This window comes from Bacillus sp. FF-1 (genome assembly GCF_028548245.1).
GTDB classification, from domain to species: Bacteria; Bacillota; Bacilli; order Bacillales; family Bacillaceae_G; genus Bacillus_A; species Bacillus_A paranthracis.
Genome location: NZ_JAQQGG010000002.1, coordinates 865072 through 922742 on the forward strand (window position 1 = coordinate 865072; position 57671 = coordinate 922742).

The window sequence follows — 57671 nt, forward strand, 5'->3', positions numbered from 1 at the left end:
AATAACTGGGGTATTTTCGGAAACTCTCCAGGATGGGGCGGACAGATAAGTCCCATGGGATGGGGGAATAACGGAGGTTACGGTCAGCCAGGAATGCTTGGAAACTTACTTACAGTAGGAAAAGGCACTATGAATGGAATTGGAATGCTTAGTAGTCTAATGGGTATGGGGAAGTTCTTTTTTTAGTGGATTAGAACGAGAGGATAGGTCCATAGCCCAGACTTAAAAACCAGTTCCTTTTCTCCATTGATTTCATCTTCTTAAACATGCTTCTAATACTCCCTCCAAGTTCGTTTCCTCGTCTTTCAAATTATAAAAACATCTATTTTGTATCTGATAAATCAATAGAGGTGTAGTAGCACCAACAAAATGCAAAACCCGGTTCCTTTACGAAAGAACCGGGTTTTTTAATTTATTTGAAAAGTAGTCAAATCTTTTTTTCATTATTTAACACTTTGAACACGGCCAATTTGTCCATCTTGTAAGCGAACTTTAATGCCGTATGTATGTGTTTCACTATGTGTCAAAATATCTTTCACAACGCCACTTACAGTTTTACTATAGTCATTATCCAATTGAATAACTACATGTGAACCAACTGAAATTTGTGATCTTGTTGGTTTCCCACCTGTTGCTTGTGTCGGTTTTTCTTGTTTTTGTGTTCTCTCCTGTTGTGTAGATTGCTGTTGCTGAGCCTTCTTCTCTTCTTGCTTGCGTTTTTCTTCAGCGACTCTTTGTTGCTCTTCTTGCTTACGTTTTTCTTCTTCTACTCTTTGCTGCTCTTCTTGTTTACGTTTCTCTTCTTCTGCTTTTTGTTGCTCTTCTTGTTTACGTTTTTCTTCTTCTGCTTTTTGTTGCTCTTCTTGCTTACGTTTTTCTTCTTCTACTCTTTGCTGCTCTTCTTGTTTACGTTTCTCTTCTTCTGCTCTTTGTTGCTCTTCTTGTTTACGTTTTTCTTCTTCTGCTTTTTGTTGCTCTTCTTGTTTACGTTTTTCTTCTTCTACTTTTTTGTCTTCATCCACTTTTTGCTCATTTGGCGCGCCCTTTAACTTTTCTTCATTACCTTTACAAGCACTTAAAGCAATTACACATAAACTCATAAGTGCAAATAATAACAATTTCTTTGACATTTAAAAATCCTCCTATATACACATTACAAATCAATAACTTTCATAGCATAACAAAAATACAATCCTTTCTTTGTCAAAATTTGTCGTATATATTTATTTTCTACTAAGCACTGATACTACGATAAAAATGGAGATTATTATGTCGATTCTTGCAAAAAATACGTTCGTCTGCTAGTCAAGTAAACCTAATTCATAAAAATCTTCATCTTATGTATGAAAGAACTTGAAGCAAAAAATGGAAAGAGGCTTTCTCAAGTATTTAGTGAAACCATTGAAAAAGCATTAATAATCCGAGATATTTTAATTAGCATAATCTATTACTTACGAATAATAGGAAAGGATTTTCCATCGAAAGATCCTTTCCTATTGCTCATCTAACTTAATAAATAGGTTAATTGCATAACGCTCTTCTAACTTTCCTTGCGAAGCTTAGTGGATCATCAACGTCTTCAATATTAACGTAAATCAACATACCTTCGCCGTGGATTAATTATTAACCCATAAGCTTGCCATAAATGCTGTTGGTTTGTAATAAAGTTTGATCAAAAGCATGCTACAAAAATTGATTTTTTGATATAAAAACAAAATATTCCGAAAAAAAACTCGGTCAAAATGCTTGGTTTTTTTGTTGTTAGTGAATCATTTTTCATAAAAAAGTTTAATCATTTTTCTACCTGTGTTTGCTCAACAATCGCGCCCAATTGCGATATTATTAAATTGTTACCCTTTTTTCCTTTTCGGCCAAATAAAATTGCTTATGGCAATCAAAAGATCGATACCCAACACAAGTGTCCATACTTTTAGAAAGCCAGCCAACACTTCTGTTCGCGAAGAATCGTTAATTAAATAGATTAAGACAAATAAAATTCCGGCACCTATTAGAAAAGCAAGCACATGTTGTCCCCAGCTTTTAAAGTAGTGTTTTGCATAATCCATGCCAAATCTTTTAACTGGTTTCGCTCCTTGTTTCATCACATAATATTGAAAGCGTATATCAGCCCACTCAATCATACTCCTACCGAATGCGATTGAGATTCCAATATAAACAGCAGCTATTGCATGCACTTGGGTAGCAGTCGCACCACGATACAAGTCCACACCCGTAACAACTAATAAAATTAAATCAATAACAGGTGTTAAAGCTAGGAAAAACAATCCTAATTTATTTTTCTTAAGGATATATCGTGTGAGCAGACCTAAAGTTATAACAACCCAAAACCCTATTTCACAAGCAACGATCAACCACGCAATTACATTCACCCCAACACCCCCTTGTACAACGCAATTACTCGCTTTTCCTTAACAGTACCACAATATGGCCCTTTAGTGGAGTAACTTTATTGCATAGGATGGTTAATTATTTTGCGTAGTTTTAGTACTTTCAGGGAATTCATAAGATGTAGAGATTGAGCCACTTAAATGAATGGCAGAAGGATAATTTTATTATTTATATTACAATACCTTAAGAGCTATGGAACAAATTCTTCAACTAAGCAGCTAATAGAAGCCTGGAGATTTTCCACAATCAGTAGCTCGTCGCTATCAAACTAAAATTTCATTTTAGGGAAGAATGTATTTCTTTACATGATAGCAATGGGATTTCTCCAGTATTTCGAACAAAAACCACACTAAGCACATTTTCATACAAAAAAGCCAATTTTTGTCCTACTAAGGATAAACCGGCTCATTGTAATTGATCTTGAAGGACTCGTTATATAAACTCGTCATTTTCATCAAAAAACATGGCTCTAGCTAATACATTTTTATTCGATTTTTGGTTAATAGAGACATGTGATTTAAATTATCCTTTGTTATATAGACCAGTCATTTGCCACATTTCTTTTTACATATATTTTTTTAAAAGAAGGTTTCCATTCTGAGAAATCCTCATAAACAAACGTTATGTTGTTACATATTTCCTCTGCAACTTCATACATATGTTTTATATCATTAGCCATAAATAATATAGCCCCTTTGCGTTGCGTGCTATCTATAATAGTTGGTATGGTATCGCCCTCTTTTACTACTAGATCAATTAATACGACCTCGGATATGTTAGTTAGCCCTTTATACTTGATTTCTTTTAAGCAACCTGGTTTTGGAATCAAGCTTAAAGACATAGCATGACATTTTGAAGGTACACATCTAAATTCATCTATAGTCTCAGTATTTAGCGCATCATAATAGTATCCAAATTGAGATATGCCAGTTGTTAGTTCCACCATCTTCCAGATGTTGCCCCCACCTATTCTAACTTGAGACTCTATAATTATTGGCTTATTTTGTTTGTCTAACTTTATTTCTGTATGAGTAATGCCATTTTCCATTTGCATGTCGTTCAAAAACATCATTACTTTCTCCATAATTAATTGTTTTTGAGATTCATCTATAGGTGCCGGCATAATCGTATAGTTTATTAGAAATGTATCTTCTTTACATACTTCAGCTGAGATAGCAAGTATAGAATGTTTTTTGTTATAAGAAACGGTTTCAACCGTATAAACTATATCACCTGCAATATACTCTTCCACTAAAACAGGTAGTTGAATACCATTTTCTTCAATAAATACCCCTACGTCATCTCCCGAGTCTAGCTTACATACTCCTTTACCCCCTGCCCCAATCGGCGGCTTTATTATAACACTATCTTTTTTATTCAAAAATTCATTAATATCTTCAGTATTATTACAAACTGTCGAATCTATCGAAAAGTCTTTACCTGCTAGAATTTCACGCATCATGTCTTTATTACGAGTTATCATATTAGCATTGTAAGAAGGTCCTTTAACATTAAAAATCTTTGCAATTATACAAGCCGTATCTAATGCTGTTTCGTTGAAAGATACAACCACATCAAAAGGTTTCTCTTTAAATAATTCTTCAGCATAGTATATAGATAAGGGTATGTTTGTTGTATCTATTTCTTTTTTATAGAAACATTTTTCTAAGATAAATCCATCAAAATATATGTGTCTAGCGTAAGATCCTATATAGGAAACAGTGTACCCACTGTCTAATGCATCTTGTATAGGCTTTGTCCATCCCCCTATAAATAAAATATGTGGTTTATTTTCTATGTCAGTTCCTTTTAATACCTTATGCATCAATATCAGCTCCCCTAAAATGAACTCGTATATTCAATGTCAGTTCCTTTTAATATGCCTCGTCTTAACAACGCCACTAAACACAATGTTGTTCCAAATCCCCCTATAAATAATGTAATTTGAAGCCCGAATATAGAAATTAAAAGTGCACTAGCAAAACTTCCCAATGCCCAAGCTCCCCAATTAAGCGTGCGCTGTACAGCATTTACTCGGCCCAGCATGTGATTTGGTGAGGCAAGTTGTCGTATAGTTGCGGCGTAAGGGCCAAATACACCTTCTCCCATACCATGTATAATACTTGCGGCTACTATACCGTAAATTGTTCCCATATATCCCATTATCGGTATAAAAGCCAAACCGGTAACTGATACAGTAGCGCTATAAATAAGCATTTTTGTATTATTAATTTGTTGACTTTTTTTCATGAGAACCGTATTACCTATTAAAAATCCGACCGCTGCTGAACCTACAACAAACCCTATTTCAATTTCAGATAGACCCATTACCTTATAAAGGAATATTACTAAAATACTATTTAGTATGTATTTAAAAAAACCGTAAACAGCACCACATGTCACAATTGGCTCTAATACAGGGTGTTTTTTGAAATATATCAGACCTTCATATATGTTTTGGTATATGGATTTTATATTTACGTCTTTTAAAGAACCCTCTGTATGCGGTTTAAACTTTGAAATAAATAATACAAACATAAAACAAACAAAATAAGTTACTGCGTCAACAGTGAATGAACCTGTTAATCCAACTAGAGTAATGACGATTCCAGCTAGCATAGGACCAATTACTATAGAAAGAGACTCTGAAAGTGCTAGTTGAGCATTTCCTTTTTTTAAGTTGTCTTTATCTGTTACTATTTCCGGTAAGAAAGAAGGAATAGCGATGTTGTAAAATGTGGTGAATATTCCATTTAAAAACATGACAACTACCAATAAGGGGAACGTTATAATATTTGTTACAGTCAGTATGAATACTGATAAAAACAATACTCCTTGACATATACTACAAATTAGCAAAATATTTTTCCTATGAAAAATGTCTATTAAAGCACCGGCTACTAACCCAAAAATTAGATAAGGGACGAATATAACCCCACGAAGTATAGCAGCATTTGCTTCACTTGTTTGTAACACCTCTAATGCAAAAAGCGGCAAAGCTACTATTGTAAACTGAGTACCTAATAAACTTATAGACTGTCCTAACCAAAGCTTGTGAAAATTAAAATGATTGCTACCTTTCATAATATCCCCCCGTCAAATCCAGCTTTATAAATTATCAAGTTTGCGATATAAGTCAAAGCAGGCGAAACCTACCTTTCAACTAATGTCTGTACCACATAAAAATTCGAAACCTAATATAAAAACGATTTTAGTTTCAAATGATGACTAGATGTTTAAAAATCTTCTAGCTAATGAAAAGCTCATCTTCCGAAAGATACTTCCACATTCGTTTATAAACCAAATGGTATACTGATGGAATTCACTTGTAAGAATCTGATTGTGAATTAGTTTGTTTCGAATTCATTTTCCAATCGTATGTCACTTTGAATCACCTCCAGCATCAGTATAACCTTGAAGGCACGCTATTGTACGCATTTTGGAATGTAATAGCAAGATAACGAAGCTACGATGACGAAATGAATGGATTTAACCTTGTCATTGGAGGACATATTCACATGACAATTGATTAAAATAGATCATTCACTATAAAATAAATTTTTAGATAAACCAAAATAACATGCAAAAAAACCCCTTCAAAATTTGAAGGGGTTTTTTAATATATAGAAATTAGCTTAAAGCAAAGATAACAACTCTTGAAGGGGGCATTTTTTTTTATTCATGTTTATTGAGGAGCCTTTGTTTGAAGCAACTTTAACCCCATCCCAATAAAAATCAGTCCTGTTACTTTATTTAGAATCATTCCTACCTTTTGATTTCCTCTTAATTTTTTGGTGACATAGGAAGAGAAATAAGCAACAAATAAACACCACAATAGTCCAGTTACTGTAAAAGTAATTCCTAAAATGATAAAAGGTATAGGATCTGAAGCCTTTGTATCTATAAACTGCGGCAGAAACGCAATAAAGAATAAAGAGACTTTTGGATTCGTAAGACTTGTTAAGAGTCCTTGTAAATGTATCTTTCTTTTGATTTACAACCGATAAAACTGATGGGGTGTACCATTCGTATCACGGAGCCAAAACTCACTATTGAATAAATAAAACCCCAGAAATCCAAAGGTCTCTGGGGCTTCCTTATATATTTAGCTCTTTTTGCTTTTTGTTTTGTTTATGTCTATACAGTAATTTTCGACTTATGAGAGAAATCAGTAATAAGATCAATATTAGTACGAAAAGTTGCATAAATGACAAATCAAAATATTTAGCACCTGTAACGATTAAAAGTGTAGAAATTGTGCCTTTTACAACGAAAAAAATAATAACCCATAATCCGCCTTTTTTCCAGTTCATTTTATATTATCCTTTCCTACGTTTAAGTTCTTAAAAGATTTAGTAATAGTTCTTGAATGTGATACCTTAATAGAAATCTATTATATGAATATAAGAAATAGACTTTTTCATAAAATTCATGTCCAATTACATACGACGATTCCATCATAAATGAAAATGATATTCAGTGTCAATTTTATTGACTATTTGAAAACCTGTTTCTTCATCTGAATCTCTCTCCACTTTACTTCTTATAAGCAATAAACTCTTGTATTCAAACAAAAACACCTCCATTGCATTTGCACACTTTGTATGCGAATGCAAGAGGTGTTTTTTCATGTACCATCAGGTGCTTTATTTATTCGTTTAAGTTCTTAATACGTACCTATTTTCTAGTACACGATAACTGGATCATACGTGTTCAAACTATCATAAACAGTTTTTGCAACATTAGGAAGGAGGTTTACACAACCGCCTGATCCTCCTGTTAAATAAGCATTACTTCCCCAGTCTTTTCGCCAGCCAGCATCGTGGAATCCTTGACCGCTATTTGTGAATGGAACCCAGTAATCTACTTTCACTGCATAATCAGCTTTCCCTACTGCGCTACCTCTTAGCGTATATGGTGTTCGTTTGTATAGAACGTACCACACACCTGGTGATGTATCTTCACCTGTGCTATGTTTACCCGTTACTACATTTGTTGTGAGGACTAATTTCCCATCTTTGTAAATCCAAATTTGTTGATCTGCAATTGAAACTTCTGCATATGTGTCTCCGATACCATTATTCGATGTTGTTTTATAACCGATCCCTTCTTTCTCCCAACCATTCCCGTGAATGTTAGAAGCAGAAAGTGATTTTTCGCCTTTTTCAAAGGCTTGCCCAACTTGTTTTGTCTCTTTTTCCACATCTAGTGCCCAGCCGTATCCTTGTCCTTTTACTGATATAACCGAACCAGAATGTGTTTTAAAAGCGAAGTCTTTATGTAATGTAGATTTAGCCTTATTAATTTCAGCAACCTTATTCTTAATATCGCTCGCATCGATTGTCACTTTCATATCCTTTGACATAGTGGCATTTTGAATTAAATCTTTTGCTTTTAATGAATACACTTCATTTTGCACTTTATAATCAACAGACTGCGTAAGAAGATTCTGTAATGCTTTCTCTTCTTTTTTAATAATCGGATCGTTTTCTTTAATAGGCTGTATGTATGCAGACTTTAAATGAATTTCGCTTTTATGCTTCTGCTTATCGTAATCTTTTAGTAAACTCGTAACGTCGTACTGTTTTCCATCAACGCTCTTCGAAATAACAATTTTTCCTTGTTCAAGCTTCGCCATAGCATCTTGAGGTGCCTTTAATTTTTCATTCATAGACACGAGCTTTTCTTCTACAAGTTTTTTCATCGTTTCACTACGATACTGCTCTGCCTTTTTTGGTAGCAATGAATAATCTTTTTCCTTTGAAGAAGGGAAAAATGTCCACTGGCTTTTTAATAGTTTCTTAACTTGCGGCAAATCTTTTTCCGTCAGTTCCGTTTTTGTCTCTTTTTCATTTAAAATTTGTTGTTGATCAATATAAACTTTGTTTGCTAGTCCAGATGTTTTTAATTTCTGTATTGCCTCATCAGCGCTCATACCACCGACTTTTGTATCATTAATCGTAACATTTGAATTGAAGTGAGTTGCCTGATAATAACTCATTCCCCCAAGGAGAAGTGCAAGTACACCGCCACCTGCTGCGATAAGCTTCCAATTTGTAAAACGTTTTTTGGATCTTACCCGTTTTTTCTCAACTTCTTCAACAGATTCATTTACTGTATTGTTGTTCATCAATCTTTCCCCCGTATACATTAACGTCAATTGATTTTAAACCAAAACCATTGAATAGTGTACCTTATTTTTCCTGAAATTTCATTGTTTTTAACTAGGTTTTATCTCATTTAATCTATTAAAGTTAGATTTTTTAATAGAAAGATATATAAAGATAGTAAATAACGCGAAAAAGGACCACATCAATCGAGTTATTATGGGACCCATCGCATTTTGAAGGATGATACTCTATAAACATTTTAACCTAGTAAAGTAATTTTTAGAAGGTCCAAGTTAGAGACAGGCAGCATAGAATATCTCTTATTTATGAAAAATATCCACAAAAAATGACCTACATGTAGACTCTTTTTTGTGAATATTTTAATGCCGCATATTTTATTAATTTAAATGCGAACCATGCTTCCTGCTTGTCACCAGGTTTCACACCCTCTAATCTGCCTAACTAATTTCACCTTATGATATCTTTATCATCAACAATTTCAAGTTTCTTGAAAACTATTATATATGTTTATACCACGCTTTATTGATACGTTTAATCTTTACAGGTGTTGAATTTTTAGACTCATCCTTTGTTGTAACCCTATTATTAGAACATCCTGCAATAGTGAGACAGCATGTAGCCAATAAAACTAATACTATTAATTTCTTCAAATAGCCACTCCTATATAAGGGAAATATTATATTAAGAAAACTAAACATAACATCGAATCTTTATAAAAACAATATATTTCCTAGTTTTATTATCCGTTGGCAGATTAAAGCACACCTTAAGGAGCATGAATCCAATGTCTAATTTCCATTTTATCCGATTCTCAATGTTTATTCCAACATAAAAAGATAGCTATTATTGTTGAAAACTAATTATCTCTCAAAATGAAAAATATGAACTGAATCCCTATAATCCAATATAGTTTACTCAGCTAACTTTTCCCCTGTAACAATCCGAAACAAAGTAGCTGCATTTTTTTCTTCTAATTGAGCGTACCGATTACCACCCGAGATGATTTCCACTGTATCCTTATTAGGACTTATCCAAATTTGATACAACACAGCTTTCGCCTCTATTTTCGGATTTTTAAATTGAAAAATAAAATGATAATCAGCTGGACGAGACATTTCCACTTTTTTATTTTCAAAAATAGTATCCTTTAATATTTTCTTTACTTGCATCACTTCATTATTATCTGTCACTACCTTAAAATCTTCATATTCATTATCACCAATATCTTTTTGCACTTCAATTCTTTGCTCTTCATTTCCTAGTATATTTGAACAGCCGGTTATTATGAATATACAGATACTAATCATAACTAGAGGCCAATTTCTAACTTTCATATTAATACCCTCTTTTCAATACAAAATATTTTATTTTGTAAAATAAAGGTAATTAATTTAGACTTAAAAATATAAATAATAAAGAGAAAGGAGTATCGTTCCATGCAGTTAAAAACATACACTTGGAAAAGCTATACGTTTCTCTTTGCAAGTATATTCGTTACTATTAATCTCTTTCTTTTCACACCTATTTTAGACAGAGTTGGAGTAGAATATATCGTGCCTTTCGCCTACTTCATATTAGCTTCCGCTGTCATAGCGATCCTATTAGCGGTCATCTCTTTTTGTAGCCGAGCTGAGAAAAAAATTTTAGCCATCATCGGGTTATGTTTTACTCTATTTAATACAGCAATTATTTTATTCTTCCTTTGGTTCGGTTACCATTTCACTTAAGTGAAATATAAATAAACTCCATAAGCTACAAATAAAATTAATAAAATAAAAATACCGAGTATCGTGTATATCATCCATTTTAAGTTTGAACTCATATACTCCCCCTTCTGGCCTCCTAACAATTCCAGTATATAACAAAAAGCATTGGATACCCAATGCTTTTTCACACTTACGCGAATAAAAATGTATTCGCATATAAAGCTGGTGAACCACCTGAATGTACGAATAAAATGTTGTCTTCTTTATTAAATGTACCTTTTCTAATTAAGTCGATTAATCCCGCTACTGCTTTACCTGTGTATACTGGATCAAGTAAAATACCTTCAGTTTTTGCTAACAGCTGCACTGCTTCCACCATTTCTGGCGTTGGTAACGCGTAACCTGGCCCTACATATTCATCAAAGCATGTAACAGCTTCGCGCGGGATAAAGTTTGGAATACCAACGTGAGCTGACGTTTCATCTACAAGTTTTGCTACTTTCTCTTCTTGCTCTGCTTTTCCTCTACTTACGTTAATTCCGATTACTGGGATGTTACTTTGTGTTCCAGCAAAACCTGTAATTAACCCAGCGTGCATGCCGCCGCTACCGCTTACGCAAATGACTGAACTGAAATCAATTCCTTGGTCGAATGATTGCGCCATAATTTCTTGCGCACAAGCAACGTATCCCATTGCGCCAGTAGGATTTGATCCACCAACTGGAATGACATATGGTGTATTCCCTTTTTCACTTACTTCTTTCGCAACCTTATGCATCTCTTCCATAAGATCTGCTCCGTTTCGTACAACAATGACATTTTCAGCACCTAGTAAATGATATAAGAAATAGTTTCCATTAAAGTCTCGCTTCTCTTCTGGCTCAAGCCCTTCTTCTAATACAAGAATACATTTCATTTTCTCTTTCACCGCAGCTGCCAGTGTTAGGCGGCAATGATTTGACTGAATACCACCAGCTGTAATTAACGTATCTGCACCCTTCGCCTGTGCATCCGCAACTAGAAATTCTAACTTTCTCGTCTTATTACCACCAGCTGTTAAACCAAGTAAATCATCTCGTTTAAAATAAATAGTCGGTCCACCAAGTGCTTCAGAAAAATTGTTTAATTTTTCAATTGGTGTATATGATTCTGTATATTTTTTTCTCGGGAATTTAGCTAAATTCATGAATAACGCTCCTTTTGTACTTCTTTCACAATGTATGTAACGATACTATTATTACATGTAAAAATGATGAAGTCATCTTTCTGGGGTAAAAATGTGTTGGAATTCGGTTTTGGCGAATGGAATTGTATTAAAGGTTTTATCTTCAATACGGTACATGAAATTATAATAATGATTTTAACCATATTACGGTACATGAAATTTATATCGACGATTTTTAAAATATATCGTTCATAACTTGAAATATATCAACGATTTTTTCAATATATCGACGATTCGACATGAGATATCGACTTACCGACAAAAATCGACAATACAAAAAGGCCCACTCTTTAAAAAGCAGGCCCTCTTCCAATCACTTATTTGCCGAAAAACGAAGTAGCTGTGTTAATCCTGGTTCTAAATTCATTTCGCCTTTATGGCGTACGTATACAACCTTGTTCCCCTCAAATTTCGGAGGATTCCCTGGATTATACGTCAGCCACTCGTTCGTTCCTTCTACAGAGTACTCCATATACTCCGTTGCACCGACGATTATATTTTTACTATCATCAGCCGTTACATTTGGTGCCATTTGTGCAATTTTCGAATCACTAATTAATAATTTCTTTATTTCCTTATCACGTTTGTAATCGTAAGCTGTCACCATTACATCGCTACCATATGCTTTCACTTGCAACCCTTGTTTAAATGAATAACCATCAGGAGCAGTCTTCTCTCCTCCATTTGGTCCAGCCGACATCCAGCCTGTTTCAATACCACCTGTATTTACAACAGTAAATCCTTTTCTATCTCCGCCTGCAATTTTCTTTTTACCAGCCCAGTCTGGCAAGTTTAAATCCCAGTGCGTGTGACTCGTAAAGAAAACAACTTGTGGATAGTCTTTTAATATATCATACAACTTATCGACATTTAAATAATCTTGTAAGTACGGTGATTGTCTTGATCCAGACACCGTATCGGGTAAAACGTGATGAGAAAAAATGAAAATCGGCTTGTTTTTATCTTTTTGACTGTACTCTTCTAAATTTTGTTTTAACCAACCTAATTGTTCATCACTCATATATACTTCATCCCACATTTTTGAATCGTGGTATTTCATATATTTTTCCGTTCCTAAAAATAGAAGCGGATAACCATCTAATTCTTTTTTATGATATACATTTTCTTGTCCACTAAATTTCAGATAACGGTTAAATAAAGTTTCCTCAGTTACACCATTTGGCCATGTACTTTGAGATAACTTCCCATCAGCTGTCCATTTACCAGCATAAAACTCATGATTCCCAACAGTTGACCATACATTTTCCGGATGCTTATTTTTGTTTAACACACGCTTCACATCATCATATTGTGACTGTTGTCCAGTTGGCGTTATATCCCCATTCATAATAAGCGCTCTAGAAAGTGGCGTTACTTTATTCATATCTTTTAATACGTGATCAAAATCTCCTAAATCACCTTGAATGTCACTAATAACATTAAAAGTTGTAGCTGATTTTCGAACTTGCTCTTTCCCTTCCGCATGTGCTGAAAATGTCGGTAATAATGCCGCCATAACTGCTAACGAAGCAACTGTCTTTTTCATACAAATTCTCCCCCTAATAATAGAATGTACAAACTGACATGTTTTGCTTTCTCTTAGGTGCTTGTCCAATTCACATTATAAAGAGGGATTGTAAAGATAGATGGAGTAAAAAGTTAAGTGTTTTTTAAGAGATTTTGTCGTTTTTTGCACTCCACAATTAGCGATTCACGCCAATCTAGCTTTCTAGCCTTTAACATTACATACATGTAAATTTTGATGTTAAATCTTTTCGTTTCATACGTTGTTTTTATTACTTTTAATTTTCGGGAAAAATCCACTAATTAATAGCGTTATAATCCATACCATTATTAGAATAAAATTTATTGTATTACCGGAATTCAAGCTGAAAACTCTCCACAAATCGGCAGCACAAAAAACGAGAACAGCAGTAATAATAAGTAAAAATGTCCTAACTACTAATTCGATGTAAGATTTCTTCTCTTGCTTAAAAATGAACGTTCTTCTACCTTTGTACAATCTAATCACAAACAGTAGCAAGTACATACCAAGTGCGACTCCAATAACAATTGATGTAATGGAGTTATTTTTTCTCTGCTCAGCTAGAGCGAAGTAACTTTCAGGTAATTTTCCCGTTTCATATTCAATCCATGCGTGGTAAATATCCTGACGTAAGTCTATACCACCTTCACTATTTGTAAGGATTACCAATCCATCCTTTGTATTAGGAATGAAACCATAAAAAGAATGCCAGCCTCGATTGTCACCAGAATGATAAAGTAATTTCCATTGATTAGATAGTTTTTTTTCAAATATACCTAAACCATTCTCCCCTAATACTGGCTTTTGCATTTCCTCAACACGTTCACTTTTGATGACACCATTCCCTTTATTATTTGCATCCATGCTTGCAAGTATCAATGTCATCATATCCGTAACATTTGTCTTGAGACCTGCAGCAGCCTGTTCGGTAAATTGGTAACTAGGGACCTCCTCTCCAAAATATCCATAGACTTTCGAAAGATTAAGATTTTCAGGACGTTGTAAGAATGAGCTAGATTTCATTCCTAAAGGTTTCATAATTTGTTCTTCCATATAGCGATTAAATGGTATTCCGGTAACCTCTTCAATTACAAGTTGTAAAATTGTATATCCGCCACCAGAGTAAATTGTTTCTGAACCTGGTTTATTGGTAACCTCCACTGGTTCATTAAGCCATCCTTTTCCAGACAGAGACTCCTGGATAGAATCAAGATGTTTCCCTGGTGCAACCCCAAGGTATCCTTTATGTGCAGACAGCCCTGCTGTATGACTTAATAATCTTCTGATCTTGACTTCATTATTATTAAACTCTGAATTAGGTAATTTCCATTTGGTCAGATATTTTCCAACGGGATCATCTAGTGATATACGACCTTCATCTACAAGATGCAAGATTCCCCACGCTGTAAGACTTTTAGATATGGAACCAGCCTGAAACAAAGTATCATCACTCACCGCTTTTTTTGTCTTTTTATCTACATAACCATAGTTAAGTGTATAAGCAATACGCCCCTCATGTACAATTCCTATTGCAACCCCTGGTACATTATAATTCCCCTGCCATTTTGGTACCTGTTCATCTAGCTTTTTTTTGAAATCCTCTATACTCCTATCAGTCAACGTGCCCGATTCTGCCCTCACCACATTTGTAAACCATGCTTCATTCGTAATCAATATGCAAATGATTAAACATAAAATGCTTTTGCATATTATCGATGCTTTTTGTCTATTCTTCATTTGTCCTACCCCTTTTTTCAGAATATTCTACCCATCGATCAGAGTATCCCATTCCAATATCCCGTTCTATCGATTTTTATTACTTAACCTTACAAAATTGTAATAAAAATCAAAGATCTACATGCTTAGGGGTTTTACTGTTCTTTATTCGAGGGCAAGAAATTTAATACAAAAAAGACACAGAGATTCCTCCCCATGTCTACTAATTCCTTACTTCTTCACCGCATGCACATAATGCACCGTCTCAAAAGCTTCTAAATAATCATTTCGTCCTTCAAAATATAATTTATTTATGTCTTCTGGTGATAAATGCTCATAAATGAGTAAGCCCGCCTTCTCTAACAGTGCTTCCATTTCGGTATAAGAAAAACATGATTTCATCGGTTCTCCGCCTACCGCTGCCATTTTTACCATATTTTCAACTCGGTTAGACAACCCTTTTTCCGTAAATAAGTTTTCATCGGGATAATCAAAAACGATAGAACTCCCTTCTGGAACCATCTCGAATAGACATTCTATTAAACTAGAAAGTTCCTCTTTCGTTAAATAATACGTAACACCTAATAGGCTAAAGAAAGTCTTTTTATTTTCAAATCCTTCATTCTGTAACTGTTCATAGGAAAATCCTTTCGTAAAATCCATTGAAACAAAATGAAGGTTATTTGGAACTTCAAGTTCTGCTTCTTTTATTCTTTCCTTCTTAAACTGCTGCGTAGAAGGATGATCCACTTCAAATACTTCTATTTTATTTTCTAGTTCTCGGTGTCTAAAACTGAATGTATCCAATCCCGCACCGAGTATCACGTATTGTTTCGCTCCCAGCGTAATCTCGTGTAGTAATACTCTTTCACAATATGCCGCACGCGCTAAAGGTGTTGGTGATAATTGAACTTGTGTAATCCATTTTAATATTTCTTTCGGATTATCTTGAAACTGCTTTGCAATGTCTGTATTGAAAAAATGTATTCCTTGAACCATGTTCATTTCAATGTCGTTACGTTCTTTTTGAGAAATGAACTCTTTAGCTACATAATCATCAAAGATTTTCGGATTATCAAATTCACTATGATATGCCCTTCCGAAAGCTGATACTAACGACGTTATACTTGCTTCACCTTTTTTCACGCACATACACTCCTTCATTTTCACAACAAAATAGGGTTCCCCTGGCCAGGAGAACCCTATTATACACTTTATTTTTATATTGGTAAATTATAGCATAAATAAGTTTTTTTGTCAAGTTTCCAGCCTACTATCACTCCGACACTTTGTATATTCTCTAGCAGGAAAATTGTCGATTCACACAGAATATTCCAGACTATAACAATACACATGGAGGCCAATATGAAACGATTCGTCATTATTACAGTAGGAAAAACACACAGCGGAAAAACTACATTTGCAAAAGCTTTAGAAAAAGAGTTACCCCACTCTTTCGTTATGGATCAAGATAACCAAGCTGAATTTATTAACACGCATTACGAAAAATTACAGCCGGCTGAAGGCCCTAATACATTTAAGCACGGTCTTTCGAAATTCATTGTTGATTATGCGAAAGAACATACGAGTTTACACCTTATTATTTGTAATTCCAATCGCAGTAAAAACGGACGACTATATTTACTAAATGAATTATTTCCGCCAAATGAATATGTACGCATACTCGTTCATTTTGACATTCCAGATGATGTACTTTACGAAAGAGTGGCTCGAAGCACGCGAAGTACGAATATTTTTAGAGGTGGTTATTCTAGTTTTAAAGAAGTGCTAGATCGACAACAGGCTGAATCACTTCACAATGATGTGATAGATCCTGTAGAAAACGAGGCTGATTATTTGTTTGTTATTCGCAATAGTAAAGATGTAAGCTTTACTATTGAAGAAATTGTTCATCTTGCTAAAGATTTGTCCCCTACCCCAAAATAAAAGAATTTAAAAATTACATAATGATAGATTATTATGCAAATCCTTCCTCTAAGCGCCTAACATAGTATATAATGATAAGATAATCTACTTCTATATGCTCATTTTTACACAAAACAGTTCATGCATATGAAAGAAAAGAGGTACAAAAATATGAAAACAAAACAAACAATTGCTGCGTCTACACTAGCTTTAGCGATGATGGCTGGCGCAAACTCTGCTCATGCGGAAGTAAATGATGCTACTCCTCAGCAAAGTACGGGAGATCGATTAGCTGAAATTAAGCAACATAAACAAGAGTTAGATGCGAAATTGCAGCAACACAAAGAAAACGTGGATCAAACATTGAATGAACTTAACAAAGTTAAGGAAAATGTTGATACGAAGGTGAATGAACTACACGAGCGTAAACAAGTTGCCGATGAAAAAATTAACGAAATTAAGCAACGTAAAGAAGAGTTCGATGCAAAACTTCAGCAAGATAAACAAATCGCCGAAGATAAAATCGCTGAAATAAAAGAGCATAAAAAACAAGTAGAAGATAAAGTTGCTGAAGTGAAAGAACATAAGCAAAATATCGATAATAAGGTTAATGAGATTAAAGAACATAAACAAACTGTCGATGAAAAAGTGAATGAAATTAAGCAGCATAAAGAGAACATCGATCAAAAGGTTAATGAACTTAAGGAAGTTAAAAAACAAGTCGATGAAAAGTTAGCTGAGTTAAAGAAAGCGAAACAAACTGCTGAGGACAAACTTGCTGAGCTAAAAGAAAACAAACCGAATACTGGTAACACGTTAGAGGAACTTAAGAAAATTAAAGGTAATTTAGATAGCCTTTCCGCTAACTTAGAACTAGCTAAACAAGATGTGAAAAACAAACTAGCCGCATTACAAGAAGCTAGACAAGATTTAATCAATAAAATTAACGAGATTAAGCAATCGAAACAAACTGTTTCAGACGATTTATCAAAGAAAAAACAAGACTTAGATATTAAAATCAACGACTTTAAACATACTGAGAAAAAAATTGATGACAAATTAGCTGAGTTACACACAACTAAGCAAAATGTAGATAACAAGATCAACGAAGTATCTCAATCGAAACAAACAGAAACAAAGACTGGTACTACAAATGCAAACAATAATGCTAGAGAACTTCCTAATGCTGGTAGTGAGCAATCAAATAATATGGCTTTAGGTATGTTATCTGTATTAGGCGGCGTTTTATTAATTGCGCGCAATAAAATTAAAACGTTATTCTCAAAATAAAGCCATTATACTTATTAGAAATAATTATACAAAGGCCAACCGCATGTACGGTTGGCCCTTTTTCTTTATATTAATTGTCCATCTCTAAGCGTCAATATACGATCACATACATCAAGCATTCTTTCATCATGTGTAATCATAATTGCTGCTTTTTGGCTCTCCTTCACTTCACGTTTCATCATTTCAACAACTTCACGTGCGCGTTTTGAGTCTAAGCTTGCCGTTGGCTCATCCGCTAATATTAAATCTGGGTTATTCATGAACGCACGAGCAATTGCTACCCTTTGTTTTTCCCCGCCAGATAGTTGATTTGGATAATGATTCTTTCTTTCTCCTAATCCAAATGCTGCTAATAAATGATCCGCACGCTTTTCTGATTCTTGTTTACTTTCTTTTTTCAGCTTTGCAATGTAAAGTAACTGTTCCTTCACATTTAAATATGGAACAAGATTTGCAAACTGGAAAATGAAGCCGATTTTTTTCAAACGAATGTCTGTCATTTCCTTTTCTGATAACTTCGTAATATTTTGCTCACGAATGTAAATATCCCCTTTTGACGGTGATAATAGTGCACCCGCGATTGATAATAACGTACTTTTCCCTGATCCAGAAGGACCGACGATTCCGATAAATTCTCCAGCTTTTACATCAAGCGATATCGGATGAAGGGCTGTTACTTCCGTATTCCCTTCCCCATACACTTTACTTACTTTGTCTAGTTTTAATAATGAAGTCATTACATCCCGCCTCCAATTGCTTCTAATGCATCAACTTTTAATACTTGGTATAACGAAATAAGTGTTCCTAAAATACTAATGACGATAAAGATTGCTGCATATTGTGCAATCATCGGTGTTGTTAATAAGAACGGCATACCTGCTGGTAAAATTTGTTCTAACCCTTGTACAAGAACAATACTAATTACCATCGCAACGACTGATAAGAATAACGCCTGCACGACTAAACTATTTGCTAAATACGAATTCTTCGTACCGATTGCTTTTAATACACCTAATTGCTGTGTTTTTTGCAATGTAATGACGTAGAAGAATACACCAATTAATAACGCTGCGATAACAAGTAAGAACGCAATGATCATCGTTAATGTTCCTTGCTCTTCTTTAAATCCTGGAATACTTTGTAGCACTTCTTTTTTGTCAATTACGTGTGCATTTTTAATCTCTTTATCTGTATTCAGTGCAATTGCACTATAATCTTTTTGGTTTGGTTGTGAAATAGACCCCCATACGTCTTCATTTACATAAACGACTGGTGTATGGCTAAACATTTGATCTTTCGTAAATCCAACGATTGTAAATTCTTTCTTTGAGACAGGATCGATAATTGTATCCCCAATATCGATTCCTTTTTCTTTAATGGATTCGTCAGCAACCATTTCGTTGTTTGCTGTACCTAATTTCTCACCTTTTACAATGTTCGGTTCTAAAAATGTATCGCGTTCACTTGAGAAAATAGCGATATCCACTTTTTTCGAACTATCTTTCTTTTCATACGTTGAAACTTTCACGCGAAACGGAACGGCCTCTTTCTCGCCTATTTGATTTACTACGTTATCTACATCGTCTTTCTTAATTTGTGAACGAAGTAATTTATTTTCCGCATCATCTGCTAAAACGAACTTGTTTGCCTCCATATTTTGAATCGATGAAGCATTATCATATGATAATCCATTTGCTAATCCTGAAATCACAAGGACTAAAAATGATAATAACACCATAATCAATCCGATTAATCCGTATCTTAATTTTGATTGTTTTAATTCACGCAGAGCTAAAAACATTTCGCTCGCTCCTTCCTCTTTCTTTCTATGCACTTATCATAAAAAAGAAATATGAACGGAATATGAACAGAAGATTACAGAGATTAAGATTAAATTTTCAGAAAGTATTGAAAACAATCGAAATCCTTGATACAATTCAGTCAAATAATCTTGACCGAGTAATTTCATTTAAGGAGTTGATCATTTTGAAGCCCATGTTCACACTAACTACTTATAGCCAACTAAAAGCAATGAGCGATCCATTACGTGTCGAAATGATGATGCGACTATGCGAACGTCCTTATACAGGGCAACTACTATCTGAGAAATTGGGCATTCCAAGGGCGAAAATTCATTATCATTTAAAAGAATTAGAAAAGAACGGTTTTATAGAAATTGTATATACAGAAGAAAAGAATGGCATCGTTCAAAAGTTTTATCAATCTGTCGCTAGAGGCTTTACCCCTGCTGCAGAACTATTACCTCATTTAGAAATAGTAAGCGAATCTGGTCGCCAAATCTTTTTACAAATGGCTGAAAGAACGAAAAGCCATATTCTCGCTGCACCCGAAGAAGCTTTTACATTACGAAAAGAAAGCGAAGATCCTGCTGATTGGAATTACGTTTCATCTTGCTGGGAGTTTGATGCTACGCCAGAACAATTTCAAGTGTGGGTAAAAAAGTTTTATGAATTAATGTCTGAATTAAACGAAATCACAAAAGGTGCAGATAAAGATCCGAATAGTAAACCTTATTATATTTCTACTACTGCACTTCAAATCGCAGAGAGAACAATGCAGCAATTTATTAAAGAAGAAAAATCGTAATACGATTTTTTTTACATAAAGTGAAACTTTAATCAGTGGGGTTTTGTTCATCCCCCACTGATTATTAGTTGAACCAATCGGGCTTTTACGGGCAGCCCGACCCCCACCTAATTTCTTTGCTTTCGCTGAATTTTGAGATGGAGGTCTTACTGCCCGTTAATGCGGGATAAACGGTCAAATTTATTTTACCGAATAAATTTATTATAAAGGAGTAGATAAAGTGGACATATTAAAAAACCGGAATTTCCTCTTATTATTTTTAGGGAGAATTTTCACCAACATAGGAGATAGCTTATATTACGTAGCAGCAATGTGGCTCGTATATAAGCTAAGTGGTAATCCTTTTTATTCTGGATTGGCTGGTTTCCTTACGTTACTACCTTCTGCATTACAATTTCTTACCGGCCCATTCGTTGATAGATGGCCAATTAAAAACACCCTCGTCATCACACAAGTTTTGCAATGCATTCTTATATTAATCATTCCTATTACACACTACTTCGACCTATTAACAGTCCAACTACTACTCATCATCATGCCCATCGTAGCCTTTATCGAACAATTCGCCTATCCTGCACAGTCAAAAGCTTTACCACTTCTACTGCATAAAACACAATTATTAAAAGGAAACTCACTCTTCTCATTTGCGTATCAAGGCATCGATTTAATTTGTACGACTCTTTCTGGAATATTAGTAGCACTACTTGGCGCAATCTCTTTATATGTAATTGACTCTTTCACATTCGCGATTACTGCCCTTTTGTTCTTTTCATTGAAAATGCCACAGCAAACTGCAGCAAACACATCACTTTCAACTAAACAATATTTCTCTGATTTAAAAGAAGGTTTTTCAATCGTCTTTCGTTCCTTAATGAGCGTATTCTTAATCGGTTCAGTTGTTGCCAATTTTTCTATCGGTATGACGATGGCCATACTCCCTTCTTTCGCTGATTCTTTAGGAGGCGTGAAATCATACGGATTCTTCTTAGCTGCTATATCAGCAGGTAGTCTCATCGGCGCATTATTCAGTTCATGGGTAGGCAAACGTAACGTTGGCCGCGTCTCCATTATTAGTTTTGCGGCTGGCGCTACCTTTTGGTTTCTCTCTACAATCGTACCGTTTCAATGGCTATCTATTTTCTTATTCGGCCTATCTTGGATTCCAATTGGTGCAACCAACATATTATTTGCGACAATTAGCCAAATTGTAATTCCAAACCAATATATTGGCCGCATCAACTCAGTTATGCGAAGTATGGGCACAATTGCTATGCCGTTCGGTTCTTTAATTGGCGGATATGCTGCAAATGTATTTAGTAGCCAACTCATTTTTGCATTCGCTAGCATCGGGATTTTATTTATTTCTCTCGTATGGCTACTCCATCCGAAATTACGAGCATTGCCGAAAGCTGATGAAATTACAGCGGATACTTTTGGTGTTCGGTTTAAGGAAGAGCGCGGGAAAGGTGCGGCTTTATAGCAGGAACAAATATAACCCCGTTCTAAATTGAGGACGGGGTTAAAAATATAATTATTTCATTTTGGATGTAAAATACTTCACTAAAAATAAAGTCATTTGAATATCTAAATTTTATTCAACAATAACACCAACTAAAACGTTCAGTTAACTCTTTGATGGCCAAGACCCTTGCATTTTCCTTAATTGAATAATTTGTCCTGTATGATAAGCATCATGAAGCAAGATGTCCAGTAATTTTCCTTCTAGTGAATTTTGCTCAAGCTCTCTTTCGGAAATTGCACTTAATACTTGTCTTAAATTATGTTGAGCATCTTCAGAACGTTCAACGACTTTCTTCCATTCCATATCATCATTAGATTGCTTAGTAAGATAAAAGGTGTCATTACCGTCAAGATTATTTGTCCATTCCCGGCCTTCCAAATTTGCAGCAAGCCTCTCTTTATAGTAAATAAGATGATTAACGTTCTCCCAAATGGTATTCGTTTCCTCACTAGGTGGTTTCCACATAGCCTGTTCGGCTGTAAGTCCTTCTATAGCATGTTTAAACGGTGCATACCAACTCTCTTTATCGAATGTTGAATCTAATGTGTTTAATAACAAGTCAATTCGTTTCAAAGTAATTTCCTCCCTACACAGTTCAAGTTTTAATACACTCTCTATAACTCTGTAGAGATTCTACATTTTCAAATAAATTCCCTCCTAGTCTCACTCCACAAACTCGTCCGATTATGTAATTAAAATGACTCACATTTTTTCATTTTACATGTACACTAGCAACAAAAAAGAAGAGGCCGTTCCCAAACAGCCTCTTCCCTCTATTTTGGAAGCTCCACCCGAACAGTCGTCCCTTCCCCTTTCGTGCTATAAACTGAAACAGTTCCGTTATGCAGTTCAACAATCTTCTGCACAATCGATAATCCTAAACCGCTACCTTCTACGTTTCTTGCCCTTGCTGTATCCACCTTATAAAAACGATCAAAAATACGATCCATTTCTTCTTTTTCCATGCCGATTCCGTTATCGGATATCGAGATTATAACGCTAGACTCTAACTCTTCGACAAAAAACTCAATGGTCCCACCGTCGTTTGAAAATTTAATGCTATTCGTAAAGATATTACTCCATACTTGATGAAGTAAGTTTTCATCACCTTTTATAGTGATATCTGGCACATCAAATTCAACGGCGATATCTTTCTCACGCCATTTCCATTCGAGCATAAAAATGACGTCTTTAATTTGCTTCTGCAAATTGAATTCTTTTATTTGTAAAACTTTCTCTTCTTTATCTAATGACGCTAGCGTAAGTAACTGTTTACATAAACTAGACATTCGCTTACTTTCGCCCTCAATAATTTGTAAGTAATGGTTTCTTTCTTCCACGCTCATCTTTTCTGTTTGTAATGTCTTCGAAAATCCTTGTATGGAAGAAAGCGGTGACTGGAATTCATGTGAAACGTTCGAAACGAATTCTTGTCTCATTTCATCGAGTTCTTTAATACTTTTCGTCATCTTTTGGAAGCTTGTAGATAACGTTCCTATTTCATCTTTTCGTTTTACATCTAATTCAATTTCATATTCCCCACTCGCAATTTTTTGCGTAGCATTCGTAAATTTACGAATGGGACGAACGATGTAACCTGCTGCAATCGCTATAAAGATAATACTTAATAGTACGATAAACCCAAGTAATACCGCTAAGAAAATTCGCATCTCGCCAAATTGGTTTTGAATGTCAGGACGAATAAATAATGCGTACTGTTTATCACCGTGCTTTACCGGTACACCGACACTATTTATTAATTCATTATCGAAAAAACCAGTAATAAATAGACGAGTCGGATATGTAGAAACACCATTAAACGTTTCCCCTTGCAATACTTTATGAACGGTATCATCACTAATAGACGTCTTACGAAACGCATTGCCGATACGCTTTCCATTCTTTTGATCATCGACAATATAAATTTCATACCCTAGCTTCGCAATAGATTGTAAGTACGCCTCTTGATTTTCTTCGCTTTGCTTTTCATATAACGATTTAACTTCTTCCGCATACTTTAAAATCTTTTCACTATTATACGGTTTTAACTTCACTTGATAATATACGTTCGTTAATAAAAAGCCGATAATACTACTGAGTAGCATAATACCGACCGTCATAAAAACAAATCTAGAGTATAATGATTTCATTTTATTTCAGCTCCAACTTATACCCGAGTCCGCGTACTGTCGTAATTTGAAAATCATCCGTTCGTTTTGAGAAACGATCTCGGAGCCTTTTCACATGAACATCAACTGTTCGTTCATCCCCTTCAAAATCCATTCCCCATACTAGCTCAATTAATTCTTCTCTTGAAAATGTTCTCCCAGGATAACTAGCTAATTGTGATAATAATTCAAATTCCTTTAATGGAAGCAAAATCGTCTGCCCGTTACACTTTACTTCAACACCTTTACGATCAATTGTCGTCCCGTGAAGTGTAATTATGTCCGCACTTAGCATTTGATAACGGCGTAATAAAGCTTTCATACGGAAAATGACTTCAGCTGGTTCAAATGGTTTTACGATATAATCGTCTGTACCAGAAATAAATCCTTTTTCTTTATCGACTAACTGATCCTTTGCTGTTAATAAAATAACAGGAATATCATGATACTTCCGAATTTCTTCACATAACGTATAGCCATCAACGAACGGCATCATAATGTCTACGATCGCAAGATGAATATTTTCCTTCTCTAATACTTCTTGCGCTACCTTTCCATCTTCTGCTTCAAAAACTGTAAACCCCTCTTTTTGTAAATGATAATGTAACAACTCTCTAATATGCTTATCATCATCAGCTAATAAAATATGTATCATCTTCATTAAACCCTCTCTTATTCATCCTTCTACATCAATACATTAAGAAACAATTGGATTTTTTGCAAGAAAAAGAAAAAGAATCTATTTTGAAAAAAGATTATTCAAAATAGATTCTCACGTTTTAGTATTAAGATTATTTTAATCAAAAATAATTTCTAAGCTTTCGAAATATCAACAAATCCTTCTCCGAATACGTCACGAACATCATGTATAGCAATGAACGCAGCTGGATCTGTAGTTTGAACAATCCTCTTTAGCTTCACTACTTCTTGCTTATTAATAACAACGTAAAGAATGTCCTTCGGCGTTTTCGTGTAATAGCCATGACCTGAATACACGGTAACTCCTCTGCCCATTAAGGTTGTTACCTTCCCTGCAATTTCATCTGGTTTATCCGAAATAATCGTAATGGCCTTTTTCGGATTTAAACCTTCAATTACAAATTCCATTACTTTCGTTCCTACATATAACATAATAATTGTCAGCATCAGTTTTTCTGCACCAATGATGAAATAAGATGAAAACGCAACGATTAAATCGAAGAACAGTAGACCATAGCTAATGCTCCATCCTAAATATTTATGCGTCATTCGTGCTAAGATGGTAGTACCTGCTGTCGTTCCACCAACGCGAATGATGAGACCAATCCCGCACCCGATAAATATTCCACCGAAAATGGCATTTACGAGCATTTCATCCGAAGCAATCGTCCATCCTTCTGTTAAATGAAGAAATAGCGAGTTCGTAACTACAGCGATAATCGTATAAATCGTTGTGATTTTATTCAAAAATTTATAACCGACTATTAACAAAATCGCATTTAAAATTAAATTGACTAAACCTGGTGACCATTCAAATAAATAGTACGTAATAATCGTAATACCTGTTACCCCGCCCTCACCAAACTCGTTCGGGATAACAAACAAATTGACACCTAACGCAAAAAGAAATGCACCGATAATAATAAAAATAATGTCTGTCGTTCTTTTTTTCATACAGTACCTCACTTCTTATGTAAATATTTATTCTGTCATAAACTCTCACCATTATATCGTGGAATATTCAAATCGAACAGTGGTTTATTTTTATTTTCATATAGGATGATAAATCAACTTTATTCTATATCCACATGTAATTTTAAAAGGGTAACAACTGTATTTATTATGTACTACAAGTAAAGTTTTGATTTCACATGTTATTCATGCTAAAAACCGAATAGGAACACGTACTCGCATGAACTTCGAGTACAAAACAAATAGGCGAAGCTATAGAATAGGCTTCGCATTAAGCATTTGATTGTAGAGATTTATATACAATTTTATACTTTCACATGTTATTGATCCTTCATTCTTTTTCTTCCGGGTAATGAAAAAAACTCCATTAAATTTGCATACTTAGTATGCGAATTCAGGAGTTTTTTCATATACTACCATTCGGTTTCATTTCTAATTCATTCAACTCACTTTTTACATCTTACTTGTTACTTGGCTCATTCAAAATTAGCACGAGGTTCCTCTAACCGCTTCTTACCTCTCCAGTTAAATAAGCTTTCCGTCTTCGTCTGCTGCCCTGGTTTCACAAACAACATTGCCCCCATTGCAATAGCGGCCGAAATGGCAGCTACGATAAACATAGAAGGATAGCCATAACTTACAACTAAGTATCCAGTTAAAGTCGGGGCTAAGATTGTCGCGATATTAGCGATGAAATGCATAATTCCACTATATGTTCCTGAGTAAGCAGGAGCAGTATCGACAATAATTGCCCAAAATAATGAACTCGGTAAAAAAGCAAACGCATTTCCAAGCGACATAAGCGCTAATACAGCTACGTAATTATTCATCGCTGGAATGAAGCTAAAACAAATTGCTGTCAGTAATAAAGCAATAATCGGTAACCCGGTTCGAGCTAAACGAAGGTTTCCTGTTTTACGTAAAATACGATCAGATAGCTTCGCCCCTAGCGGCAATGTGATGCAAGCTCCGAGCCAAGGAATCATCCCAAGATACCAAAGGGAAGATAATTGAAAATGGAATACATCTTGCAAGTATTTTGGTGTCCAAGTTAATATTAAAAAATTGATATATTGGAAGCAAAAATATGCTATCGTAACCATAACGAATGTCGGAACTTTAAAAAAGGAGTACCATGGCTCTTTTGGAATTTCTTTCTCTACTTTTACTGATTGAAGCACACCTTCCGTACTTCGTATTTCAGCTAGTTCTTCTTTTGTCACTCGCGGATGATCCTCAGGCATATTCGTAAAAGTAAAGTACCAAATAATCGCCCATACAATCCCTATTGTACCGAGGATAAAAAACATGACTTTCCAACTAGTGAAAGATAGCAATAGAACAGCTACAGGTGCTGTTAATACTGCCCCTAACGGAACGCCAACAAAACCAAGGGATGTTAGAAAAGCTCTTTCTTTTGGAGCTGCCCAATTTGCTGCTGTCTTATTCGAAACCGCAAAAGATGGCCCTTCTGTTAATCCAAATAAAACGCGGAAAATAGCAAATCCTATTAAAGCAGACCCTCCAAAAACAGCAATCCCTATTTCTCCAGCAAAAGCGGTCGCAATTTCAAAAATAGACCAAGCCGTTGCTGCTACGATCCATACAAATTTCGGCCCTTTTTTATCTGAAAAAATACCTCCTAATAAAGAACCGATCATGTAACCGTAACCAAAATACCCTAATATAGCTCCCCACTCCTTCGGGTCAAAGCCATATTCCTTTATAATGAAAGACTGCGCATAAGCGATGGCTCCTCGATCAATATAATTTACCATCGTAATAAACGTGAGCATTGTAAAGACATAATAACGAAATTTATTCTTCATCAAAATTCCCACTCCCCCCGCATTCTTTTGTTTTTCTTTCTAATCCTTTAATAGAATGACATGGACCTTACCGGGGCCATGAACTCCAAAAGCTAATTCCATCTCAATATCACCTGTCCGGCTAGGCCCAGTGATAAAATTAATACAGGCAGGTAAACCATTCGAAACCTGTTCATGAATTCTAGTTACTCCTTCTGTTAAGCGTCTATAAATTGTATGTTCTGAGAGAATTGCTACATAAACTGCTGGCAAAACGCTAACTAAACGCCCCCGTCCACCACCATTCCATAAAACAACCGTTCCCGTCTCAGCAAGTCCCATTTCAGCATATGTAATTCCCATATCAACCTGAGCTGCATAATCCCGTAGTTCTCTTTCCCCTTCTTTCCTTTGCCAAATTCGATGAGAAACGAAATTTCCTGTTAAATGCTTTCCTATTTCAAGTTGATGTAATCTATCATCATCCCAATACACCGCAGATTGAACATTAAATTTATGTACAACATACTGAAGTGCACTCCCTATTTCTGAACGGTGTATATGACTTACTTCTGTATGTAACGTATGCAAGTTTGCAATAAACTGCTCTATTAAACTTTTGTGATCTATCTCATTAGAAAAGTGGCTAAGTGGATTGTTTTTCCACCTGGGAGGAGTAACTCCCGAGCGACGTTCTCGATTTAATTTACGTGCGATATTGTTTAAAAAAGACTCTTGTACATCCGTATTCATATTATGAATCCCTCGTTTCTTTTTTCCACCAATCACGGAATGATTGTTTCGCAGGTTTTGGAAAATCTCTACTTTCTGTCCATCCTTTTAATGGACCTGGACCATTCGCAATATAACCATCTTTTGCAAATATCGATAACCCTGTATGTGCCATTTTAATTGCTTTCTCATAAACGAATGGATGACTCACCATAAACGTGAAACCTTTAAAGGCAAGTTGCTCAAATTTCGTTATAAACCCTTGTTCCACGACATCTTTACGATGTTCAATGAGAAGGTCATGTAATGGAATTTTCACAGGGCAAACATCTGTACATGCTCCGCACAAACTTGATGCAAAAGGTAATTCTTTTAACTCTTCATATCCTTCTAATAAAGGCGCAAGTACTGCTCCAATTGGCCCGCTATAAACACTTCCATAAGCATGTCCTCCAATATTGCGATACACAGGACAAACATTTACACATGCTCCGCACCTTATACACTTTAATACTTCTTCATAAGCAGTTCCTAAAAAATCAGAACGGCCATTATCTAAAATAATTAAATGAAATTCTTCAGGTCCATCCATATCTTCATGTAAACGCGCCCCATTAATTCCAGTTACATAAGATGTAATCTTTTGGCCTGTAGCACTTCTTGTTAACATCGAAACGACTACATCAAGATCTTTCCATGTCGGAACAAGGCGTTCCATCCCCATAATCGCAATATGAACCTTTGGCAATGTCGTAGTAAGGCGAGCATTTCCTTCATTACTTATAAGAACAACTGATCCAGATTCCGCTACCGCAAAGTTACAACCGGAAATACCAATATCAGCTTCTAAAAACTCTTTACGCAATTGCTCCCTAGCAAATTGTAGTAATTGATTCGTATCAACTGGGATCTTTCTTCCTGCTTCCTTAGAAAAAAGCTCTGCTACTTGTTCCTTCGTCTTATGAATGGCCGGGGCGATTAAATGGGATGGCGTTTCTCCAGCTAATTGAATAATATACTCCCCAAGATCAGACTCTACTACTTTTACCCCCATCTCTTCTAAGTTTTTATTAAGATGTATTTCTTCTGAAACCATGGACTTTGACTTAATTACTGATCTCGCTCCTTTTTTTCTTACGATTTCAGAAACATATGATACAGCATCTTCTGCTTTGAAAGCGAAATGCACATGCCCCCCATTTTTCCGAACATTAGTAGCTAATTGTTCCAAATAACTATCTAAATTTCCGATTGTGTGCATCCGAATTTCAGATGCTGCCTCGCGCCATTCTTCCATATTCCCTAATTCCTGTGTAGCTTGTTCCCGTCCCATCCGAAGCCGATCTTGTGTAAACGGAACCGCGCTTCTCATCTGTGGATCTTGCAACGCTTTATCTACTCTTTTCAAAAAATCTAGTTCCCCCGCCACACTCATTTATTCAGCCCCTTCGCCAGTACTTCTGCTACATGTAACACTTGAATATTTTTATTTTTCCTACGCAATCTTCCCCCAATATTCATAAGACATCCCATATCTGCTCCAATTAAGAGATTTGCTTCTGTCGCCTCGATATGTTTTATTTTTTCATCAACCATCGTTTCAGAAATCGAGCTCATTTTCACTGCAAAAGTACCACCAAACCCGCAGCAATCTTGGCAATATGGTAATTCTTTTATGTCTAGACCTTCTACTTGCGATAATAACTTCAGTGGTTCCTCTTTAATCCCGAGCGCCCGACTCATATGACAAGATTGATGGAAAACAGCTTTCTCAACCAACTTAGATTTCCAATCATTTTTCCCAAGTACATTCACTAAAAAGTCCGTCAACTCATACGTTCTATCCGCTAAATGAACCGCTTTTTCATACCATTCACTATCACCTTTAAACATCTCTTTATAATAATGATGAACCATGCTAGCGCAAGAACCTGAAGGCGTCACAATATATTCACTATGTTCAAATGCTTTAATCATTTGCTTTGCTGCTAGTTTTGCATCTTCTTGATATCCACTATTGTAAGCTGGTTGTCCGCAACAAGTCTGTCCTTCAGGGAAATCTAGTTCCACTCCGCATTGATTCATAATTTCTACGACACTCTTACCTACTTGAGGAAAAAACACATCTGATAAACAAGTAATAAATAACGAGACTTTCATCAAAATCCCCCCTCAAAACGATATGATCTATTTTCAAGTTATTACTTTTTTGAATATTATTTTAAATTTTTAGAATTTTCTATTTTTAAAACTTTTTGTTTATGATATCATGTGGGAGATTATATGAAAACTATCTATAAGGTTGTTTTCCCATACAAAAATGGTATAGAAAGGGACTTTGACATGGATATAAGAAAACTTCGTTACTTTATTGTAATCGCTGAAGAAAAACAGCTTACCCGTGCTGCCCAACGACTTCATATGGCACAGCCACCTCTAAGTAGACAACTATCGCTACTAGAACAAGAATTATCAGTAAACCTCTTTGAAAGAAACGGCCGAAATATGCATTTGACTGAAGAAGGAAAAATTTTATATACGAAAGCAAAAAACATTATTCATCAATTAGAAGAAACTATTACGGAGATTAAAGATACTGGTGAAGGGCTAAGGGGCAAGCTATCTATTGGAGCATTTCATTCTTGCATTCCTTTTCTCTCTGAAAAAATACGCTATTTTCAAGATAACTATCCAAATGTGAACTTAAAAATATGGGAAGGTGGCCCTTCATACTTAATAGAGCAATTAGAAAATCGGCATATCGAACTCGCTATTTTGCGTACACCTTTTAATAAAGATGTTTTTTCTAGTATATGTTTATCAAAAGAACCTTTCGTATTAGTCATGCCTGCTAAATGGGAACTATATCATTCTCACCTCCCAATCCCTCTAACCGAATTAAGCCATATTCCCCTTTTACTTTTACATAAAGATAAAGAAAATAGCTATCATCAGCTCGTCATCGATGAATGCAAGCACCTTGGTATAACATTAAATATAGCATGTGAATGTCCTGACTCAGCATTTATTCTTATGCTTATCATGACTGGCATCGGTGCCTCTATCTTGCCGAAAAGTGCTGTATCTCATATCCCACAAGAATTTATAAAAATAGTAGATTTAATAGATTTCCCTTATGAGTCTGAATCATCAATTATATGGCTGAAAGATCGGAAGCTTTCTAAAAGAGCGCAACGATTTATAGAATGTACATAAATTAATTTTAGAGGTGTAGCGATGTATTTCTTCGATTTTTCACCACTATTACCTCGTTTATCAAATTATTTCTTCTATTATTATCATTGAACATGTTATAGGAGTCGCTTATGTGAATACGAGAATAGCTTATTAATCCTTCTAAACAAAAAAACAAAGACGCGAAGTCATAGAAGAGACTTCGCATCTTTGTTTTTTTAAAGAGATTTATATAAATAGAAATCCTCCGTAAGGTCTTTACCACGAGGGTCACACCTTACTGCTTTGTATCCCATTTTTCTAAATAGACGTAGAACAATACCCCATCCTCAGTATTATTTTGAAAATCGAATGATTAAACTGGATTTACTTATCTTTCTCCATATATTCTTTAATCTTTCGTTCTTCCCACTCTTTTCCGAATATCCCAAATGGAAAAGTTGTCAAACCATGTATAACGATACCAATCCCCCAGCCTGCAAGTGGATATAAAAACCATAATTTACTTGAATCAGAGCTTATATTTATAAAAAAAAGCATTAAGTTAACTAGTATATATAATGCTAAATGAATATAAAACGCTTTTAAATTCTCCACTCTTTTTTTAGCTCGTAAATAATTCTCATCTCGCTCCATATATAAACACCTCTTTCATTATTGTATTTTTTAAATTTACTCCGATTTAAACATCATATTCTAGTCAGGAATACCTTATTCTCAAAAAATACAAAACAAAAAAGTACCTAGCAAATGGTCATGTGTATGACCATTTGCTAGGTACTGAATAATCCATTTATTATTTACAGAAATCTAATTAAGACCAAATCCAAACATCGTCATTATTTTCAACGTTGTTTTTTACTTCATGCACTTTTTCGATATGATCAACTGTGTTCCAATTAATAGAACTTCCACCCCAGCCCACATAATTCATATCAATTTTCACTTTCTCACCCACATTAAATACTTGTCCCTTTGTTAAGAAAACATCAATAATATCTTTCTTCCCGTTTAACGATGGATACCCCACTACGACATATTTAGTAGCACCGTCTGTTCCTACTTTTGATACTTCACCAATTACATAATCAGGTGAGCCATCTTCTTTCATGTGCATGCCTAACTTGTTTGTTGTATTTTCAATTGCAGTTGCAACCATATATTCTGTAAAATTACGCATCATAGATCCAGTAGCTTTAACCTCATCTCCTACTTTCACATTTGAGAAAGTATCCATGTATACACTAACAGGTTCTTCGTATTGCTTAGATTTTACGACAATTACACCGTTATCTACTTCTACTACTCGTCCTTCTAACGTCGAGAAATTCGATTCAATAGAAGCTGCACTCGCTGTTGTTACTTCTAGTCCTGGTAAATTTGTTCCTGATAATGCTGCGATTCCTAAAGCACCTGCTAAAATTAATTTTTTCATACCCATTATGAAACATCTCCATTCATGATGATTTTATATTTGATTGGATACGACCAACCTGTAACTATTATAGTTACAATTCATAAAAAATAGCAACCCTCTTTCTCATGCAATGATGCATACTGTACTTTTTAAATATAAAGCGTTTTTCCCTATATTCAATACTACTGCTAAATTCTTGTACACCAGCAGGTAAACGAATTGATAATGAAGAAACTAATGTCATGCATCATATTTTTCAATACTACAGTTTGATAATCGTAGTCCATTACATTATGTAGGAGCGGAGTTAACATGTTAATAAAACCAAAGAGATTACAGGCAGGAGATGTTGTGGCAACAGTAAGTCCTTCATGGGGAGGAGCAGGTGATCCTGAAATAAGATGGCGATATGAGCAAGGGGTAAAGAGGTTAGAAGAAGTTTTCGGTCTTACCATTATCCCAATGCCAAATAGTTTAAAAGGTAGCGAATTCATTTATAACAACCCACAGGCTCGTGCGGAAGATTTAATGACAGCATTTAAAGATACGCGCGTGAAAGCAATTATTGCGAATATTGGCGGTCAAGATAGCATTCGCTTACTTCCTCATATAGATTTTAATGTAATACGTGAAAATCCGAAAATTTTTATGGGATACTCTGACGTTACTATTTCACATTTATTTTGTCATAAAGCAGGTCTTTCCTCTTTATACGGTCCGGCAATTTTGACCGACTTTGCTGAAAATGTAGAGATGGATCCATATACGGTTGAAATGGTAAATCGAACTCTCTTTTCCAATGAAGTGATTGGCGAAATTCAACCAGCTCCTGAATGGACGAGTGAACGTTTAGAATGGATAGAGATAAATAAGGATACAAGACGGACGATGCAGCAAAACAATGGATATGAGGTACTTCAAGGTTCTACTACTGTACAAGGGCGTTTAATTGGCGGATGTATAGAAGTACTGGAATTTGCAAAAGGAACGGAACTTTGGCCTGAGAAAAAACATTGGGAGGATAGTATTCTCTTCTTTGAAACTTCTGAAGATCATCCAGAACCAAGTTATATAAAGTATTGGTTACGAAATTATGCAGCGCAAGGCATTCTGCAAAAAGCAAAAGGTATCATTTTCGGTAAACCGAAAGATGAACAATACTATGAAGAATATAAAGATGAAATACTGAAAGTTATGAGAGAATATAACTTAGAAGATTTGCCGATTCTTTATAATTTAAATTTTGGCCATACTGAACCGAAGTTTATTTTACCTTACGGCGCAATGGCAGAAATTGATTGTGGAAATGGATCGTTCTCTATTTTAGAAAGTGGCGTGGAATGAATAAAATCACTCCTATGAGATATGAATGTGAACGGATACTTTTTAAAAGTATATAATTGGAGGGAGATTACGTGTATGGAAGTAACATTTACAGTAAGTAAATGGGATGAAAAACCAATTGATGATACAAAAAAAGATTTCCCTATTAATATTGCCCATGTTGAATATGATATTGATGGGGAATTAAAAGGAAAAGCTTTTGTTGAATACTTATTATATTATTTAGACTCAAATATAAATGATGGTCACTTGGCTACTGCTAAAATTTCTGGTTTTTTACACTTTGAAGGGATTTATAAAGGGCAACAAGGGACATTTACAGCTATAGAGCAAGGAATATTTGATAAAGGAAATTTAGATTCTCCAGGAACAATTATTAAAGCTACCGGTAACTTAGAAAACCTGAGAGGATCCTATCATTATCAGTTTGCAGGTCAAACTAGTAAACTAATTTTAGAGTTTGAATTTCAGCAAAATATCCTATAATTTAGTGGAAAGGACATTTCTTGTAATACTAGGAATGTCCTTAACTCTTTTAAAATAAGAAAAACCGAAACTAAAATCATTTCGGTTTTTCAAACTAATGAAGTCTATATTTATTTTAAAGAATGTACAAACAACCCACTGCGCAGTTTCGGTTCAAACCACGTTGATTTTGGTGGCATAACTTCTCCAGCGTCTGCGATTGCTAATAAAGATTCCATTGATGTCGGATATAGCGAGAACGCCGCTTTATATTCACCGCTATTTACAAGGCGTTCTAGTTCTTCTAATCCGCGGATTCCTCCGACAAAGTCGATACGTGAATCAGATCGCGGATCATGTATTTCAAGTACTTGGCTTAATAAGTGATCTTGCAGAATAGATACATCTAAACCTTTCACAAGATCATTCGCATCAAACGTTTCCTCTTTCACTGTGAGCTTATACCACTTCTCGTTCACATACATGCCAAATGTTTTTGGTTCATTTGGTTTATACGGAGATACAGATGCTTCTTCTACATAAAAGTACTGCGTAATTTGATTTAAAAACTGTTCCTCTGAAAAGCCATTTAAATCTTTCACAACTCGGTTATAGTCCCAAATTGATAATTCATCGTGAGGGAATAGCACGGATAAAAAGAAATTAAACTCTTCTTCTCCTGTGTAATTCGGATATTGCTCTCTTCGCATGAGCCCTACTTTTGCAGCTGATGCCGAGCGGTGATGTCCATCTGCAATATAAAGATTAGGAATATCTTCAAATAAGTTTACTAAACTTGCAATTACTTCTTCATCATCTATTTTCCAAGCAATATGCCTAACGCCGTCTTCCGCTGTAAATGTATAGATTGGCGTATGTTCTGCTTTCCAGTTTGCGATGAAACGTTTCACTTCTTCTTTTGTACGATATGTTAAAAAGATAGGACCTGTATTTGCGTCACACACATCTACGTGGCGAATACGATCAAGTTCTTTTTCATGGCGCGTTCTTTCATGTTTTTTAATTGTATCGTCTTCATACTCATCAATAGATGTACAAACGACAAGACCGGACTGCGTTCTTCCTTGCATCGTCAGTTCATAAATATATAGTGCTGGCTCTTCGTCTTGAATGAACACTTCTTCTCGTATCAATCGATTTAAATTTTCACCCGCTTTTTCATATACGCGATCATCGTACGGTGAAAGCGCTGGGTCTAAATCAATTTCTGCTTTATCAACGTGTAAGAAAGAATACGGATTCCCTTTTACAACCTCTCTTGCTTCTTCACTATTTAATACGTCATATGGTAAAGCTGCAACTTGTGCTGCTTTTTCTTCTACTGGACGAATGGCCCGAAACGGTCGGATTTTTGCCACATTCCTCTCTCCTTTACACAATCATTCGAACGGCTACAACACCTGTAATTTTGCTTATATTTTCCACAATGTTCTCTTTTATTATATCATCAATTCCGTTATCAATATCAATCATCGTGTACGCCCAAGAATGTTTACTACGATTAATCATATCCGCAATATTTATATGATGTTCTGCTAAACATCCTGTAATTTGTCCTACCATGTTCGGAACGTTTTGATGCATGATTGTAATACGTTTCTTTCCGATATACGGCAATTCTACGTTTGGATAGTTGACTGAGTTACGAATATTTCCTGTCTCTAAATATTCACGTAATTGACGCGCTGCCATGACTGCACAATTTTCTTCTGATTCAGACGTAGATGCACCAAGGTGAGGCGTCGCAGTTACATTTTTCATCTTTATCACATTTTCATTTGGGAAGTCCGTTACGTAATGTGCAATAACATCTTCTTCTAACGCTTTTTGAAGAACCTTTTCATCTACAAGTTCACCTCTAGAAAAATTGAATAGACGCATCCCTTTTTTCATCTTCTCTACAGCGTGTTCACCAATAATCCCCTTCGTTTGATTCGTAAGAGGAATATGCAGTGTAATATAATCACACGTTGCAAAAATTTCATCTAAACTAAATGCTCTTTGCACATGTGTAGAAAGGCGCCAAGCTGTTTCAACTGAAATGTAAGGGTCATATCCGACAACGTCCATCCCTAAAGCTAACGCATCGTTCGCAACTAAAGCACCTATTGCACCAAGCCCGATAACTCCTAGACGTTTTCCCGCAATTTCAGATCCAACAAATTGTTTTTTTCCTGATTCAACAAGCTGCGGTACTTCTTCACCTTCTAAATTTTTCGTCCAGCTTACTCCGTTAATAATGTTACGTGAAGACATAATAAGACTGGCGATAATAAGTTCCTTTACTGCATTAGCATTCGCCCCTGGCGTATTAAAGACTACAATCCCTTTTTCTGTACACCGCTCGACAGGAATATTATTTACACCAGCACCAGCTCTGGCAATCGCCTTTAAATCTTTTGAAAATTCTTCTTGATGTAAAGAATAGCTGCGAAGTAAAATACCGTCTGGGTGGTCCATTCTCTCCCCTACTTCATAGCGCTCTCCGCTAAGCACTTGCAAACCTTTTTCTGCAATTTGATTTAACGTTTGAACACGAAACATATCCCCATCTCCCTATCTATTCTCAAGCTCAAATTCCTTCATATAATTTACTAATTGCTGTACGCCGTGTGCTGGCATCGCATTGTAAATACTTGCGCGCATACCACCGACTGAACGATGTCCTTTTAGTGTAACAAGTCCTCGTTCTTTCGCTTTTTGTAAAAACTCACTGTTCAGCTCTTCTGACGGTGTTGTAAACGGAATGTTCATAAGTGATCGATACGTAGGATCAACTGGTGAAGTAAACAATTTTGATTCATCTAAGAAATTGTAAAGAAGTGAAGATTTTATTTTATTTTGTTCTTCAATCGCAGATACTCCGCCTTGCTCTTTCAGCCACTCTAGTACAAGTTTTGTTACGTAAATACTAAAGGACGGCGGTGTATTATATAAGGAGTTATTTTTGCTGTATGTTTCATAGTTTAACATTGTAGGACAAGAGCGATCTGCTCCCCCAATTAAATCTCTTTTTATAATCGCAATCGTTAAGCCTGCTGGCCCTAAATTCTTTTGCGCTCCCGCATATATAAGACCAAACTTCGAAACATCATATCGTTCTGATAAAATATTTGAGGACATATCCGCAACGAGCGGTACTTTATCTACATGTGGAATGTCCACATACTTCGTTCCCTCAATTGTATTGTTCGTTGTAATATGTACATAATCTAGTTTTTCATCGCCTAGTAAACCATCCAGTTTAGGAATTGTAGTAAACTTCTCATTTTCAGAAGAAGCAATCACTTGCACTTCTCCTACTTTTTCAGCCTCTTGCAGTGCCTTTTTAGACCATGAACCAGTCAATACGTACCCTGCTTTTTTATACGTATTCATTAAATTTAACGGTATCATAGAGAATTGTAATGAAGCACCACCTTGTAAAAACAATACTTCATACTCATCAGGAATGTTCATTAATTCACGAAGTAAGCTACCCGCCTCATCTATAATACTTTGAAAATAAGAAGATCGATGACTCATTTCCATAATAGACATGCCTGTCCCGTTATAATTTACAAGCTCCTTTTGCACTTTCTCTAAAACTGGCAAAGGGAGTATTGATGGTCCTGCTGAAAAATTATACACTCTTTCCATCACCCTAATAACCTCCCTATTTCTCATCTTTTATTTTTTAAACTTTCTGAATTATACCTCACAATACAAGACACGGTCAATTTGTTTTCTATTATTACGGCGTAAGAAGCAATGGAATCGCTTGCAAGTGCCAATGTTTTTATAAACACACAAAAAAGTGTTAAGTACATAATCGTACTTAACACTCTAGTAATAAAAGAATAATAGCTAATTATCCGTAAAGAACCGATCAAAAATTTGATAAATTGCAGAAAGACCAATGAGCCAATAAATAGTGTCCACAAGCGCCGGCATAGAACCAAACCATTTCTCAACTACATTGTAATCTAACGCTACAAATAACCAATTCAAACCGCCAAGAATCACCAAAATTACTGTAAGGTAAGACAAAAATTTCATTATGATTGCCCCCTAGGTGATAAGATGGTGAAAGACCTTTCACTAGAAATATATGTGCCAAACTTTAAAACTTACCTATTTTATAAAAATTATTTTCGGTACCAGCTGTTAATAACTGCCGCCGTTTCTTGACTATGTATTTGATACGCATGCGTACTATCATTAGAACCAATAAACCAAATTGAAAAACCTTTAAAATATGGCTTTGGTTCTAATACGTCACGGTAAGCGCGCCATCCGTTTAATTGTACGTCTTTTGAAAACACATTAGAAACATCTGGATTCCACGGATTTTGCAAGCCTAGTTCACGCGCTGGAACGTTAAATCCGCCAAAATAAACCGGTTTTCCTGTTGCTTTATGTAATTGTTCTAGTTGTTGAACAACATTTTGTCCACGGTTATACACTGTCGTCGCAAATAAACTTTGCTTCACTTCTTCGTATGATGGATTTCTTTTTTCCGAAACTTCAAACCAACTATCGATACTAACAATGTCTACCTTCTTTAAATACGGACGATTTATTTTCTCAACAAACTTCGCTTCATATGAAGGATCCCAGCTTGCTGTTAACCACCAATTCATTTGATACAAAACATTTCCTTTATACTGCTGGCGAACAAAATCAATCGTATCGCTCCAATATCCTTCTGCATATTCCATATTCACGAAATTAGAAGCAATCTTGAGCCCGTACACATTGTATTTACTTGTAATCGAGTTAAAGATGTCTTGCAAAATAACCGTTTTCCAATTCCAGAAGAAATCATTAATATTACTTGGATTCCATTCCGTTTCTCCAACATTTCCTTGCTGAATATATGGGAACGGTTCTACTATAACTTGAATATTACGCTTTAATAATTCTTGAATTAAAATAATAGCCTGTTGCTTTTGCGCTTGATTAATTACCATGTTCGTAGAAGTCACATTCGGAATATCTACCTGAATCGGTACATTTACTGTATTTAAATTTAAGCGCTCTACATCAGCTAACACTTTCGCTATATTTCCAACTTCCCATACCGTTACATTTCCTGATTTAATTTTTCCAGATTGAACAGTATTTACATCTGCCTGTACATTTCCTTGAAAACAAAAAGAAAACAGCATAATAAACACTCCTAAAAAACTTATTAAACTCTTATTTTTCTTCACAACTTTCCCCCTATAATTTTTGGCTTTCTTGATTATTTTATACAACGTTTCATATATATTCCACAAAAAACCCAATAAATTTTTATTGATAAAAATGCTATTCATCCCTTATTCACATTTTATTCACAATAAGTTTCCAAAAATAGTAAGATAAATAAAAAAGGAACGGATTTCCGCTCCTTTTTTATCTTTTTACGATTATCAATCCATTTCCCTTTTAGGCTCTACCAACATAATGTGGGATTCCTTTTCAGTGAACGGTTTATGCTCAACGCCCCTCGGGACAATAAACATCTCGCCTTTAGAAATTTTCACCTGTCCATCACGAAAATTGATGAACATCTCCCCTTCAAGCACAATAAATAGCTTATCTGTATTAGGATGCTCATGCCATATAAAATCTCCATTAGCTTTAAAAAGCTGAATTTGATCGTCATTCATTTCACTAATCACTTGTGGATACCAATAATCGTTAATTTTAGATAACTCGTCATTTAGTTTAATAGGTTGGTAATGGATAATGATCCCTCCTCATTTTCAACTTCCACTATATTACAGTAATCTAAGTAAAAAAGTCGTTATTACGCTTAAAAAGAAAATGCTCAGGCCAGAACTTTTCATTCAGATAGTACAAAGGAGTGATTTCAATGAAAGTACTTTCAATCTAATGTTTCCTTTAACTCTCCATAAGTATAGAACAGTGATTTTCAAATAAGAATGGACCTCTGTTGACATTAGTATGGATTATTGATGAACTTCTCGCGATATTTAGTAGGCGAAATGCCAACTCGCTTCTTGAAAACTCTACTAAAATAAAAAGGGTCTGCGATTCCAACAGCCTGCGCAATTTGTTGTACAGGCACACCACTTGTACATAACATTTTTTGAGCCATCTTTATACGATAGTTCAATAAATATTCTGCTGGCCCCATACCTGCATGCTTTCTAAACACGTAAGAAAGACGATTTCGATTAACATTATTTTGTTCTGTAAGCGTATTTATTGTAATATCTTTATAATAGTATTTATGAACATAACTAGATATTCGTTCGAATAAAGTATGCGATTCATAGTTGTTTTCTCTATTGACAACACTTAATAAAGCTTCATTCAACGCTTCGCGAAACAGCATTTCAGTCTGAAACATCGAAATGCCTCCTCGCTGATTATACACATCCCAAAGACGCATAAGTAATTCGACAAGACGAGGAGATTGCCCTGTTAACAATTCAAAATGCTGATGAGTAAAGCCAGAGTCTTCTCGTTCTGAATTGCTTATCCGATATAAAACAAGAATATATTCCCAGTTTATTTCACCAAGCATTTTATGGGCTAATGTCATTTTTGCACCCCCATGTATAACTTTTCCTGGGGAAAGGATATACGGCGTACCATTAAATTGAAATTGCGTCTTCCCTGTAAGTGGAAATACAAATCCTGGGAAAGAATCTGTAGACTCAGCACAAGGCACACCTGGATTTTTAGCATAACGATATACTCCTTCTACTCGGAAAGGAGTATTGGCAAGATACTCTGCTAACTCATTCACGTCCAACTTCACAATGCAAGCCTCATTTCAATTATAGTTTTCTTGTAATTCGTGAGATTAATTGGTGTACATTCTGGGCAACGCTAAACTAAAAATAGTACATACGACTTAACAACATCTAGTTATTAACCTATAAATATATTGTTTTTCATTTATTGACAAAAATATCCTCCCTATATTATTGATAATGATTTTCATTGTAGTTTGATAAAAAAACATTTGTCAAGTTGGATGGCCTAGAAAAATGATGAAACAAGGGGTACAGAGGAACAGTTCTGTTGCAAATAATATCTGGTCTTTGTTAACTAATTCCCCTTAAAACTGGAATGATCATGTTAATAGTTGTAATGGCTTTATTAGTTACAGCACTTGCAGCATGTAGAAATAATCGTAATCCTGAAGAAGTTGCTACAGCGTATTTCGAAGATGGAAACAGCCTACTATCCAATTAAATGATAGTAGGCTGGCTGTTAAAATGATTTAAGAACTGGGTTATGTTCTAAATGATAAGATTTCATTATCAAAAAGATTATTACTAGTCCTCTCCACAAACAAAAACACTCTATCACTTCGGCTCCAAATTTAACACCTTCCCTTCTATCCCCTCCGTATTCAATGTAGTCGTATGATACGTGCCATTTACCCAATCATCTATTTGATCATGATACCAATCACTTCTAAAATGTCCTGATTGTCCTGGTCCTACAATATGATAACCGTTTGACATATCTTTCGTATCAATAACGAATCGCCAAGAAGCTCCGTGATTGACAATACCGTTATCTCCGTAACTCGCCGCTTGAACGGTAACTTGACTTCCGCCAATTGGAACTGGTTTCTCACGATTAAATGCAAGTAGTGCTAACATACTAGATGATTTTGAAATTGGATGTGTAAAAGCAAGTTGATGGTAATCGCCCCACTTCCACTCTGTAACATCGGGTCCATATTCCTTCTGTAATTTCTTCATTACATTCTCGTACGATGTATGCACAACTTTTGTGAAGCCCCCGTATTTCTTAAACCAAGCGCTATTTTCTCCTGCTACTTCTTTTCGAATCAATTCATCCACGACTTGTGACTTCCCTTCAAATAACTCCATCACATCTTTCGGAATTTCTTTTGAAAATAACGTATTTGAAATCTCTTTCATTAATAGATGGAATATTAACGGTGCCGATTCATCTTTACTATCGTAAAAATTCCACTTCGTTAATTGTTTTACGCCCTCTTTCTCTACTTCATTTAAAGATGCTTTATTTAACTCTTTTAAAAATATAGGAGCAAACTCTTTCCCGTATAAATTTTTTTGATCCATCTGTAACTCTTCTAAATCTTTCACTGTATATTTTTCCTTCTCTTGTAAAAACTCTTGAATACGCATTTGCCTATATGGCTGCGCCCACGTATTACTAATATGGTACGGATAATTATCATCTACAATTTTATTATTCGCAGTTGAAATAAACCCTTGTTTTGGATTGATTACTTTTGGAAGTTGATCATACGGGATATACCCTTCCCATTCATATTCATCTGTCCATCCTGGCACAGGCAGACTACCATCACCTTTTTTACGCACTGGTATATTTCCATTTGCTTTATAAGCAATTGTGCCGTCGTTTGATGCAAATACAAAATTTTGAGTTGGTGTATGAAAATCTTGCAGTGCCGTTTCAAACTCATTCCAGTCTTTCGCCTTATTCATATTTAATACAGCCTTTAATTCAGCGGAAGGCTCCAAAGCAGTCCATTTCAAAGAAAATACTGTTTTCGTCTTCTCTTTTCCTTTATCCGCAAACTCTGAAATGACTGGGCCATGCCTCGTAACTGTAACATTATACGGAATTGTTTTCCCGCCTTTTACTTTAATAGATTCATCCACAACGGTAGCTTTTTCCCACTTATCGTTATACAGAAATTCATTTTCATTATTAGGATTTCTCTTCTCAATATATAAATCTTGCACATCAGGACCTGTATTCGTAACGCCCCATGCTATTTTGTCATTGTGCCCTAATATAACCCCTGGTACGCCAGCGAAAATAACGCCACTTACGTGTAAATCTTTCATTTCAAGTTTCGATTGATACCAAATAGAAGGTGTCGCAAGAGATAAATGAGGATCATCCGCTAAAATCGGCTTACCAGACGCACTCTTCTCACCGCTTATAACCCAGTTATTACTACCATTAAACTCTGGTGGAATGATTGCTTTTGCAAAACTTTGTGCAACATTCACATTTGTATTCTCGAGTTCAGCTAGCAATCTAGGCGCATCTTTCGGATATGTAGGAAATAACTCATTTGCTTGCTCTTTCGGCAAATTTTTCAGCGCCCAATATCGAAATGCCTGTCCATGCCAATGTCCGCCTAAATCAAACGCCATATACTTTCCAATTGTTAATGTATCAACAATAGACCATTCAGCAGGTTCGTAGCCTAATATAGTAAACTCAACCGGCAATTTCTTTTCCTCTTTTGCCTCGCGTATAAAAGCGTTCACCCCATCAGCAAATGACTGCAGAGCAAATTTTGCTTCTCCATCATATTGGCTAACAGACGCTTCGGCTGCTCGCCGTAAACCGAGTGTTCGAAACAACTTATCTCGGTCAACAGCTGCTTCCCCCACAACTTCACTTAACATCCCAGAAGCTTGCCTTCTACTTAAATCCATTTGAAATAATCGATCTTGCGCTTGTACATACCCTTGCGAAAAATATAAATCATGTGCATTTTCCGCTTTAATATGTGGTACTCCTTTACTATCTCGCTTTACCGTAACAGCACGTTGTAAATCCTCTAGTTTTATCGTTCCATCTATCTTTGGCACAGATTTCAGCGTATATATGTTTAAAAAAATCGCTGTACAAATAACTAATAAAAGAACGATACTACTAGACCAAATGAAAATTTTCTTACCCCTAGTTCGTTTCTTCTTTATAACAACTTCCATATAACCCCTCCTTTCTCAAACTATTCGCTTCTATTTTGAAAGAACCTTTTTGAAAAGGAAAAATCCTTCTTTTCCCATGTTATGGATCATGTAAACAAACTTCTCCTTCCTTTCCTTCAATTAAATTCCCCTGTCCTTTCTTACACCAATTCCTCAAAATCCCCTTCACATAAGCAAACGTTCGCTTATTCTGTTCAAACGCAATTTTAAGTGCCTCTAGTACGGTATTTCCTGAAACTTTTCGTATCCACCCCTTCAATTCCTCCACAATATATGGAGATAGACTACTTATATTTTGTTCGTAAAATTTGTAAACTTCACTATGTTGAGTATCCTCTTCCACTTCCATATCTTCTATTTTTTCAACAACTTCTTGTAAACTACTAGTATCCTCTTCCTCTGGCATACCAAAATGTTGCAACAACAATGGAATCTTCCATTCTTCTTCCAGACATTTACGTAAAAACATATGTATGAATTCTTTATTTTTTACAGTCTTTAACTCACGTAACACACATTTTTCTACATTCGTATTTAAAATAGGGTTATAGTGTAACCAATTTAGTATGTATAACTCTTTCGTTTCCGCATCGTATAAAATTTTCCCATATGCAACAAACCTATTTAACAGCTTCTCAACAGTCTCCATACTGTAGCCTGTTTCCAGTTCTGCTAAACGTTTCGGTAATACGTAAATTCCACATTGCTTCGTTTTCGTACCAGTTAACAAATATATGTAAAAATAACGCTCCTCTGGCGTTAAATCTAATATGAATTCATCTTGCCAAAAGTTCACTTGCACATTACGGTACACCGCCATATGTTTACCTCCCCCTCGCACTTATAAAAAGGCAGATTTCAATCCTTCAATATACATATAGGAGTGAGGGATTGGTTTTTGCAGTTGAATTCCAAATTTTTTTAACTACTACAACGACGGTTTTATTTTTTCGCGCTTTTTTGTTCTTGTAGTTGTTTTTGTTTTGTTTTTTCTTAGTGATTTATTACTTGGTAGGTGCTTATAAGGGGCTTGCAAGGGGCTTAATAAGGGCTTATATAAAAAGGAGCTGTTCCAAATTCTCATTTTGGATAGCTCCTTTATCATTCTTTCTATTTTTGACTTGCATCTAACATCTTTACTAAAAAGGCAGCTGCTTCACCACGAGTTGCTGTCCCTTTCGGATTAAACACATTATTTCCAACACCTGTAACTACCTTTAAACTGTATAATCGTTGAACATGTTGTTTGTATGTGATTAGATGTTGATCTGTAAATGGTAATGCGACTAGTTTACCTGTAACACCTTTATACTGTAATGCGTTGTCAATCATGATCGATGCTTCTTCACGTGTGATAGATGCGTTAGGATCAAAAATCCCGCCGCCACGACCGTTAATAATTCCTGCACTTGCACTACGTTTAATACCGCTATGAAGTGATGGATGCGCTTTGTTAATGTCTACAAATGACTTATCTCCTTCCGGTAGCTTGAGAGCATTTGAAATTAATGCAGCAAACTCAGCTCTCGTTACATTACGATAAGGCGCAAATACACCATTTCCTTCACCGTGCATAATTCCAAGGCTGTTCAGCTTACGAATGTTCCCTTCAAACCATCCACCTGTAATATCATCTTTTGGTTTTTGTACTTCTTTATGTGGTATATTATAGTTTATTTTAATCCAACTTGGGTTATAGAAAATCCACTCATCGTTACCTACTTTATACCAACCATTTTTAACTGCTAACACTTTGTAACGATCTCCGTTTGAAGCTTTACGAACGATATGATGTTCAAGTCCCGAACCACTACGTACGTTTATACCATCACCATTCACTACAAGCTCCATATTAGGTTCAGCTGGATTATATTCATTTGAATCAAATAGCTCATTTCTTTCTTGTAAAGGCGAATCAATTTGTGCGTTAACATTTGCATACCATTGAATCCCTTGTACGAAGCCAGTCCAATTCCCACGAGAAATTAAAATATCAGGACAGTTTTTCCCGCTCCATTGTTGATGCCTATAAATGTGGTCCGCACTAATACCTTCTTTGTTCATTAAATAACCTGCAAGTCTCTTTGCATTCTCTAGCGCTTTATTGTAATCTCCATCTTGGTTAACCGCAATCTCGATACCGATTGATTCTCTATTTCCGGAACCATCGCCATCTCCTGCATGCCAACCGTTTTCATTTGTTGGTAAGTGTTGATAAATTTGTTTATCGTCTACAGTAAAATGCCATGAAGCTGTTCGGAACGTACCTTCCGTTGCTTGTTTATACAAATATTTAGCATGATTTTCAGCATTTGCACCACGGGCAGTGTTTGCAGTCTCGTGAATTGTAATGTAGCGTGCTTTCATCGGATTTGCAGGGCGAATATCAGGATTTCCTGCTGGAACAATCCACTCTACAAACGGGACACCTGCAAGTGTTCCATATTTCTTCGTAGTCATCGATGCGCTATACTGAATAGCTCTTCGCTTTTCAACCGGCTTCATTTCGCGAGTAGAACCATCATTTCGACCGTCTACATGTTCAAATGCCTTTTCAATATTTGAAATGGCTTCATCTTCTGCTACTTCACCTTTTTTCGCTTCTTTCATTTTATGTAACTCTTCTGTTTCATCATGTTTATGCTTATATTCTTCTAGAAGAATTTCCTCGTTCTCTGATACTTCCGCTTCATTAATTTGCATGTGATCAGGAGTTTCTAGATTGAAATCGGAATAACGTAATCCGCTCGTTCCACGTTCCCCTTGTGCAATACGAAGCTGGTCAGTATGAGATTTATTTAACTCTTCTGCTGATATTGATAAAGGTGCACTCCCTAACATTACTAGACTTGTTGATAGTGCGATTACTCGTTTTTTTATATTCATTGCTGTAATCGATACCTACACTATCCGTGTAAATATCTCAACCTCCCTTTATTTTCTCATTCGTGAAAGACTATGAATCTACTATGTATGAAAATATGTTTATTCCACCTTTTCATTTTATCCCCAGAAGGCGAATTATATTTTCTAGAAAATCCCTTAACAGACATTATTTTATAACCAATTGCTATTGCAGTCAAAAGAACTTGTCCCCTTTTGCACACTACTACTTCTCAAAAAATAGATTAGGATACCTTTTACTGTTTTGCTTCAACAAGAAGGATGTTTATAATTTTTCATAACTATCAAGTCTCTATTAAATAAATGCTGTTTCCTTATACTTTTCTCTTTGAAAATATTAACATTTTTACATTCTTGCGATAATATAGATGTAACCTTTTACATTGAAATGAGTTTTATTTGGAAAGACAACTTACAAAAAAGATAATTAATAAAGTCGATTTCTTATCTCCATAAGAAATCGACTTTATTAATAGTAAATTTAAATATTTTTTCATTTTAGCTTCTATTACAAATTCCCTTTAACATTTTCGACAATCTCGTTTATCGTATTTCGATCAAACTTATCACTAATTTCGTATGGCTCACGATCTCCTACTAATTGTACACCTACAATATCATTGCGGTCCTTACCATATTGCACTTCAATAATCGATCCACGCTCTATTTGCTTCCAAACAAGACCTGCTTCATCTTTATTATCTAACACAATACAGTCCTCAATATTTTCGTCAATCCCAATTAACTTGTTATCATCCATATATCCAACCTCGTATTGTTGACGTTCTTTCGCTTTTCCGCTTACTACTATACCTTTGCTTCCATATGAGTAATCCGTATAATCCTTTTTCTCCGATTGTATCGCTTTCGGCTCTTTTGCTTCAGTTTTTTCAGTATTTTCACAACCCATAATCATACTAATTGGCATCACTGCAGTTAATACTATTCTCGTAAATGTCTTCATCATTTATAACCAACCTCACATGTTTAACTTTACATTCCATTTATCCCCTTACCAAATAATAACATGATAATACCGAGAAAGAGTCAAAGTTAAAGTGAAATTTTAATCATTAGTTTTTTTATGCTAAAACTCTATGTAAAAAGCTAAATTTTCAAAATCACTAACTGAATTATCAACAAATGATAGAAAGTAGACATCCTACTCACATAAGATTTAAAATTAGGAAGTATGGAAAACATGATAAAAAATATAGGTTAGTTGTTCGCAATTAAAATGGTTTTTACATGAAGAAAGGAAGTGCACAGCTTTGGATTTTAAAACAGTTATGCAAGAGCTTGAAGCTCTAGGCAAGGAACGAACGAAAAAAATATACATATCTAACGGCGCCCACGAGCCAGTTTTCGGCGTAGCTACGGGCGCTATGAAACCAATCGCTAAAAAAATAAAAGTAAACCAAGAGTTAGCTGAAGAACTGTATGCCACAGGCAACTACGATGCTATGTATTTTGCAGGGATTATTGCGGATCCAAAAGCTATGAGTGAGTCTGATTTTGATCGCTGGATAGACGGGGCATATTTTTATATGCTATCTGATTATGTAGTGGCAGTAACTTTATCGGAGTCAAATATTGCGCAAGACGTTGCTGATAAATGGATTGCAAGTGGGGACGAGCTTAAAATGTCTGCCGGCTGGAGTTGCTACTGTTGGCTATTAGGAAATCGCAAAGACAATGAATTTTCCGAAAGTAAAATTTCCGATATGCTTGAAATGGTGAAAGATACAATTCATCATTCTCCAGAACGAACAAAATCCGCTATGAATAATTTCCTAAACACCGTGGCAATTTCATATGTACCACTACACGAAAAAGCAGTCGAGACTGCAAAAGAAGTTGGTATAGTTGAAATCAAACGTGATAAGAAAAAAAGCAGTTTGTTAAATGCTACAGAGAGTATTCAGAAAGAACTTGATAGAGGAAGACTTGGTTTCAAACGTAAATATGTAAGATGTTAAAAAAGAAAAAGGTGGTAGCAATCTTTCGTGATTGCTACCACCTTTTTCTTTGACTACTGAACTCTCTTCTTAGAAAACATTCGTTTGCCTCTGGACAACTTATATGTTAGAAGCTTCTTCATTCAATTTATAAACTCTATCTCTTTTCTCATCGTCTTTAATAAAAATAAGCTTTCCTTCTTTAACAAATCCTTCTAATAGTAAGCATACTTCTCCATATGCTTTCGGCTTATTCGTTGTGAATCTTTCATCTGATATTTTTCCAGCTCGTATTAATTGTTCACACAGCTCAAGTGCACTTATTTCTTCAGAATCCATTAATTCCAATATATCTCTTTGCAATGGTGATAAAGGTACTGGTATTTCAGCTACCTCCACTTTTTCTTTCGCGTTTTCTTCTTCAAATAAATCTTCAAATGAAATTTGATTCATTACTTCTTTTCCTTTCTAACGATTGATTTGTATAAAGCGTAGTTATTGTTATGTAGTACGTACCTTAATACATACATGTCAAACTCATGTACATCGTTTCATATAGTATATTTCGATTATACCAAATATACGTTCTGTTTTCTATCGTAGAATGGAAAACAGAACATTTTACTGTATGTATCATCATTAAATAACGCTGAATATCAATTATCCACATTTTTGGTTATATTATCAAAATTCCATCCATATTACGGAAATAAATGACAAATAATTATAACTTACATGTTACAATTACGATGCATGCATTTAGTTGTATTAAATGCATGCATCGTAATGAGTATATTTAATAAAGTTAAATGAAACTGGGGAGGCTTGCGCAAATGGGGAAGAAAACAAGCAAAGCTAAAAATTTTTTCGGATTCGTAATCACCGCAGCACTAGTAACTACAACGATGGTAGGTACAGCTAATGCACAAACAACTACGAATAGCTATAAGGTAGCTAGCAATACGAACACTGTATTTACAGATGTACCAAAGGACCACTGGTCAAAAGATGCTATTGATTACTTAGCGGCAGCAGGGATTTATAAGGGGTATGGAAATGGGAAATTTGGTTTTGGCGACAATGTTACTAGAGGACAGGTAGCTTCTTTAGTCAATCGACATTTAGGTTTAAAAGTAGACGATAAACAAGGAAATATGTTTAGTGATATTACAAATCATATGTTTGAAAAAGATATTAAAGCCATTGCGCAAGCTGGAATTATGACAGGTGATGGAACAGGTACATTTCGTCCAGATGATGTATTAACTCGATATGAGATGGCAGTAATATTACAAAAAGCATTTCATTTAGAATCAAAAGAACAAGGAAAATTTAAAGACGTACCAAAAGGTCATTGGGCTTATGAAGCTGTAAATACACTGCGTAGTAACCGTATAGCACAAGGTGACGAGTCAGGTAATTTTAACGGAAACACATTTGTGAAGCGTGAGCAGTATGCACAATTTTTCTATAATGCAATAGCAAAAAACAGAAATTATAACTTCAACATCAATTCAAAAGAAGAACTGAAACAAATGTTAACAACCGCTTTACAGAATGGAACGTTTGGTCCATTTACATTAAATTCATTGCGTAAAGATATATCTGAAGTAAAAAAAGAATATGGAGTGCCTGATGTTTTGAAAAAAGCACCATGTACAGAATGTGATGCACCTAATATAGCGGTATACGGCGATTATAATATTGATATGTACCCTTGGGACGCTAGATATATATGGGTGAAAATGGATATTTCTATCGATGAATTAAAAGAGTGGTTTGGTGAGCCCGATTTAATCGGAGAGGATATGACTAGCGAAGGCTTTATATATAATCGAGGAAGCTATTCTCTTTATTTCAGCTTCTCTGATGGTTATATTCAACGCGCTGAAATATCTAAACGTGAAGATCGTTAATAAGTTACAAACAAGAAAAAGATCCTTCCATTTACTTTTACATGCAGTTAATCCCTCTCCATACTACCTTTACAAATGAAGATCATTTAGCCTAGTCTTTCATTGGTCAGTATAAAAAAATCCACCCAACTCAAATGAATTGGGTGGCTCTATACCACAAAAAGAATTTGCTATTCGGATTACTTCAATTTCCCCTCAAAAACAATCTTCCTACCGCACGGTTCTACTACTGTTTTACCGTCTTTCTTCACTTCATGAAAGATTGGCTCTTCCATGCGACGAGACGGTGCGTAGCCTTCTTGTTCCATACGTGCTAAGCAGTCTGTAATTGTTTCATTTTCGAGTACTTCAAATTTCTTTTTATTAGGTTGTTTTGTCATGCCCTAACCTACTTTCTATTTTTCTTGATGCGAATTGATTCTTCATGTAGATCATATATAACATTGCGAGAATTCCTATTATAATCATAACCGCAATAAAAAAGCTTGTATACTGTATTTTTTCTATAAATACGCCTCCTAATACAGGTCCCAGTATACTTCCTAAACTAAAGGCAATTCCAGATAATATATTACCTGCTGGCAATAAGTGTCTCGGTAATAAATCTGTCATAAATCCAAGTCCTAACGAGAAGCACGATCCAATGACCATACCCGCTAACAACATGCAGGCAAAGACGATCCAATAATATTGATCAAATACGGCTGCAAGCAAGAAAATGCCCGTACTTATGCAGAACGTCCACGTTAAAATACGATCCCTTCCGTATTTGTCACTTAATATACCGAGCGGAATTTGTGTAATAATGCCCCCAACTGCAAATGCTGGTAATAAGAAGGATACTTCTGAAACAGACCATCCTTTTCGAAGCGCGTATACTGGTAAGTTACTGTTTAACATTGCTTCCAGTACGCCATATGCAAGTGGTCCCAGCAGTGCAATCCATCCTAATCCAACAACTTGTTTATAACGAGAAAATGATGATTCACTCTTCACTTCTCTTTCATCTTGCGCCGGGAATGCATTTTTTGTTGGTAATAATAACAGCCAACCTATTAGACAAAGTATAGTAGATATAATAAATGGCGTTGCAAGACCGTACTGAACTGTGCTTGCTAAATACGGACCGACGGCAAAACCAATTCCGAAAAATACACCATATATCGATACTTGTCTACCTATTTTACTCGGATCCGATGTTGTCGTAATCCATGTTTGTGTTCCGACATGTAGCATATGATCTCCCACGCCAACTAGAAATCTAAGGATAAACCATACCCAAAACGAAAATGTTTGTGTAAAAAAGAATAATGAAATAATAACGAGAAACCCACCAATCACGATAATTGGCTTCATTCCAAACTTTTGCATCGGTTTTTCAAGAAACGGTGAAATCACTAATATCCCAATGTATAGTGCTGTCGCATGAATACCGTTAATACTTGAACTAACCCCTTCTTGTTCAAAAATCATTGCAATGGCCGGTAAAAGCATTCCTTGTGACAAACCCGAGATTGCTACAATCCCAACCATAATCCAAAAAGTAAAACGTATCGACATCCCTTTCCCTCTCCTTCTCACGCTTTCCACTTCTCATTATAAACTGTTTCTGCAAATGCGTGTACGAATATTCGCAATAAAAAAGAAGCTAAAAGAATGAATCTTTTAGCTTCTTATCCTTCCCAAACTTGTGCTTTCACATTGTTATGGAATTGCTTGAAATACGGATGTTTATAAAAAGCAGTTTCATACAAATAATGATGCGAATGAACAATTGGTGGCTGTTGTATTTGTAACGGAACTACAACTGGTGAAACTTGCATATACAGCGGAGCTATCATCATTTTTGTATACACATGATGATTATATGGAGAATGCGCAATGAAGAACGGATGATGCATGGATAATCTCCCCTTTTACTTACAATGTTATAGTATATGCAATACCTTTCATTTCGGGGATTATTTCTGTTCTAACCAATCCTCTACATGCTTTATAAATACATCTAAACAATCAATAAACGGCGAATGACCGCAATCTTCTAATACCTTCAACTCTGCATTTGGCAAATGTTTTGCTAACTCCTCACCGACTACTTGTGGTACGACATAATCTCTGTCACCTTGTATGACGAGTGTTGGTGCTTTAATATGATGAATTTGCTTACTTCCCTCTACAACCCCATTATGTTCATCTGAAATATTAAATGTAATGAGCGCATAATTCACATCTACGAAATTACGTTGCGTTAACATATCGTCTAAATACTTTTCATAACGGTCTGGTTCAGGTTGATTATGTGTATATATTAATAAATTCCATACTGTACGGTAATATAATTTATTCATATTTTTTATCGCATCTAACACTGGTGCAATCTGTACGGGATCTTGTGCAATTTCTTCTTTCGTCTTTACTAAGCTTGATACGATTGGTTGCCCGTTTATATCCTTTTTAAAAATCGGATACCCTTTCATGCCCACTGATTCTACTAAAATTAACTTTTCTACAAAAGTTGGGTGATTCGCTGTAAATTGCATTGCAACACCACCGCCCATTGACCAGCCCATTAATGAAAATTTCTTTAGTTTTAACCCGTCGATAAATAATTTTACATCTTCTGCAAAGTCTTGTATTGAATCTATCGCTTTATTATACGTTGATTGACCAAATCCCCTTAAATCGAGAGCGTAAATATGGTATTGATCTTGCAGCTTTTCAATAACTAAATCAAAGTGTTGTGACGATGTCATGTTCCCGTGAATAAGTACAAGAATATCTGTATTTTGCCTTCCAACTTCCTGATACGCAATCGTTTCTCCGTTCGATAGTGAAACAAACTTCATTGTTGCAGGCTTAATCATCACAAGTTCCCCCATTCTATTTAAATAGAAAGAAAATTCTTTACTTACTTAAAGAATAGCACGTAGAATATACGTTCGCAACATAAAACCTATAAGAATTTTTTACATAAATCAACATGTCTATTACTAGACAATTATAATAAAAAAGTATATAGTTAGCTAGGTAACTAATTTGAAAGGATCAACATACATGGACGAAAAACAACATTTTTTTCACATTGTCAGCCAGACTTCTCGCAAGTTTACGAAGAAATTTAATGAACGCGTATCTCCCACTGGGTTATTTAGTGCGCAATGGGCTGTAATTTTCCGTATTAATCAAACTGGTTCTTGTACGCAAACAGAATTATGTCAGTATTTAAATGTTGAATCACCAACGATGACTCGTACGTTAACACGTATGGAAACGATGGGATGGATTATTCGTACTGAAGGAAAAGATCGCCGTGAGAAGCTCATTTCTTTATCAGAAACAGCGATAAAAATGATTCCGGTATGGCAAGAAGAAGTTGATACTTTTGAAGAAAAGACGCTAGAAGGTATTAACGAAGATGATTTACATCAAGCATTTCAAGTGTTACAACAAATTATTAAAAACTTAGATTAACTTGGAGGGATGACCATGCAAAGTGAGAAACTTTGGACGAAGGATTTCCTCGGAACTTGTTTTAGTAGTCTATTTCTCTTCTTAACATTTTATATGCTTATGACTACTTTACCCGTCTATGTAATAGACGGCCTAAAAGGAAAACCTGAGGAAATTGGTTTAGTTGCAACTGTTTTTCTTATTTCATCTGTTTTATGTCGACCATTCACAGGAAAATGGCTCGATGATTTAGGAAGAAAGAAAATATTATTTATTTCACTTTCGCTATTTTTAGCCGCTACCGTTATGTATTTCGGTGCACAAAGTTTATTTTTATTACTAGCCCTTCGCTTCTTACATGGTATTGGGTTCGGTATGGCAACAACTGCAACTGGTACGATTGTCACAGATGTTGCGCCAGCTCATAGACGAGGCGAAGCACTTGCCTATTTCGGCGTATTTATGAGTCTGCCGATGGTAATTGGTCCTTTTTTAGGTTTAACAATTATTTCTCATTTTTCGTTTACTGTATTATTTATCGTTTGTTCCGTATTTTCATTACTTGCATTTTTATTAGGACTACTTGTCAATATTCCGCATGAAGCACCTGTAAGCAAACAAAAACGAGAAAAAATGAAATGGAAAGACTTACTTGAACCATCTTCTATTCCAATCGCTCTTACAGGATTTGTTTTAGCCTTTTCTTATAGTGGTATTTTATCCTTTATTCCTATTTATGCAAAAGAGCTCGGTTTAGCTGATATTGCAAGTTACTTCTTTATTTTATATGCACTTGTTGTTGTCATTTCTCGTCCATTTACAGGTAAGATTTTTGATCGCTTCGGTGAAAACGTACTTGTTTATCCAGCTATTATTATTTTCACAATTGGGATGTTCATTTTAAGCCAAGCACAAACTTCATTTTGGTTCCTTGGCGCAGGTATGTTAATCGGTTTAGGTTATGGAACATTAATTCCTAGCTTCCAAACGATTGCGATTTCTGCTGCTCCAAACCATCGACGTGGTTCTGCGACAGCTACGTACTTCTCATTCTTTGATAGTGGTATTGGCTTTGGTTCTTTCATTTTAGGTATCGTCGCAGCGAAATCAAGCTATCATAATATGTATTTTATCGCAGCTATTATCGTTGCGTTCACTTTACTTTTATACTATGGATTACACGGGCGAAAACAAAAATTCAAGAAACAACGTACAGACGGACAAATATCCGCTTAACATAAATAAGGAAAGTAAACTTCCCCGTTTACTTTCCTTATTTTGTATTTCTTTCAATAGACGCGTATACTAATAGTAGAAATAAAAAGGAGGGACCGATATGAAACTAAAAAAATCTCCCCTACTCTTACTCATAATCACATTCATATTTGTAATTACAGGGCTCGGTTTTACATACTTCAAACACAATAAAACAATCCCATCGAAAAATAACGTGACGAAAAAAAATTGGCTAGATGATCCCTACTTACGTTGGTCGTATACACATATGAAAGAATTCACTTTAATTAACGAGGTGAAAAATAACCCGGATCACGTTTTTCACTTCTCTACCGCATTGCAAAACTTAGACGATTTTGCTGTAGAGCGTAGATTTGGAAATACAACTCCTCTAAAAAAACTTTTAGATGATAACAAAACAGATGCGTTTGTCGTTGTACACAATGGACAACTTGTTTATGAACGATATTTCAATGGATATAACGAGAGCGAACCGCATGGTATGGCGTCATTAGCAAAGGTATTTACCGGAGCAATAATACAATCTCTCGCTGAAGAAAACCGTATTGATTTAGAAAAAACAGCTGACACATATATAAAAGAATTAAAAAATACACCGTTCGGAAAAGCAACACTGCAGCAATTAATGGACATGCAAGTTTCTGTGGAATACCCCACTCACGGCTATGAACACCCAGCGTTAGAAAATCAAGATGCACAACTATACTTGGCAAGCAATATTTTACCTCGAGGTAAAAATTACGCTGGTCCCATGAAAATTTATGATATGTTACAAGAAGCAGAAGAAACTGCACCGCCTGGTTCCGATTTTTCTTACGATAACGGATCAGCAGAAACACTCGCTTGGATTATTCGAACGATCACTGGTAAATCATTAGCTGAAAACGTTAGTGAGCGCATATGGTCTCAAATTGGTATGGAAGAAAACGCGTATTACGTAACAGATGAAACAAAAGTTGAACAAGCAAGCGCTGGTTTAAATGCAACTGCTAGGGATATGGCGAGATTCGGACAATTATTATTAAATAACGGGGAATATAACGGAAAACAAATTCTCCCTTCTTCTATTACTGAAGATATAAAAAATGTTCAAGAAGGTGAACTTGCAGTTGGCCCTGGAGCTTCCATTTCTTATCATAATCAATGGTGGATTCCGCACAATGAACAAGGTGCTTTTGAAGTGTTAGGTAGTTACGGACAAACACTTTACATCGATCCGAAAGCGAATATGGTAATTGTCCACTTCTCTTCTAACGCTACGCCAAGTAATGAAATCCACTCCGTTTACTCTAATATGTATATTGATATTGCACATCATTTAGAGAAGCTTCCACAGTAGTGGAAGCAGGAGTTTAAACCTTACATGTATGACTATTTAATTGAACACACAATCTGTTGTGTTGAAACATAAATATATCTAAAAAAGGAGCTCTCTTCATAAAGAGAGCTCCTTTTTTTATTTCTTCTTCTTTTCTGTCGGTTGACTTTGTTTAGCGAAATTAGATGAATCATCGAAATTTGGTTGCTTTTTACCAGCATTATTACTTCTACCTTTTCCCATATGTAATACACCTCCCCTCCTCCTT

General features: G+C 35.4%; 52 protein-coding genes and 3 pseudogenes (1 of these 55 running past the window's edge). 14 read left to right on the forward strand and 41 right to left on the reverse strand.

Annotated features, from left to right (window positions below; genetic code table 11):
* Nucleotides 1-186, forward strand: the 3' end of a protein-coding gene (locus PQF83_RS09880) for a hypothetical protein (protein WP_000554439.1). Its footprint begins 417 nt before the window's first position; only the last 186 of its 603 coding nucleotides appear in the window; its start codon lies beyond the left edge, outside the window; its stop codon occupies nt 184-186.
* Between the two features lie 257 nt (nt 187-443).
* On the opposite strand, the gene PQF83_RS09885 is transcribed toward PQF83_RS09880, so the two are convergent.
* The 9 genes and pseudogenes from PQF83_RS09885 to PQF83_RS09925 form a co-directional block, all read right to left on the reverse strand.
* The gene (locus PQF83_RS09885) at nt 444-1130 is read right to left on the reverse strand and encodes a YwbE family protein (protein WP_048519848.1); all 687 of its coding nucleotides are present in this window, start codon (nt 1128-1130) and stop codon (nt 444-446) included.
* 391 nt (nt 1131-1521) lie between these two features.
* Nucleotides 1522-1599: pseudogene (locus PQF83_RS09890) on the reverse strand (DUF1259 domain-containing protein); the annotation flags it as partial.
* 251 nt (nt 1600-1850) lie between these two features.
* Nucleotides 1851-2390 carry a hypothetical protein gene (locus PQF83_RS09895; protein ID WP_001100682.1) on the reverse strand — a complete coding sequence of 180 codons (540 nt, stop codon included), beginning with the start codon at nt 2388-2390 and terminating at the stop codon, nt 1851-1853.
* A 551-nt stretch (nt 2391-2941) separates the two neighbouring features.
* On the reverse strand, nt 2942-4234 hold the full coding sequence (locus tag PQF83_RS09900) for an ATP-grasp domain-containing protein (protein ID WP_000549726.1): 1293 nt from the start codon (nt 4232-4234) through the stop codon (nt 2942-2944).
* Nucleotides 4235-4248: 14 nt separating this feature from the next.
* Entirely contained in the window at nt 4249-5493 is a 1245-nt protein-coding gene (locus tag PQF83_RS09905; RefSeq protein WP_000678801.1) for an MFS transporter, read from the reverse strand.
* A 601-nt stretch (nt 5494-6094) separates the two neighbouring features.
* Nucleotides 6095-6397: pseudogene (locus PQF83_RS09910) on the reverse strand (LysE family translocator); the annotation flags it as partial.
* A gap of 109 nt (nt 6398-6506) precedes the next feature.
* Nucleotides 6507-6722 (reverse strand): hypothetical protein, encoded by a 216-nt coding sequence (locus PQF83_RS09915; protein WP_001104100.1) that lies wholly within the window; start codon nt 6720-6722, stop codon nt 6507-6509.
* Between the two features lie 371 nt (nt 6723-7093).
* Nucleotides 7094-8539 carry a L,D-transpeptidase family protein gene (locus tag PQF83_RS09920; protein WP_001064109.1) on the reverse strand — a complete coding sequence of 482 codons (1446 nt, stop codon included), beginning with the start codon at nt 8537-8539 and terminating at the stop codon, nt 7094-7096.
* 912 nt (nt 8540-9451) lie between these two features.
* The gene (locus PQF83_RS09925; protein WP_000868333.1) at nt 9452-9874 is read right to left on the reverse strand and encodes a hypothetical protein; all 423 of its coding nucleotides are present in this window, start codon (nt 9872-9874) and stop codon (nt 9452-9454) included.
* 102 nt (nt 9875-9976) lie between these two features.
* Here PQF83_RS09925 and PQF83_RS09930 point away from each other — a divergent pair, with 102 nt between their 5' ends.
* Nucleotides 9977-10267, forward strand: coding sequence for a hypothetical protein (locus PQF83_RS09930; RefSeq protein WP_001176307.1), 291 nt, complete (start codon nt 9977-9979; stop codon nt 10265-10267).
* Nucleotides 10268-10436: 169 nt separating this feature from the next.
* Here the strand turns inward: PQF83_RS09930 and PQF83_RS09935 are convergent, their stop codons facing one another.
* From PQF83_RS09935 to PQF83_RS09950, 4 genes and pseudogenes are all read right to left on the reverse strand, one after another.
* Nucleotides 10437-11432 (reverse strand): D-cysteine desulfhydrase, encoded by a 996-nt coding sequence (locus PQF83_RS09935; protein ID WP_001046596.1) that lies wholly within the window; start codon nt 11430-11432, stop codon nt 10437-10439.
* 352 nt (nt 11433-11784) lie between these two features.
* Nucleotides 11785-13017 carry a DUF4073 domain-containing protein gene (locus tag PQF83_RS09940; protein ID WP_000754280.1) on the reverse strand — a complete coding sequence of 411 codons (1233 nt, stop codon included), beginning with the start codon at nt 13015-13017 and terminating at the stop codon, nt 11785-11787.
* Nucleotides 13018-13213: 196 nt separating this feature from the next.
* Nucleotides 13214-14754: pseudogene (locus tag PQF83_RS09945) on the reverse strand (serine hydrolase domain-containing protein).
* A gap of 210 nt (nt 14755-14964) precedes the next feature.
* The gene (locus tag PQF83_RS09950; RefSeq protein WP_033671923.1) at nt 14965-15885 is read right to left on the reverse strand and encodes a class I SAM-dependent methyltransferase; all 921 of its coding nucleotides are present in this window, start codon (nt 15883-15885) and stop codon (nt 14965-14967) included.
* A gap of 201 nt (nt 15886-16086) precedes the next feature.
* On the opposite strand from PQF83_RS09950, the gene PQF83_RS09955 reads away from it, so the two are divergent.
* Together PQF83_RS09955 and PQF83_RS09960 are read left to right on the forward strand one after the other, a co-directional pair.
* Nucleotides 16087-16680, forward strand: a complete 594-nt coding sequence (locus tag PQF83_RS09955) for an AAA family ATPase (protein WP_001997807.1) — start codon at nt 16087-16089, stop codon at nt 16678-16680.
* A 150-nt stretch (nt 16681-16830) separates the two neighbouring features.
* Nucleotides 16831-17949 carry an LPXTG cell wall anchor domain-containing protein gene (locus PQF83_RS09960; RefSeq protein WP_000851041.1) on the forward strand — a complete coding sequence of 373 codons (1119 nt, stop codon included), beginning with the start codon at nt 16831-16833 and terminating at the stop codon, nt 17947-17949.
* Between the two features lie 65 nt (nt 17950-18014).
* Here PQF83_RS09960 and PQF83_RS09965 read toward each other — a convergent pair whose 3' ends face one another.
* Both PQF83_RS09965 and PQF83_RS09970 read right to left on the reverse strand, forming a co-directional pair.
* On the reverse strand, nt 18015-18686 hold the full coding sequence (locus PQF83_RS09965; RefSeq protein ID WP_000202587.1) for an ABC transporter ATP-binding protein: 672 nt from the start codon (nt 18684-18686) through the stop codon (nt 18015-18017).
* Complete coding sequence (locus tag PQF83_RS09970) at nt 18686-19750, reverse strand: ABC transporter permease (RefSeq protein ID WP_000477739.1); 1065 nt, start codon at nt 19748-19750, stop codon at nt 18686-18688. The genes PQF83_RS09965 and PQF83_RS09970 overlap by 1 nt, the downstream gene beginning before the upstream one ends.
* A 185-nt stretch (nt 19751-19935) precedes the next feature.
* Between PQF83_RS09970 and PQF83_RS09975 the strand changes: the two genes are divergently transcribed.
* Nucleotides 19936-20556, forward strand: coding sequence for an ArsR/SmtB family transcription factor (locus PQF83_RS09975; RefSeq protein WP_000803752.1), 621 nt, complete (start codon nt 19936-19938; stop codon nt 20554-20556).
* A gap of 220 nt (nt 20557-20776) precedes the next feature.
* Nucleotides 20777-22036 (forward strand): MFS transporter, encoded by a 1260-nt coding sequence (locus PQF83_RS09980; protein ID WP_000353353.1) that lies wholly within the window; start codon nt 20777-20779, stop codon nt 22034-22036.
* A gap of 144 nt (nt 22037-22180) precedes the next feature.
* Here PQF83_RS09980 and PQF83_RS09985 read toward each other — a convergent pair whose 3' ends face one another.
* The 8 genes from PQF83_RS09985 to PQF83_RS10020 all read right to left on the reverse strand — a co-directional run bounded on the left by PQF83_RS09985 (nt 22181) and on the right by PQF83_RS10020 (nt 30617).
* Nucleotides 22181-22651 (reverse strand): DinB family protein, encoded by a 471-nt coding sequence (locus PQF83_RS09985; RefSeq protein WP_000820999.1) that lies wholly within the window; start codon nt 22649-22651, stop codon nt 22181-22183.
* Between the two features lie 200 nt (nt 22652-22851).
* On the reverse strand, nt 22852-24228 hold the full coding sequence (locus PQF83_RS09990; RefSeq protein WP_000839500.1) for a sensor histidine kinase: 1377 nt from the start codon (nt 24226-24228) through the stop codon (nt 22852-22854).
* A gap of 1 nt (nt 24229) precedes the next feature.
* On the reverse strand, nt 24230-24907 hold the full coding sequence (locus PQF83_RS09995; RefSeq protein WP_000781974.1) for a response regulator transcription factor: 678 nt from the start codon (nt 24905-24907) through the stop codon (nt 24230-24232).
* Between the two features lie 152 nt (nt 24908-25059).
* Entirely contained in the window at nt 25060-25899 is an 840-nt protein-coding gene (locus tag PQF83_RS10000; protein ID WP_000747496.1) for a YitT family protein, read from the reverse strand.
* A 494-nt stretch (nt 25900-26393) separates the two neighbouring features.
* A complete protein-coding gene (locus PQF83_RS10005) occupies nt 26394-27746 on the reverse strand; it encodes an MFS transporter (RefSeq protein WP_000790822.1) in 1353 nt (450 codons plus the stop codon).
* A 39-nt stretch (nt 27747-27785) separates the two neighbouring features.
* Nucleotides 27786-28478: a LutC/YkgG family protein gene (locus PQF83_RS10010; RefSeq protein ID WP_001090796.1), complete on the reverse strand. Its 693-nt coding sequence runs from the start codon at nt 28476-28478 to the stop codon at nt 27786-27788.
* 1 nt (nt 28479) lies between these two features.
* Nucleotides 28480-29892, reverse strand: a complete 1413-nt coding sequence (locus PQF83_RS10015; protein WP_000109348.1) for a LutB/LldF family L-lactate oxidation iron-sulfur protein — start codon at nt 29890-29892, stop codon at nt 28480-28482.
* A complete protein-coding gene (locus tag PQF83_RS10020) occupies nt 29889-30617 on the reverse strand; it encodes a (Fe-S)-binding protein (RefSeq protein WP_000868790.1) in 729 nt (242 codons plus the stop codon). The genes PQF83_RS10015 and PQF83_RS10020 overlap by 4 nt, the downstream gene beginning before the upstream one ends.
* A gap of 183 nt (nt 30618-30800) precedes the next feature.
* Here PQF83_RS10020 and PQF83_RS10025 point away from each other — a divergent pair, with 183 nt between their 5' ends.
* On the forward strand, nt 30801-31673 hold the full coding sequence (locus tag PQF83_RS10025) for a LysR family transcriptional regulator (RefSeq protein WP_001997873.1): 873 nt from the start codon (nt 30801-30803) through the stop codon (nt 31671-31673).
* A gap of 345 nt (nt 31674-32018) precedes the next feature.
* Here the strand turns inward: PQF83_RS10025 and PQF83_RS10030 are convergent, their stop codons facing one another.
* Both PQF83_RS10030 and PQF83_RS10035 read right to left on the reverse strand, forming a co-directional pair.
* Entirely contained in the window at nt 32019-32288 is a 270-nt protein-coding gene (locus PQF83_RS10030; protein ID WP_000438991.1) for a 2TM domain-containing protein, read from the reverse strand.
* Nucleotides 32289-32466: 178 nt separating this feature from the next.
* Nucleotides 32467-33093 carry a F0F1 ATP synthase subunit alpha gene (locus PQF83_RS10035; protein ID WP_000525530.1) on the reverse strand — a complete coding sequence of 209 codons (627 nt, stop codon included), beginning with the start codon at nt 33091-33093 and terminating at the stop codon, nt 32467-32469.
* 288 nt (nt 33094-33381) lie between these two features.
* Between PQF83_RS10035 and PQF83_RS10040 the strand changes: the two genes are divergently transcribed.
* Both PQF83_RS10040 and PQF83_RS10045 read left to right on the forward strand, forming a co-directional pair.
* Nucleotides 33382-34413, forward strand: coding sequence for a S66 family peptidase (locus PQF83_RS10040; protein ID WP_000905864.1), 1032 nt, complete (start codon nt 33382-33384; stop codon nt 34411-34413).
* Between the two features lie 75 nt (nt 34414-34488).
* Nucleotides 34489-34899, forward strand: coding sequence for a DUF3224 domain-containing protein (locus PQF83_RS10045; protein ID WP_000454098.1), 411 nt, complete (start codon nt 34489-34491; stop codon nt 34897-34899).
* Between the two features lie 110 nt (nt 34900-35009).
* Here PQF83_RS10045 and PQF83_RS10050 read toward each other — a convergent pair whose 3' ends face one another.
* The 11 genes from PQF83_RS10050 to PQF83_RS10100 form a co-directional block, all read right to left on the reverse strand.
* Nucleotides 35010-36257 carry a DUF1015 domain-containing protein gene (locus PQF83_RS10050; protein WP_001063063.1) on the reverse strand — a complete coding sequence of 416 codons (1248 nt, stop codon included), beginning with the start codon at nt 36255-36257 and terminating at the stop codon, nt 35010-35012.
* 13 nt (nt 36258-36270) lie between these two features.
* Nucleotides 36271-37443 (reverse strand): 3-phosphoglycerate dehydrogenase family protein, encoded by a 1173-nt coding sequence (locus PQF83_RS10055; protein ID WP_000490260.1) that lies wholly within the window; start codon nt 37441-37443, stop codon nt 36271-36273.
* Nucleotides 37444-37455: 12 nt separating this feature from the next.
* Nucleotides 37456-38538, reverse strand: coding sequence for a 3-phosphoserine/phosphohydroxythreonine transaminase (gene serC, locus PQF83_RS10060; protein ID WP_002163592.1), 1083 nt, complete (start codon nt 38536-38538; stop codon nt 37456-37458).
* A gap of 207 nt (nt 38539-38745) precedes the next feature.
* Complete coding sequence (locus PQF83_RS10065) at nt 38746-38937, reverse strand: DUF378 domain-containing protein (RefSeq protein WP_000670803.1); 192 nt, start codon at nt 38935-38937, stop codon at nt 38746-38748.
* An 89-nt stretch (nt 38938-39026) separates the two neighbouring features.
* Nucleotides 39027-40094: a glycoside hydrolase family 113 gene (locus tag PQF83_RS10070; RefSeq protein ID WP_000739756.1), complete on the reverse strand. Its 1068-nt coding sequence runs from the start codon at nt 40092-40094 to the stop codon at nt 39027-39029.
* Between the two features lie 201 nt (nt 40095-40295).
* Entirely contained in the window at nt 40296-40535 is a 240-nt protein-coding gene (locus PQF83_RS10075) for a cupin domain-containing protein (RefSeq protein ID WP_000997186.1), read from the reverse strand.
* A gap of 293 nt (nt 40536-40828) precedes the next feature.
* Nucleotides 40829-41656, reverse strand: coding sequence for a helix-turn-helix transcriptional regulator (locus tag PQF83_RS10080; RefSeq protein WP_000762809.1), 828 nt, complete (start codon nt 41654-41656; stop codon nt 40829-40831).
* 553 nt (nt 41657-42209) lie between these two features.
* On the reverse strand, nt 42210-44600 hold the full coding sequence (locus PQF83_RS10085) for a penicillin acylase family protein (protein WP_000454349.1): 2391 nt from the start codon (nt 44598-44600) through the stop codon (nt 42210-42212).
* A gap of 79 nt (nt 44601-44679) precedes the next feature.
* Complete coding sequence (locus PQF83_RS10090; RefSeq protein ID WP_000312106.1) at nt 44680-45420, reverse strand: DnaD domain-containing protein; 741 nt, start codon at nt 45418-45420, stop codon at nt 44680-44682.
* A 290-nt stretch (nt 45421-45710) separates the two neighbouring features.
* Nucleotides 45711-47486 (reverse strand): S-layer homology domain-containing protein, encoded by a 1776-nt coding sequence (locus tag PQF83_RS10095; RefSeq protein WP_001022218.1) that lies wholly within the window; start codon nt 47484-47486, stop codon nt 45711-45713.
* 526 nt (nt 47487-48012) lie between these two features.
* Nucleotides 48013-48471: a hypothetical protein gene (locus PQF83_RS10100; RefSeq protein WP_000978300.1), complete on the reverse strand. Its 459-nt coding sequence runs from the start codon at nt 48469-48471 to the stop codon at nt 48013-48015.
* Between the two features lie 304 nt (nt 48472-48775).
* On the opposite strand from PQF83_RS10100, the gene PQF83_RS10105 reads away from it, so the two are divergent.
* Nucleotides 48776-49483 carry a DNA alkylation repair protein gene (locus PQF83_RS10105; protein ID WP_000346328.1) on the forward strand — a complete coding sequence of 236 codons (708 nt, stop codon included), beginning with the start codon at nt 48776-48778 and terminating at the stop codon, nt 49481-49483.
* 99 nt (nt 49484-49582) lie between these two features.
* Here the strand turns inward: PQF83_RS10105 and PQF83_RS10110 are convergent, their stop codons facing one another.
* A complete protein-coding gene (locus PQF83_RS10110) occupies nt 49583-49915 on the reverse strand; it encodes a DUF3895 domain-containing protein (protein WP_001071911.1) in 333 nt (110 codons plus the stop codon).
* A gap of 380 nt (nt 49916-50295) precedes the next feature.
* Between PQF83_RS10110 and PQF83_RS10115 the strand changes: the two genes are divergently transcribed.
* Nucleotides 50296-51378, forward strand: a complete 1083-nt coding sequence (locus PQF83_RS10115; protein WP_000516910.1) for an S-layer homology domain-containing protein — start codon at nt 50296-50298, stop codon at nt 51376-51378.
* Nucleotides 51379-51557: 179 nt separating this feature from the next.
* On the opposite strand, the gene PQF83_RS10120 is transcribed toward PQF83_RS10115, so the two are convergent.
* From PQF83_RS10120 to phaZ, 4 genes are all read right to left on the reverse strand, one after another.
* Complete coding sequence (locus PQF83_RS10120; protein WP_000166303.1) at nt 51558-51758, reverse strand: NETI motif-containing protein; 201 nt, start codon at nt 51756-51758, stop codon at nt 51558-51560.
* Nucleotides 51742-52938 carry an MFS transporter gene (locus PQF83_RS10125; protein WP_000027642.1) on the reverse strand — a complete coding sequence of 399 codons (1197 nt, stop codon included), beginning with the start codon at nt 52936-52938 and terminating at the stop codon, nt 51742-51744. Before PQF83_RS10125 ends, PQF83_RS10120 begins: the two co-directional genes overlap by 17 nt.
* Nucleotides 52939-53051: 113 nt before the next feature.
* Nucleotides 53052-53279 (reverse strand): hypothetical protein, encoded by a 228-nt coding sequence (locus tag PQF83_RS10130; RefSeq protein ID WP_000546480.1) that lies wholly within the window; start codon nt 53277-53279, stop codon nt 53052-53054.
* 60 nt (nt 53280-53339) lie between these two features.
* Nucleotides 53340-54257, reverse strand: coding sequence for an intracellular short-chain-length polyhydroxyalkanoate depolymerase (phaZ, locus tag PQF83_RS10135; RefSeq protein WP_001997860.1), 918 nt, complete (start codon nt 54255-54257; stop codon nt 53340-53342).
* 175 nt (nt 54258-54432) lie between these two features.
* Here phaZ and PQF83_RS10140 point away from each other — a divergent pair, with 175 nt between their 5' ends.
* From PQF83_RS10140 to PQF83_RS10150, 3 genes are all read left to right on the forward strand, one after another.
* The gene (locus tag PQF83_RS10140; protein WP_000343680.1) at nt 54433-54849 is read left to right on the forward strand and encodes a MarR family winged helix-turn-helix transcriptional regulator; all 417 of its coding nucleotides are present in this window, start codon (nt 54433-54435) and stop codon (nt 54847-54849) included.
* Nucleotides 54850-54864: 15 nt separating this feature from the next.
* Entirely contained in the window at nt 54865-56064 is a 1200-nt protein-coding gene (locus tag PQF83_RS10145) for an MFS transporter (protein WP_001190334.1), read from the forward strand.
* A 100-nt stretch (nt 56065-56164) separates the two neighbouring features.
* Nucleotides 56165-57424 (forward strand): serine hydrolase domain-containing protein, encoded by a 1260-nt coding sequence (locus PQF83_RS10150; RefSeq protein WP_000768701.1) that lies wholly within the window; start codon nt 56165-56167, stop codon nt 57422-57424.
* The last annotated feature ends 247 nt before the right edge of the window (nt 57425-57671 follow it).

Bases quoted from the DNA above. Each gene is read 5' to 3' on its own strand.
- PQF83_RS10090 (WP_000312106.1), bottom strand. From the start codon at position 45,420: ATGGCGGTGTACCGTAATGTGCAAGTGAACTTTTGGCAAGATGAATTC.
- PQF83_RS10015 (WP_000109348.1), bottom strand. From the start codon at position 29,892: ATGAGTGTGGCGGGGGAACTAGATTTTTTGAAAAGAGTAGATAAAGCG.
- phaZ (WP_001997860.1), bottom strand. From the start codon at position 54,257: ATGGGGGAACTTGTGATGATTAAGCCTGCAACAATGAAGTTTGTTTCA.
- PQF83_RS09950 (WP_033671923.1), bottom strand. From the start codon at position 15,885: ATGTGCGTGAAAAAAGGTGAAGCAAGTATAACGTCGTTAGTATCAGCT.
- PQF83_RS10055 (WP_000490260.1), bottom strand. From the start codon at position 37,443: ATGTTTCGTGTTCAAACGTTAAATCAAATTGCAGAAAAAGGTTTGCAA.
- PQF83_RS09920 (WP_001064109.1), bottom strand. From the start codon at position 8,539: ATGAACAACAATACAGTAAATGAATCTGTTGAAGAAGTTGAGAAAAAA.
- PQF83_RS09935 (WP_001046596.1), bottom strand. From the start codon at position 11,432: ATGAATTTAGCTAAATTCCCGAGAAAAAAATATACAGAATCATATACA.
- PQF83_RS09960 (WP_000851041.1), top strand. From the start codon at position 16,831: ATGAAAACAAAACAAACAATTGCTGCGTCTACACTAGCTTTAGCGATG.
- PQF83_RS09940 (WP_000754280.1), bottom strand. From the start codon at position 13,017: ATGAAAAAGACAGTTGCTTCGTTAGCAGTTATGGCGGCATTATTACCG.
- PQF83_RS10040 (WP_000905864.1), top strand. From the start codon at position 33,382: ATGTTAATAAAACCAAAGAGATTACAGGCAGGAGATGTTGTGGCAACA.
- PQF83_RS10095 (WP_001022218.1), bottom strand. From the start codon at position 47,486: ATGAATATAAAAAAACGAGTAATCGCACTATCAACAAGTCTAGTAATG.
- PQF83_RS09915 (WP_001104100.1), bottom strand. From the start codon at position 6,722: ATGAACTGGAAAAAAGGCGGATTATGGGTTATTATTTTTTTCGTTGTA.
- PQF83_RS10005 (WP_000790822.1), bottom strand. From the start codon at position 27,746: ATGAAGAATAAATTTCGTTATTATGTCTTTACAATGCTCACGTTTATT.
- PQF83_RS09930 (WP_001176307.1), top strand. From the start codon at position 9,977: ATGCAGTTAAAAACATACACTTGGAAAAGCTATACGTTTCTCTTTGCA.
- PQF83_RS10125 (WP_000027642.1), bottom strand. From the start codon at position 52,938: ATGTCGATACGTTTTACTTTTTGGATTATGGTTGGGATTGTAGCAATC.
- PQF83_RS10010 (WP_001090796.1), bottom strand. From the start codon at position 28,478: ATGAATACGGATGTACAAGAGTCTTTTTTAAACAATATCGCACGTAAA.
- PQF83_RS10035 (WP_000525530.1), bottom strand. From the start codon at position 33,093: ATGGGTATGAAAAAATTAATTTTAGCAGGTGCTTTAGGAATCGCAGCA.
- PQF83_RS09885 (WP_048519848.1), bottom strand. From the start codon at position 1,130: ATGTCAAAGAAATTGTTATTATTTGCACTTATGAGTTTATGTGTAATT.
- PQF83_RS10110 (WP_001071911.1), bottom strand. From the start codon at position 49,915: ATGAATCAAATTTCATTTGAAGATTTATTTGAAGAAGAAAACGCGAAA.
- PQF83_RS09970 (WP_000477739.1), bottom strand. From the start codon at position 19,750: ATGTTTTTAGCTCTGCGTGAATTAAAACAATCAAAATTAAGATACGGA.
- PQF83_RS10065 (WP_000670803.1), bottom strand. From the start codon at position 38,937: ATGAAATTTTTGTCTTACCTTACAGTAATTTTGGTGATTCTTGGCGGT.
- PQF83_RS09990 (WP_000839500.1), bottom strand. From the start codon at position 24,228: ATGAAATCATTATACTCTAGATTTGTTTTTATGACGGTCGGTATTATG.
- PQF83_RS10085 (WP_000454349.1), bottom strand. From the start codon at position 44,600: ATGGAAGTTGTTATAAAGAAGAAACGAACTAGGGGTAAGAAAATTTTC.
- PQF83_RS10115 (WP_000516910.1), top strand. From the start codon at position 50,296: ATGGGGAAGAAAACAAGCAAAGCTAAAAATTTTTTCGGATTCGTAATC.
- PQF83_RS10025 (WP_001997873.1), top strand. From the start codon at position 30,801: ATGGATATAAGAAAACTTCGTTACTTTATTGTAATCGCTGAAGAAAAA.
- PQF83_RS09900 (WP_000549726.1), bottom strand. From the start codon at position 4,234: ATGCATAAGGTATTAAAAGGAACTGACATAGAAAATAAACCACATATT.
- PQF83_RS09965 (WP_000202587.1), bottom strand. From the start codon at position 18,686: ATGACTTCATTATTAAAACTAGACAAAGTAAGTAAAGTGTATGGGGAA.
- PQF83_RS10020 (WP_000868790.1), bottom strand. From the start codon at position 30,617: ATGAAAGTCTCGTTATTTATTACTTGTTTATCAGATGTGTTTTTTCCT.
- PQF83_RS10145 (WP_001190334.1), top strand. From the start codon at position 54,865: ATGCAAAGTGAGAAACTTTGGACGAAGGATTTCCTCGGAACTTGTTTT.
- PQF83_RS10100 (WP_000978300.1), bottom strand. From the start codon at position 48,471: ATGATGAAGACATTTACGAGAATAGTATTAACTGCAGTGATGCCAATT.
- PQF83_RS10130 (WP_000546480.1), bottom strand. From the start codon at position 53,279: ATGCATCATCCGTTCTTCATTGCGCATTCTCCATATAATCATCATGTG.
- PQF83_RS10045 (WP_000454098.1), top strand. From the start codon at position 34,489: ATGGAAGTAACATTTACAGTAAGTAAATGGGATGAAAAACCAATTGAT.
- PQF83_RS09995 (WP_000781974.1), bottom strand. From the start codon at position 24,907: ATGAAGATGATACATATTTTATTAGCTGATGATGATAAGCATATTAGA.
- PQF83_RS09925 (WP_000868333.1), bottom strand. From the start codon at position 9,874: ATGAAAGTTAGAAATTGGCCTCTAGTTATGATTAGTATCTGTATATTC.
- PQF83_RS09955 (WP_001997807.1), top strand. From the start codon at position 16,087: ATGGAGGCCAATATGAAACGATTCGTCATTATTACAGTAGGAAAAACA.
- PQF83_RS10075 (WP_000997186.1), bottom strand. From the start codon at position 40,535: ATGAATGACGATCAAATTCAGCTTTTTAAAGCTAATGGAGATTTTATA.
- PQF83_RS10030 (WP_000438991.1), bottom strand. From the start codon at position 32,288: ATGGAGCGAGATGAGAATTATTTACGAGCTAAAAAAAGAGTGGAGAAT.
- PQF83_RS10120 (WP_000166303.1), bottom strand. From the start codon at position 51,758: ATGACAAAACAACCTAATAAAAAGAAATTTGAAGTACTCGAAAATGAA.
- PQF83_RS10000 (WP_000747496.1), bottom strand. From the start codon at position 25,899: ATGAAAAAAAGAACGACAGACATTATTTTTATTATTATCGGTGCATTT.
- PQF83_RS09905 (WP_000678801.1), bottom strand. From the start codon at position 5,493: ATGAAAGGTAGCAATCATTTTAATTTTCACAAGCTTTGGTTAGGACAG.
- PQF83_RS10140 (WP_000343680.1), top strand. From the start codon at position 54,433: ATGGACGAAAAACAACATTTTTTTCACATTGTCAGCCAGACTTCTCGC.
- PQF83_RS10150 (WP_000768701.1), top strand. From the start codon at position 56,165: ATGAAACTAAAAAAATCTCCCCTACTCTTACTCATAATCACATTCATA.
- serC (WP_002163592.1), bottom strand. From the start codon at position 38,538: ATGGAAAGAGTGTATAATTTTTCAGCAGGACCATCAATACTCCCTTTG.